This window comes from Streptomyces sp. NPDC088387, assembly GCF_044753385.1.
Classification (GTDB): Bacteria; Actinomycetota; Actinomycetes; order Streptomycetales; family Streptomycetaceae; genus Streptomyces.
In genome coordinates this window covers 225,589-283,017 of the sequence record NZ_JBIVNC010000008.1, presented here as the reverse complement: position 1 = coordinate 283,017, position 57,429 = coordinate 225,589, and the positions used below count along the sequence as shown (strand labels likewise).

Below are 57,429 nucleotides of genomic sequence, written 5' to 3'. Positions count from 1 at the left end.
CGCTCATTCCCCACTAGACGCGGGCAGTGCGACGCCGGGGCTCGGGAGGAGCCGCCGGGCTGACAACAACGGAAGCAGGACGGATTCAATGACCAGCGTATTGCAGCGGCCACTCGGGGCTGTCGAGCGTATGTATCACCGGAACATGGGCGACCTGTCCATGCTGTTCACCATGGCCGTGGAGTTCGCGGTGGAACTCACCGCGGAACAGGTCTCCGGAGCCCTCGCCGCCGTTCAGCGGCGCCATCCACTCCTGCAAGCGCAGATCGAGGACCACCCGGTGAGCCGGCTCGGTTTCTACCGGCCCGAGCCCGTGCCGCCGATCGGTCTGGTGGTGCTGCGCCGGCCCGCCGAGACATGGCAGCGCGTGGCCGGCGAAGAGGTCGTCAAGGGATTCGACACGTCCGTGGCTCCTCTGATGCGCGCGGTACTGATCGGCGACGGAGGTCCGTCGGTACTGCTGCTGACCCTCTATCACTCGGTGGCCGACGGAGTCGGCACGATGGCTCTCGTCAGGGACATGGTGCGCGCGCTCAACGGCGAGGAACTGGCGCCTCTCCCGTTTCCGCCGGCACAGGAGGACCTGATAGGCAGTCTGCTGCCGGCTCCGACGGAGCTGGAGGCGGGGCCGCCTCCGGCCGACGACCCGCGGATGGACATACCCGTCGCCGGGCGGCCGTACGACGGCGCCGTCCCTGCGATTGCCACGCTCACGCTGGACGAGGTGTTCACCCGGCGGCTCGCGGGTCGCAGTCGGCAGGAGAAGACCACGGTGCACTCGGTCGTGTCCGTGGCCGCTGCCCGTGCCAGGAGTGTGGTGGGAGGCGAGGAGTACGTGCGGGTGCTGACGCCGTTCGATCTCCGGCCGTGGATCGGTGGGGACGGAGTCTGCGTCGACTACCACGCCGCGACCCGCACGGGATCGGAGCCGTTCTGCGGGGACACGCTGTGGGATCAAGCACGCGCGGTGCGGGACGCGTTGGCCGGCCCGAGGTCGCCCGCCGCGATCTCCGCCGCGAGTGCGGCCATCCAGAAGTACGTTCCCGTCCACGCCGACGCGGCGACGGCGACGGCGGTCATGGGATCGTTCGCCTACGACATCCTCGTCAGCAACAAGGGCGTCGTGTCCCTGAAGGGCGCCCTCAGGCCCGTCGCCCTGTGGGGCGGCATCGCGCCGTCCCAGCTTGAGGGTGAGGACCGGATCAGTGTGATCACCTACGACGGGCAGTTGCGGCTGACCGCCAACGGCTACGGATCGTCCGGCCGGTTGCTCGCCGAGATCCGCGATGTCCTTCACGAGGCGGTTGCCGAGACGCCGTGAGCCGGGCGTGGTCCGAGGCGTTTCGTTCATTAAGTTCGCGACCTCAACCGGATGTGCCTGCCATGGTTTTCCACGTGGCAGGCATCATCGCTGATCTGCTCTTTTCCTCCGCGAGAACGGTATGCGGAAGTGGTCGCGAGAACTGCCGGCTTCAAGAGGCGAAGGCATGCGGCCGGAAAGGTGTGTCCGGAGCATATTGCGTGGCCATGAAGTGGCGCTAAGGTCCCGGCCGACGGTCCTCGCGAGAGCCACCGTCAACGCAGTCGACGCTGTGCTTCATCTGCTCCGCCCCCACCCGCATCGCGCCGCCGGGCCCAGGCATGGGTCCGGCGCTCCCGGTCCCGATCGGAGAGCACATGTCCCGCCATGTCCGGATGATCGCCACCACCGTGGCCGCCGTCCTCCTGAGCGCCGCCGCCTTCACGCCCGCCGCCGCGGCAGCCCCGGCCCAGCCGGCCGCGGCAGCGGGCTGCGCCGGCCCCAACTCCCAGATCCCGCCCGGCAGAACCACCAGCCGCACCCTCACCGTCGGCGGCCTCCAACGGACCTACCGGGTCCACATCCCCGCCACCTACACCGGCACCAACCCGCGCTCCCTCATCCTCTCCTTCCACGGCCACGGCCGTACCGCCGCCTACCAGGAGAGCCTCACCCAGTTCTCCGCGGTCAACGCCCTGCTCGTCTACCCGCAGGGCGTCACCGGCACCGACGGCGACACCGCCTGGCAGGGCGCGCCCTACTCCGCCCCGGGAGTGGACGACATCGCCTTCACCAGAGCGATGATCGCCCAACTACAGACCGACCTGTGTGTCGATCCCCGCAAGATCTACGCCTCGGGAAAGTCCAACGGCGGTGGCTTCGCCGCCCTCGTCGGCTGCCGCCTCGCGGACCGGGTCGCCGCCGTGGCCACCGTCGCGGGCGCCTTCTACCCACAGGGCGGTACCTGCCAGCCCCAACGCCCCATCCCCGTCCTTGACTTCCACGGACAGGCCGACTCCACCATCCCCTACAACGGAGACGCCTCGAAGGGCCTGCCCTCACTCCCGACCTGGCTCGCCGCCTGGGCCCGCCGGGACGGCTGCGCCGCCACTCCGCAGAACACCCGGGTCAAGACCAACGTCGTCCGTCAGGTGTGGCCGTCCTGCGCCGGCGCGAGCGCGGTGGAGCACTACCGCATCGAGGACGGCGGTCACGTGTGGCCCGCTACCGTGCCCAACGGTGACACGGCCACCCCGACCACCATCGATGCGACGCCCCTCATCTGGAACTTCTTCCTCGCGCACCCGATGCCGGCCGCATAAGCACTCCACGGCACACCCCTGGGGCGCTCCCGCGCGACGCCGGAGCGTCCCAGGGCCGCGGTCCCGCTGACACCGACCCGCTTGCGGCGCAGCCCCACGGTCTCGACCAGCCACCCCGCCGGCACCTGCCGCGTCGGCATCAACGACGAGTCGGTCGTCGATCCGGCCCCGCACGTCCAGGGCATCACCGGCCCGCGGATCGCGGACACCTCCATCATGCCTACGCTGCCGCGCGCGAACACCCGACGAGGCGATGAACGAGGCGATGAACGAGGCGGGGAGCACCATCTCCTCATCCCACATCTCCTAACCCCACGGCAGCCTGCGCACACTTTATTAGGTAAGGATCACCTAACTTTAACCACTGGCTGCCCCCCTCGTCCCGAGAATGAAGAGAGAAGACGAGAACACCCATGAGCAACACCCCTCCGATGAGACGCGGCGCAACCCTCGCCGCCGCACTGATGAGCGCGTCGCTCGTCCTCACCGCCTGCGGCAGTGACAGCGACGACACCGGCGGCAAGGCCACCGAGACCCGCAGCATCAAGGCCGAGAACGGCACCATCAAGGTGCCCGTCGACCCGCAGCGGATCGTCACGATCGGCAACACGAACCTCCCCTTCATCGACCTGGGCGGCAAGCCGGTGGGTGTCACCGAGGCGTCCGACTCCGACCTCGACGTGCTGCCCAAGGAACAGAGGGCCGCGTACGAGGCGGCCGAGGTCGTCGGCGGCACCGGCGGTGAGGTGGACCTCGAGAAGCTCGCCGCCCTCAAGCCGGATCTCATCCTGGTCCAGTTCTCCGCCACCGACTGGGACAAGGTCGGCAAGCGACTCGAGACAATCGCCCCGACCGTGAGCTGGGGGCTCGACACCGAGTGGAAGACCTTCGCCGACGCGATCGCGGAGGCCGGCAACGTCGCGGACGAGCTCAGCCGGCACAAGGCGGAGTTCAAGGAGAAGGTCGCCAAGATCCAGAAGAACTACGGCAGCGTCATCAACGGCACCTCGTTCGTCGACGTCTCCCGCGGAACCTGGAACGATCCGGGAACCTTCTACATCGCCGACATCGGTTGCTCCGAGATCGCCCGGGACGACATCGGCCTGGACCTCCCCAAGGCGGCCGAGGGCAAGGACCCCCTGGCCTACGAAGCCCTGCCGTTCGAGCAGATCAGTGAGCTGTCCAAGTACGACGTGATCACCTACTCCGTCGACGCCGACGGCCGGCCGACAGAGCCCTTCGAGTCGGTGGTCACGACCAACACCTGGAAGGCGCTGCCCGCCGTGCGCTCCGACCGGGCGCTGGGGGTCTTCTGCCCCGGCAACAACTCCTACGGGCCCGTCAACCGGTACCTGGACTCGCTCGACAGCGCACTGGCGACCCTCCCCGGCAAGCAGTGACATCAAATGGCTGACCCGTTGGTCGAGAAGCCGGCGACCGGTGAGTGGAGCCCGGGTAGCTTCCGGCAGCACCTTGAGGAGACGGGTGCACCGCTTGTCGAGCGGGTCTCCGCCGACGAGGTGGAGGTGACGTTCGTCGACGAACCCGGAGACGACACGACGGTCACCCTCTCGGTGGTGATCGGCCCCCGAATCGGCTTCAACCCGATCGACACGGAGTTCGCCCCGGTGGCGGGGACGCCGTTCCGCGCACTCACCCTGCGGATGCGTTCCGACCTGCGCTTCTCGTACGTGTTCACTCGACGCGGGCCGACGGGGGAGGGCGTACGGGTTCCGGACCCGTTCAACCCGCCACCGAGGTTCTCGGAGTGCTCGGTGGAGCGGTTCTCCGGGGCCTCGGTGGCAGTGCTGCCCGACGCGGTGCCGTTGCCCTGGCTCGATCAGGCCGAAGACGGGCCGGCCCCCGCGGTGGAAGAAGCCGTGCTGGCGAGCGAGGTCCTGGGAGACGAACGCCGCATCTGGGTCTCGATGCCGCCGGGGGAGTTCTCGGAGGAGAGCGCACTGCCCTTCGTGATCCACCTGGACGGGACGCCGGACCACAGCGCGCCGGGCGTCCGTGACGCACTGGTCCGGGCGGGGCTGGTCCGACCCTGCGTGGTGGTCCTGGTCGGTCAGCCCGCACCGCAGCGCGACAAAGAGCTGCTCTGCAACCCGGCGTTCTCCCGGATGCTGGTCGAGGAACTGCTGCCGTGGCTCCACCACCGCTATCCGCTCTCGCGGGACCCCGGTGACGTCGCGCTGGCCGGCGAGAGCTTCGGCGGTCTGTGCGCCGGCTGGACAGCACTCCACCACCCGACGACGTTCGGCAACGCCATCCTCCAGTCCCCGTCGTGCGGGTACCACCCTGACCTCAGGTGGGGCACCGGGGCAGGTGAACTGCTGCGCCGCACCCCCGTACCCACACTGATCGCCGACTACCTGGCCGCGGCAAAGGCACCGATCCGCGTCTTCCACGACGTCGGTGAACTGGAGAGCTCGAACACCCACAGTCGCTGGCTGGACCAGGTGCTCACCGCGAAGGGCTACGACACCCTCTACCGGGAGTTCGCCGGCGGACACGACTACGCGTGGTGGCGAGGACTCTTCGCCGATGCCCTGCTCTGGTGCTTCCCGCTCAACAGCGTTGATCGGAGCGGGACATGAGGAACTGCTGTCGTCGTCACGGCGTTCTTTTCGCTCGTGCCGTCCAGCTCAGTGCGGCGGCTCTGGCCAGGTGCAGGTGTGTGCGTTCCTCGGGAAGTCCCGGCCCGTGCATGCGGACGTGGTGAAGACGCAGTAGATCCGGGAGCACGTCCTGCGGGGTGAGTGTCCCCGCAGCATCGAGCGCGCCGCGGTAGGCGGCCAGTGCGGCGCGGCGGGCGGACCAGGTCGCGGTGACGTGTGTGTCCAGCACCGGGATGCCGGGGGCCCCGGGCGTGAGGGCGGCGGTCGTCAGGGCGATGGTCCGGTCGTAGACCGCCCGCGGTGGCGCGCTCCTGTCCGTGCGGGTGTGCGCGACCAGCCAGGTCATCGCCTTCGCGGTGTCCCCGAGCAGGCTGACGGCGATGTCCACCATGCTCGCGGCGGTCACCGCACTCGCGGCAGCGCCCGGGCCGGCCTGCGCGGTCAACTGGGCGAGGACGGCGGCGGAGTCGGCGGCGAAGCACTCCTCGGCCGCTTCCATCGCCGCGGGGCCGCCGAAGCGCGCGGTCTGCGGGTAGTACGTCTCCAGACTCGCGTCGGTGACCAGGCCCGCGTGCCGAAGCCGCTCGGTCCACTCGCCGACCTGCCCGACAGCGGTGCCGAGCGAACCGGGCGTGCAGGCCAGACGAAGACGTAGGTGGTCCTCGGGATCACGATGGTGATCCTCGGGATCACGATGGCGGACGAACCACCAGCGGGGCTCTCCCAACTCCCCGAGCAGGGACGGCAGATGCCGGGTCAGGAGTGGATCCTGGCGGTCGCGGGGCCCATGCAGGCTGATGGCGAGCAGGTCGCCGCAGCCCGGCAGACGGCCTTGTTCCTGAGTGACGGCGGAGCCCGATCCGCGGACCGGTGCACGAGGCCGATCCACGGCGACCAGGGGAATGACGATCTCGTGGGCGCGGCCGCCGGTCCAGCCCAGGTCCCCGGCTTCCGGTGCGGCACGCAGCAGCGCCCTGCCGTCGCGCTCCACATGGGTGCGGAGCAGGACCCGGTGCGAGGGCTCCGCCAGGTCCAGGCTCATACGCCGGTCGCCGTCGCCCAGGTACACCTGCCCGGGCAGGAGAACCTCACGGCGCCACTCGGCCAGGGCCTTGTCCCACTGCGGCCACGGTGTCCGCGCGTCGGGCAGGTCGTTGATGCCGAGGGTCCAGCGGGCCGGGGCCAGTTCGGTGCGCCCGTAGCGCAGTGCGGGCAGGAACGGCAGGCTGGAGACGGCCGCTCCCCACGAGAACCCGCTGCACGGGACGGTCAGTGCCACCGGTGCCTCGACCAGGAACCGCGCCAGCGGATGGGTGTGGTGGCTCAGACTCACCGCGTTCGGCAGCATCGTGTGCACCGGGCGGCGGCGGGAGACCGAGACCAGGTGCAGTTGCCCGGCGTCGGCGGTCACCGCCAGGTCCGACACGGGCAGCCGGTCCGCGTCGGGGCCGTGGTAGTCGCCGAGGGGGATCACCAGCTCCGCCAGTTGCGGGGCGTGCGAGACGTTCGCCGAGCGGATGTACAGCGGGGTGGTACTGATCTGCGCTGTCAGCGCGTCCTGCTGCACTCCGGGCACGCCCGCGTACACCTCGGTCATCCGGCGGCGGTCCTCTGCGTCGAAGAGATGCAGAAAACGTCCGGTCGCTCTTCCCGCCGCACGGGCCACCCCGACGACGTGCAGCGTGAACTCCCCTTGTTCCAGGGCGGACACGCTCGCGGCGTGGACCCGCACGGTCAACTCGGTGTTCGGCTGCACGGGCCTGCCGTGATCCGCCACCGCCAGTTCGTCGATCGCGGCGTCATCGAGTCGGACGTGCCGGCGGCGCCCCGTCGCGGCGGCGTACGCGAGCCGCAGCAGCCGGCTGTCCCTGGCGGTCAGCGTCGGGCCGGTTGTCGGGCCCGTCGTCGCGCCGGTGGTCCCGAGGTAGCCGGACGGGTAGCCGAGGTGGCCAACGGCGTCCAGGACGGGGACCACCGCTCCCGGGCCGTAGTGATCGAGGAAGCGGCCGTGCCAGGCGACCCACTCGGTGCTCAGTGCCGCCCTCGGCGCCAGGCGCGTGAGTGCCGCGGCGGCCTTCGCCGCCTCCTCGGCCACCGCCTCCGGGATCACCAGGTCCCAGTCCAGCCGCAGGTCGAGGGCGAGCGCGGGTTTCGCGGTGGGACAGAGCCGTGTCATCGCGGCCGTCAGCCGTGTCCGTTCGGCGCGGGCACCCGCGGGGGTGGTGATCGCGGCGTCGTGCCGTGCCAATTCGGCCGCGACCGCACTCAGTTCAGCAGCCACGGGCAGCTGCCGCGGTATCGGTCCGAGCAGCACGGCGGTGGGGTCGGACGCCGTGACCGCGGGACGCAGAGCGGTGATCAGGAACCGCTGTCGTACCAGGTTCGCGAGCAGGTTCTCGATCGCGGTGGGCGAAGCCGCCGGGAAGCCGGCGGACAGTGTTGCCGCGAGATCCGCCCACAGGACCGGTGTCCGTGCGCCGTCCATGGCCGTGCGGACCGGCCCGGTCGTACGTATCCCCACGTGCACGGGGTCGCCGCCGTTCGCACTGCTCGATCGGTGCTCGATCATCAGGCGTCCGTCGCGCTCGAACGCGAGGCTGGAGGCGAGGAGCGTCAACCGGGGCCGCAGCTCCCGGAGTTCCTCCAGCCCGTCGACCAGAGCCGCGGTCCACGCCGCGTCCGGCCGGGTGACCGCCCGATGGTCGGAGCCCGTACGCAGCAGGGGAGTTGCCCCGGTGCGGACGACCTGGACACCGGCGAACAGGCCGAACGGAGTGGCACGTGCGCGGGCGCGCAGCAGGTAACGCACCACCGACAGGGTCGCGCGCCGCACGGCGGGCTCCGGCACCGGTTCGCCGGCGGTTATCTGATGCACCCGACTCGCCAGGTCCGGGCTGGAGAACGCGACCGCGGTGGCGAAATCGGCTGACCGCCAGGTCTGTTGAAGCCACGCGCGCCACGACTCCGGGTGCGCGGACGGTCCTGTCAGGTCCGGCCAGACCGTCGGGTGGTCGGGATGCCGGACCGCCGCCCGAACCACGGCCGCATCGACATGGCGGTACACACATCCCTCCAGCAGCACAACGGCGTTGTTCTCTGTACGGCGTTGTCCCCTATTTTCCCGAACTGCCCGGCACCTGGGGCGAATATGGGTCATGGTGATTGTGGCTGTTGCTGCGCCGCCCTGGTGCCGCAGTGTCTCCATGAGCCACTGATCTGGCTGGATTCCAACGCCCGAACGACGACGTGTGGGCTGTTGACGTGCGTGTGGTCTGGCTAGCGTGGGCGCCACGCACGGCAGCGACACGTTCCCATCATGTTTGCGAAGGGGAGAAAATCATGACTGCTGTATCTCCTGAGACACTCGCCGATGAGGAATTCGGTGAGCTCGAAGAACTCCAGGTGATCGATTCCAGCGAGCTGAAGCTCGGCGCGGCGTACCACACGTACACCTACATCGCTGCGGAGAACACGGAGGACATCCCCGAATAGGACCCCGGGAGCCTGGGCAACTCTGCGACGGACGAGACCGGTGAGCCGAGGAGGTGGGTCGTGCCGTCCAGCGAGTCGACGGACCGTACCCGCACCGACGTCCTGCTGATCTTCCCGCCGCAGACCGAGGCCAGGTTCTTCCCGTATCTGAGCCTGCCCTACCTGACCGGCCACCTGCGGCGCCGGGGCCGGCGGGTTCACCAGGCCGACCTGAACATCGCCGTGCTCCACGAACTGCTGCACCGTCCCGCGCTGCTGGACGACGCGGTCCGCGCCCAGGACACGGGCGACGACGACTCGGCCGTGCGCGACTGGTACCGCCGAGCGGTGGCCGACGTCTTCGCCGCGCACATCGGCGAGCTGCGTGCCCATGTCCTGCACAAGGAGCCGGCCGGCGAGCTGGGCCCCGACCGCGCGGTCCGGCTCGCCTCTCTGGGCCTCGAACTGCTGGTCCGCGACACCTTCCTGGTGCGGACCTGGGAGAACCTCGACCGGCTCGACGATGCCGCACGCCGGGCCGCGGACCGGCCACCCGCCACCTCGGGGGTACCGGTCGCCTCGCTGCACCGCCTGGTGACCGGGCTGCTCGGCCGGCATCGCCCCCGGGTGGTCGGCCTGTCCGTGGCGTTCTTCAGCCAGCTCGCGCCCGCGCTGCTGATCGCCGCCTGGGTCCGGCGGCTGGCGCCGGACACGCAAGTCTGCCTGGGCGGACAGCAGGTGATGCTCCGTCATCACGCCCTCGCCCGGCTCCCCGGAGTACGGGAAACGGTCGACGCCCTGTGCACGACCGCCGGTGAGGAGCCGCTCGAACGCTGGCTGGACGCGCTGGACGGGACGGTCCCGCTCGCCGCCGTGCCCGGCATGACCTGGCTGCCCCGTTCCGGGGCCGGGCCGCGCACGGGGCCCGCGGTGACCCTGCGCTTCCGCGACCTCGGACCACCCGACTTCACCGGACTGCCGTTCCGCTCCTACCTCAACGACGCCCTGGAGCTCGCGATCGTCTCGTGCGTCGGCTGCTACTGGGGGCGGTGCGCATTCTGCTCGTACGGCAACCGGTCGCTCCCGCAAGGCGGTTACCAGCAGGGCACCGCGACCCAGATCGCCGACGCGGTGGAGTCCGTGGTCCGCGCCACGGGCACCCGGTACGTGTCGGTCGCGGACGAGAACACCAACCTGCGGCTGATCCGGAAGGCGATGCACGCGGTACGCGAACGCGGCATACGGGTCCGGTTCGGCGTCCGCAGCAGACTGGAGTCGGTGCTGACCGACCCGCGGTTCTGCCACGACCTCGCCGCGGTCGGCTGCGCGATGATCTCGGTCGGCTACGAGGGCACCTCGCAGCGCCTGCTGGACCGGATGGAGCGGGGCGTGCGAGCCGCCGACTACCAGCTGATCCTCGACAACCTCGACGCTGCGGGCATCGCCGTGCGGTTCAGCGTGATGGGTCAGGTCCTGGACGAGACGCCGGACGAGTTCGAGGCATCCCTGCGCTTCCTCGTCGACAACGAACGGCGGATCGGCATCGACGCGCTGGAGCTGATGGTCGCGGAGCCCGGCAGCAGACTCGTGGACAGCCCGGAGGAGTACGGGCTCGCCCTCGACGACTCCGAACGCCTCGCGGGCAACCCGGAGTTGAGCTACCTGGCCGGCCGGGTCGGCCACCCCCTGTCCGTCCCCGGCGGCCCGACGCGCACCGAGGCACTGGACCGGCTGGTGCGGATCTACGACACCGTCAGACCGGGCCGCACGAACGGCTCGGCACCCTCGCGCCCCGCCCCGAACGGCCCTCGCGCACCCGCCGTCACAGCCCTGCGCCCGCACCCGTGGGTCCGCACCGTGCCCGCGTACGCCGCCGACCACGCGGCCGACCGCGTCACCCTCGCCGACCTCGTCCGGGAGCGGTTCTACGCACTTCCCCGCGACGACGTGGAACAGCGCGCCGACGGCCTGCTCACGGCCCGCACCGACCGTGGCCGCCGCCTGCTGGCCCGGCTGGCCGCCGCGGCAGCCGGCACCCCCGACCCGGCACATTCGGCCGACCCGGCCCTCTCAGCCAGGAGCTCCTCATGACGCAACCGTCGCGCACCGCACCAGGCGGCGCCCCAACCGTCACCGTCACCGAGGCCCCGCCCCGGATGGGCCTGGGGGTCCTGATGGACATGCCGTGGGGCGGCGGACGCCTCGGCAGGCGCGGCATCGGATTCGTGGAGAGCGACGACGGCGGCGGAGACATCACCGACCGGGTCCGTGCCTTCCTGCACCGCCACGGCGGCGACTTCGCCTACTCGGCCCTCGCGTTCCAGCCGCGCTCACGCGCCCGCGTAGGGCCGGCCGACTACGTGAGCGCGTACGACCGCTTCTTCGAGGCGGTGCCGGCCGGAACGGCCCGCGCCTTCCACCAGACCGAGCTGAACATGGGCACGCCCGAGCCCTACGACCGCCGCCCGGCCGCCGACTTCACCAACGAACTGGCCGCCCGCTACGGTTTCTCCTGGGTCGTCGAGGACCTGGGCATCTGGAGCCTGCGCGGCATACCGATGCCCTACCCGCTCCCGCCGCCGCTGACCGAGCCGGGCCTGGAGATCGCCACCCGGAACGTGGCGGAGGCGGCCCGGCTGCTCGAACCGCCGCTGCACGTCGAGTTCCCCGGCTTCACGGAGGGCGGCTCGTTCGTCCTGGGGCACATGGACGCCTTCGAGTACTTCGCCCGGCTGGCCGAGGACGCCGACGTGCGGGTGACGCTCGACGTCGGCCATCTGCTCAGCTACCAGTGGCTGAGGGGACGTACCGGAGCGAGCATGTACGACGGTATCGAGGCACTGCCCCTGTCCCGGTGCCGCGAACTGCACCTGTCGGGCTGCCAGATCGTCGGCGGCAAGTTCCGCGACCTGCACCACGGCGTCCTGCTGGACGAGCAGTTGGAGCTCACCGAGTACCTGCTGCCGCGCTGCCCCAACCTCCTCGGAGTGTCCTACGAGGACCCCATGTACCGCGAGGACGGACAGCTGGTAGAGAAGTCCCGGCGCAACTACGCCCGGCTGCGCGACCTGGTCGCCGACTGGCAGCGCGGGGAGGCGGCGTGACGACCGTGGAACCGGGCGCGTCACTGGACGGCGAGCAACTCACCGACCTGCTCATGCGGTTGCTGCTGGACGCGGACCTGCGGGCCCGGCTCGCCGACGAGGGCGCCGAGGCGGTGGCCGCGGATCCCGGCGAGCTGGAGTGCCTGGCCTCCGTCGACCTGGCCGAACTGGACACCACCGCACGGCGGTTGCGCTCCCAGGTCTGGCGGCCCGGCAGCGGCAGCAGCCTCGGGACCACGTTCCCGCGCGGCCTGGGGCTGCTCCAGGACGCCGGTGCCACGGAGGCCGACCTGCTCACCGGCTTCCTCGGCTCGGCGCACTTCGCCCGGTACCGGCTGATCCCGTACACCACTCCCGGGCTGTCCGCGGAGGAGGCGTTCGCGTCCTACCTGCTGGACGACGCCGGGCCGGGGGCACTGCGCGACACCGTGACCCACGAACTGATGATCGCCCTGTTCACCGCGCTGGCGTGCGAGCAGCCGCTGTCGTTCGTGATCGAGGCGGACGGAATCGTCCCCACCGACCGGGGCCACGCCGCCGTACGTACGTACGCGGCGGCGTCCGTGGCCAGTTGGGGGACCACCACCGGTGAGCGTCCTGCCGGGCAGACCCAGGGCACGGACGAAGTGCACTACGCGTACTTCACCACGTCCGCCGGGCTGGCGCACGGCGTGGTGTCCGGGCGGGTGGCGGAGGCCTTCGAGGCCGAACCGTCGGACCGGCGCGAGACCGCGCGGCAGGCACTGGCCCGCCGCCGACTGTGGTGACGGGGAGAGGAACCGCCTTGCACATCGTGTTGGTGGACATGCCGTGGTCGTCGCTCGACGCGCCGTCCCTGGCCCTCGGCATCCTCAAACGCCGCATCCTCGACGTCTTCCCCGACGGCACCGCCGACGTCGAGGTGGTGCACGCCAACCTCGACTTCGCCGACTGGGTGTCGGCACGTACGGAATACGGCTTCGAGGAGTACGAGTTCTGCTCGACCTCGTACTTCTCCGGGCACAGCGAGTGGATCTTCTCGGCCGCGCTCAACGGTCAACCCCGCTGGCGGGTCGCCGAGTTCACGGAGCACTTCGGCGAGAAGATGCCGGAGCACATGCTGGCGAAGGCGCGCGAACTCCACGAACTCGCGCCGCTGTTCGTCCGGGAGACAGCCGCCAAGATCGCCGCCACCGCACCGGACGTGGTCGGGTTCACCACCACGTTCGCGCAGAACGCGGCGGCCCTCGCGGCGGCCCGCGTGGTCAAGGAACTCGCACCCGGCACCACCACCGTCTTCGGCGGCGCCAACTGCGACGGCCCGCAGGGCGCCGCGCTGCACCGCAACTTCCCCCAGGTCGACTTCGTGGTACGCGGCGAAGGCGAGATCGCGTTCCCCCGGCTGCTCGCCGCACTCCGCGACGGCGACGCCGGCGACCTGGCCACCATCCCCGGCCTGTGCCGCCGCGACCTGGACGGCAGGTCCGTGGCACATCCCATGAACGCCGCCCCGCTGCCCCCTGGCGCACTGGTCAGCCCCGACTACGGCGACTACTTCGAGCGGCACGCGCGGTCCACCGCGGGCGGCTGGGTGGAGCCGCGGCTGGTGGTGGAGAGCTCACGCGGCTGCTGGTGGGGCGAGAAGCACCACTGCACCTTCTGCGGCCTCAACGGCTCGTTCATGGAGTTCCGCAGCAAGGACCCACGGCGGTTCGTGGACGAGATCCTGGGCCTGGTCGAGCGCCACCGCGTGCTCGACGTCTGGGTCACCGACAACATCCTCGACATGGCGTACCTCAACTCCATGGCCCCGCTCCTCCAGGAGAGCGGATACGACCTCCGGCTGTGCTACGAGATCAAGTCGAACCTGCGGCGCGAGCAGCTGGCGACCCTGTACGCGGCCGGAATCAGCTATGTGCAGCCCGGCGTGGAGAGCCTCAGCAGCCGAGTGCTGAAGCTGATGGACAAGGGAGTGACCGGCTGCCAGAACGTACGACTGCTGCGGGACGCGGAGACCGTCGGCGTCAACCTCAGCTGGAACTACCTCTACGGCTTCCCCGGCGAGACCGAGCAGGACTACGACGAGATCATCGACCAGCTGCCCGCGCTGCACCATCTGGGACCGCCGGCCGGCTCCACCCGCCTGAAGGTCGAGCGGTTCAGCCCCTACTTCGACCGGCCGGAGCTGGGCTTCGGCGAACTGCGCCCCGCCTCGCACTACCACCACATCTACGACCTGCCGGAGGACGAACTCGCGGACCTGGTGTACATCTTCGACTCACCGAACCGGGGCATCGCCGACGGCTGCCGGGACCGGCTGCGCACGGCCGTCGCCGACTGGACGCGGGCATATCCGCGCACCCGCCTGACCCACTGCGACCTGGGCGGGCACATCGTCCTGGTCGACACCAGGCCGGGCTTCTCCTGGCGGCTTCTCGACCTGACCGACCCGTTCGAAGTGACGGTGTTCCGACTGCTCGACACACCGCACAGCGTGGCGGCGCTGGCGCGCAAGGCGGCTGCCGGGGAGTCGGCCGGCGAGGTGACGGAGGAGCGCGTCACCGACCTGCTGGCGCGCTGGACCACCCTCGGCCTGGTCTTCGCCGAGGGCGGCCAGTACGTACAGGTCGCACCCGCGGTGGCCAACCAGGACCTGCTGCGGCTCGACGGCGCCGGACTGGGCGGGGACGACTCCTCGCTCGTACCCGCCCTGGCGGTCCCGGCCGCGGTGGGAGACAGCCGGTGACGCCGGAACTGACGCTGTGGAAGGACCGCGACCCGGCGGCCATGCGCCTGCCGGGTATCCACCACGGCACCCTCGACCGGCCGCCGGACGATCCGGTGGACGCCGTCGCGCAACTCGCCTCCGCCGGCGTCCAGTTCGTCCAGGTGCACGAGCCCGTGGACCTCGCCGACCCGGACGGTGCGTCCGCGGTCGCCGTCCTCCTCCTCGTCCGCGAACTCACCGGTCACGGCATCGCGGTGGACTGGACACTGCGTATGGCCGACCCGGCCCAGTGGCTCGCGCTGAGTCATCTGCATCCCCCGGCTGCCATCCACCGGGACTCCACCGGAGCGGCGAACGAAGACCATGTGGTCACCGCGTGGCGCGACTCGTTCCACATCGCGAAGTGCGGCTACCGCCGCGGCCCCGGTTTCCTGGAGATCCGCGACCACCGCTGGGGCTCCTTCCGGCGTCTGGTCGTCAACGCCCCCCGGAGCACGGGTTTCCAGGGGCTGCTGGACGGCGTCCCGGCGGTCGCGTCGGCGTCGACGGAGCGGGTCCTGGAGCGTCACCTGCGCGAGAACCTGGTCCATCGCGCAGGGCGCTACCTCTGGTGGACGCCGTACCGCCTACGCCGCTGGCCGCTCAGCACGACGATCCCGTAGGAACCTCTCGACCCACTGTTCCGTCAACCCGTCGGCCTGACGCCTGATCCCCGGAGCCGGCACCGATGCGGGCGCGCCGACACCGAGGAAGTCGAGGCAGCCCAGCAGGCCTGCCCGGTAGTCCGCGACCAGGTCCTCGTAGACGACGACATGCGGGGCGATGCCGTGCCGGCCGAAGTAGTCCTCCCAGGCCGACGTCTCCCGGTCGAGCAGCCGCAGATGCCGGCGGACGTCCTCATAGCTGTACCGCGGAGCGGCACGCGTCCTCCCCTCCGGCAGAAAGGTCCCGTCCAGGATCCAGACGCCGGTCTGCTCGGCCATGGTGTACGACACGGCCTGCCGCAGCCGGTCCCTGCGTTGGATCCAGATGTACCGGGGCCCCTGGAGGAGGTCGTACGGATCGACCTCCAGGCTCCTGAGGTGCCCCGCGGAGATCCGCAGCCCGAACACACCGTTGGGGCTGGTCCGCCACGTCATCAGCTGCCGTACGTAGCCCGCCGCCAGCTCCTGCGGATCACCGGAGTCGAAGTCCCACCGCTCCAGGTAGTCCAGCACGAACGCGTCGGCGAGGTAGTGCTCGGCGAAGCCGGCCGACCCGGTGTGCCACAGGGCGCGGGCGAGCATGTTGCTGCCGCACCGGGGGGTCGACGCGACCACGTAACGGACCGGCGGCAGACCGGTGAAGGGCGGGAAGTCGAACTCCGGTCCATTGGTCCGATAGCACAGCACCATGGAGACACCTTCGCACCCGGCACCAATGGCTGTCATGGCTCAGTCGCGTTGGGCGCGCAACGAGGCCGTCATGGGCCGGCATGGGCCGGTACCACGGCGAGTACTCCATCGACACGTTCAGCCACTCCGAGGGAGTCCTCGACAAGCCGGTCGGCTGAACAGCCCCCGGCTCATCGCCCACTGTTCCCCGCACGCCCCGGGCCCGGCCCGATCCGGCGTGGTCAGTCGCCGCTCCGCTGCACGCCGTTCGGTCGGCCGGCGGCGTGCAGGGATCCCAGGAGCGCGAGGGCGTCCGCGTTGGTGCTTCCGGTCTCGGCGGTGCCGACCAGCAGGTACTGGCCGGAGGCGGCCTGCACGTCGAACGCCTGGTAGGTGAGGGTGATCCGGCCGACGTCCGGATGGTCGAAGACCTTGGTCTTGCGGCCCAGGCCGCTGACACTGAGGTCCTGCCACATGGCGGCGAACTCGGGGCTGTCGGCCTGGAGTTCTCGTACCAGCGCGGCGATCTCGGGATCGTGGCGTTCCCGTCCCGCGGCCAGGCGCAGTGCCTCGACGGAGTCGCGGGCGACGGTCTGCCAGTCGGCGAACAGCTCGCGGGCCGCCGGATCCCGGAAGAGGGAACGGACCATACGGCGCGGGTCGGCCAGCGGCGAGAGCAGGGCGTCGGCCAGGGAGTTGGAGGCGAGGATCTCCAGCCGGTGGTTGACGACGTAGGCCACGGCGGTGGGAAAGGCGTCCATCAACTGGAGCAGGGCCGGGTGCACGGGCTCCTGCAAGGCGGCGGGTGACGATCCCGGCAGCAGGCCGGCGAGCCGGTAGGCGTGCCAGCGTGCGTCGTTTCCCAGCCGAAGGGCTTTTGCGATGGCGTCGATGACCTGGGGGGAGGGGTTGGTCTCCCGCCCCTGTTCGAGCCGCGCGTAGTAGTCGGCGCTGACCCCGGCCAGGACGGCGACCTCCTCGCGCCGCAGGCCGGCGACACGGCGCATGCCGGACGTGGCCATTCCCACGTCTGCGGGACTCACCCGAGCACGGTGTGCGCGGAGGAACTCGCCCAGCTCGTGGTCGCTCATTCCCGCATCGTACGCCGCCTCCCCGGCCGCCTGGTCGTGCCCGAGAAGCGAGGAAGGTCCGGATGGCCGCGGTGGCTCCGGGACCGTCCCGGCCGCCTCCGGAAGGGCTCGGACGCTCGTTCCTGGGTGCGGCACTCCTAGGCGGACACGGCCTTCCTGGTCGGTGCCGAGCGACCCACAGTCGGTGGTGTGCCTTCTCTCTGCGACCGCGGACGTCAGAGGGCCTGACATCAGGGTGGATCCGACGGCCTGATCCGCATCGGGCGGCGCCGTCGTCCGCAAGCCACCGGGACCTGTGGCCGTACCGATCACCACACCAGGAGACTTCGATGACCACCGGCTTCACCATGACGATCGCGGGCAAGGCGATGGCGGGAGCGACCGAGTACGACGTGCTCGACCCGGCGGACGAGACCGTCGCGGGACGGGCGCCGGTCTGCTCGCCCGAGCAGCTCGACCAGGCCGTGGCAGCGGCACGGGCGGCTTTTCCCGGCTGGTCGGGGACTCCGTTCGAGGAGCGCCGCAAGCTCGTCCTGGCGGTCGCCGATGCCGTGGAGGCACAGCTCGAACCGCTGAAGCGGCTCCTCACCCGGGAGCAGGGCAAGAGCTTGGACGACGCCGCCGGGGAGATCCTCGGATTCGGGTACTGGCTGCGCGGGACGGCCGCGCTGTCGCTCCCGGAGACGGTCAACGAGGACAGCGGGGAGCGGCTGTCCGTCACCCGGCGGATCCCGCTGGGCGTCGTCGGCGCGATCGTGCCGTGGAACTACCCACTGGGCAACGCCGGGTTCAAGATCGCTCCGGCCCTGCTCGCGGGAAACACCATGGTGTGGAAGCCGTCGCCGTTCACCCCACTGGTCACGTTGCGGGTCGGCGAGATCCTGCGTGACGTACTGCCGCCCGGAGTGCTCAACGTCGTGTCGGGCGACGCCGCGCTCGGGCCGCGGATGACCGGCCACCCCGGCATCGACATGATCAGCTACACCGGCTCCACCCGGACCGGCCGCCAGGTCATGGCCGGCGCCGCGCCCACGCTGACCCGCGTGACCCTGGAGCTGGGGGGCAACGACCCCGCCATCGTTCTTCCGGACGTCGACGTCCCGGCCGTGGCCGAGAAGCTGTTCTGGGGGGCCTTCGCCAACAGCGGCCAGGTCTGTCTCGCGATCAAGCGTCTCTACATCCACCGTGACGTCTACGAGCCCCTGAAGCGGGCCCTGGCCGCCTGTGCCGCCACGGTGCGCAGCGGTCCCGGTACGGAGCCGGGCGTACGCCTGGGCCCGGTCCAGAACCGCCCGCAGTACGACCGGGTCCTCGATCTTCTGCACGACTCCCGGGCGAGCGGTCACACCTTCGCCGCCGGCGGCCTGCCGCAGCCCCGCGACCAGGAGCGGCCCGGCTACTTCGTACCCGTGACACTCGTGGACAACCCGCCGGAGGACTCACGCATCGTCCAGGAGGAGCAGTTCGGCCCGGTCCTGCCGCTGCTCAGGTTCGACGACGTCGAGGACGCCGTCACCCGGGCCAACGCGGGCGAGTACGGACTCGGCGCGTCCGTCTGGTCGGCCGACCCGGAAGCGGCCCTCGCCGTCGGACGCCGCCTGGAGGCCGGCACCGTGTGGATCAACGAGGTCCAGCACCTCACCCCGGACGTCACCTTCGCGGGTCACAAACAGTCCGGCCTCGGCTCGGAGGGCGGGCCCGAGGGACTGCTGGAGTTCACGACGCCACGGACCATCACGCTACGCCGGTCCGATGCCGCCTCGACGACCACGGCCTGAACCCCGGTCACAGCACCAACCCCGAACCGACGACACCGAAGAGGGAGCCGACCGTGCCCACGAAACGGCAAGTGGAGGACTGGGTGGCCGCCTACCTGCGGGCCTGGCACAGCAACGCGCCGACGGACATCGCGGCCCTGTTCGCGTCCGACGCCGAGTACCACGAGTGGCCCTACGAGACCCACTGGATCGGCCGCGAGGCGATCGTGGCGGGCTGGCGGAGCCGGGAGGAGTGGCAGCAGGGCGGCTGGGACTTCGACTGGACCCTCCTCATGCTCAACGGAGACACGGCGGCCATCGGCGGCACCGGCGTCTACAAGAAGCTCGGCACTTTCGCCAACCTGTGGACCGTGACCTTTGACGAGCGGGCGAAGTGCACGGTGTTCCGCATGTGGAACAACCAGGTCTGACCCGGGCGAGGCCCATCACGGCGGGTCGCCGTCGGCTGCCCCTCGCTCCGCCGGCACGAGGCGCGCGCATCCCGCGATCGGGCCGTCTGCGGAAATATGGTGAATGGTGTTAACCTCGATGGAGAGTCAAGGATGCACCGGCCGTGCCGCGTGCACTTTCAATGCAACATCGAGGAGTGGAAATGGAATCGTCGACTGGAACACAAAGGGCGGTACGCACCGAGCGAGTGACGTTCACCTCGTCCGGCACAAACCTGGTGGGGAAACTCTTCCTGCCGCCGACGGCGAAGACCTCGGGACGACTTCCGGCACTCGTCGTGACCGGTGCGTGGGGCACGGTCAAGGAACAGATGTCCGCCGGTTACGCCCGCGAAATGGCCGCCCGCGGTTACATCGCGCTCACGTTCGACTTCCGCAGCTGGGGGGAGAGCGACGGGCGTCCCAGGTCCATGGAGGATCCCTTCGCCAAGGCGGAGGACATCGTGGCCGCGGCGCAGTATCTGGGGACCCGCCCGGACGTCGACGCGCGTGCGATCGGCGGCCTCGGTATCTGTGCCAGCAGCGCCTACATGGCCACGGCCGCGACCAGGACCGACCTCATCAGCTCGCTCGCCCTCGTCGCGCCGGCGCTGCCGAGCCGCTCGACCGTCGCCGAGCACACGGGTGGCGGCGAGGGCGTCGCAGCTCTCCGGAAAGCTGCGGGCGAGGCCGAGGACGAGTATCGGCGGAGCGGAAAGGAAGCGCTCGGTCCCGTGGTGGAGCAGACCCCGGAGAATTCCGTTCCCGGCGCCGACTACTACACCAATCCCGACCGCGGGATGATCCCCGAGTGGGACAACACGTTCAATGCCATGTCATGGGGAAAGTGGCTGGAGTACGACGCCCAGGCTTCGGCGGATCACCTCACGCAGCCGCTCCTGCTGGTGCACAGCGACGCGGCGGCGAGCCCGGAGAGTGTCCGTGAATTCGCCACGAAGGTTCCGCGGGAAGTCGAACAGCTCTGGCTCGACGGCGTAACTCAGTTCGACTTCTACGACCGGCCCGGCCCGATGAAGACCGCGTCCGACGCCGCGGCCCGGCATTTCGCCGGCACCATGAAGGGCGCGTGAGCCCCCTCCGTGCACCATGTGAGAGGCCGCTGGAAAGCGGAGAGTGGCTCCGTTACGTTCCGGGAAATCACACCCGCGCCGACGTACTCCGGAGAACCCATGCCCTCGCCCCGCTGGACCACCGCCGACATACCCGATCAGGACGGCCGGGTCGTCGTCGTGACGGGAGCCAACTCCGGAATCGGCTACGAGACGGCCAGGGCCCTGGCCGTGCGCGGCGCCACGGTGGTACTCGCGGTCCGTGACGTCGCCCGGGGCGCGGCCGTACGCGACCGGATCACCGCGGAGCACCCCGGTGCACGGGCGCTGGTGCAGTCGCTCGACCTAGGTTCCCTGGACTCGGTCCGGGCCGCGGCGCACGTGCTGCGCGACGAGTACTCCCGAATCGATCTGCTCATCAACAACGCCGGGGTCATGCACGCACCCCGGGGGACGACGCAGGACGGTTTCGAGCAGCACTTCGGCGTGAATCACCTCGGGCACTTCGCGCTGACCGGCCTGCTGCTCGACCGCATGGTCGACGTGCCGGGTGCGCGCGTGGTGACCGTCAGCAGCGCGGACCACCGCAGGCGTGGGCCCATGCCGCTGGACGACGTCGCGCAGCGGACCCGAGGCTACGACGGGGGCACGGCCTACTCCCACTCGAAGCTGGCCAACCTCCTGTTCACCTACGAACTCCAGCGTCGGCTCGCCGGTCGGAAGTGCCAGGCCCTCGCCGCGCACCCCGGGGGTGCCGACACCGAGGGTTCGCGGGTCGCGGTCGGCGCGTTCGGCCCTGTCGGCCGGGTCGCCTTCAGGCTCATCGCCCGTCCGCTCCTCATACAGACCGCCGAGCGCGGTGCCTGGCCGACGGTCCGTGCGGCCACCGATCCGGCGGCCGAAGGAGGGCAGTACTACGGACCCGACGGCTTCCTGGAGAGCTCCGGCCGTCCCAAGGTCGTCCGGTCGAGCGATGCGTCGTACGACACACAGCTCCAGCGCCGCCTGTGGGATCTCTCGGAGAAGCTCACCGGGGTCGCTTTCCCGCTGTAGGCCGCGCGTTCCCGTACGTGTGGCCCCCTCAGGAGGCGGTCACTGCCACGGCGACCAGCGGGCGCCTGCGGCGGGTCACGCGGTCGGCGAGCCGGACCAGGCGGTACATGAGGAAACGCCGGACCATCAGGGCCTCGACCCGCCGGGTTCCCGCCTCGTCGAGCAGCCGGGCCGTCCCCTCCACGGCAGTCGCGTCGGCGGGGACGGCTCCCTGCATGGAGCACGGCTCGACGAGAACCCGTCCGCCGTTGCGGATGCGCTTGACCTTTCCGCTGTCGGGCGGGGTGAGCACATACAGCGTGCCGTCGTGGACGAGGCAGCCCACGGGCGTGGGCACGGGCGCCCCCGTTTTCCGGAACGTGGTCAGGTTGACGTACTTGCCCCGGCCAATGCGCTCCAGAGCCTGGTCGAAATCTACGGGTGTGGTAGTCATTGCGGCTCCCGGTCCATCTCTATGGTGAATTACCTTCACCTCATGGTTAAGAGTATTCACCATGAGACCGGGCCGTGCAAAGTCGACGGTGACGGGGTGCCGGGCCGGCAGGGTTGATGCCGTCACCTCGGCGAGGTCGCGCCGGCGTCACGCCGCGCGCAGGCCCGGCCGCGCAGTGGCACCGATCATTTCCCCGGGCGCCAGTCACTCGCGTCACCCCTGGGCTCGGGCCGGGCAACCCGCTCCAGGCCCCCGGGCGGGGAGTGCGCGGTCCCGCGCGTGGTCGCCGTCCGGCGAAGGGTCGCCCTGCGGAGACGTATGGCTCGACGCGAGGTCGCCACCCCGAGGGGGTCTGCTGGACCAGCGCGAGGGGGTGCCGTCCGGTAGCGGGTCGCCGGACGGCCACTCGATTCAGTTCGCCGAAGTTCGGACCTGTCCGATGACTGCTCGCGCGGTCTCCCTCGCGCGCTCCTCGGCGGATGCCAGCGGCTCGGGCTCGGCGCCGAGTATCCCCTGTTGGAGGAAGACCGCCTCGCCGTGCGCGGCGGCGGCCACGCGGACGATCAGATCGAACGCGGCCGACTCGTCGCCCGCGATCGCGCGGGCGGCCGGCATGAGCAGGTCGCGCAGGGCTGTCCCCGCCTCGACGAGTTCGGGGTGGCGCTTGGCGTCGACACCGATCCCGAAGGCGATGTCGAAGAGCGCCTTCTCCTGCGCCGCGAAGCGCACGTACGCCGCGGCGAAGGCGCTCAGCCCCGCCTCCGGGTCCGGCGCGGAGTCGAGGGCCGCCCCGAAGAGGGCGTGCTGGACCCGGAAGGCGCGCGCCGCGAGCGAGGCGAGCAGGGCGTCCCGGTCGGCGAAGTGCTTGTAGGGAGCCGAGGGGCTCACCCCGGCTCGCCGGCATGCCTCGGCAAGCGTGAACCCGTGCGGCCCCCGCTCGCTGACCAGCTCCAGGGCCGCCTGTTCCAGGGCGTTTCGGAGATCGCCGTGATGCTGGCCGGAACGGCGTCGCTTGACAGTCATGGCGCCAAGGTTAACACTCTTCACTAGTGGAGGTGAATGGTATTCACCTCGCTTGGTCCCGGGGACCGACCGCCTCCCACCAGGCCCGATCCGTACCACGGGGGCCTTCCTCAACCGCAATCTGGAGCACGCCGCCATGACCACAGCCACGTACACCCCCGATCCCGGCGTGGAGCACCCGCCCGGAGCCCCGGGCGGATCCGCACGCCGCTGGTGGGTCCTGATCGTCATCGCCCTCGCGCAGTTGATGGTCGTCCTGGACGCCACCATCGTGAACATCGCGCTGCCCTCGGCCCAGCGGGACCTCGGGTTCTCCGACGGCAGCCGCCAGTGGGTGGTCACCGCCTACGCCCTCGCGTTCGGCAGCCTGCTGCTGCTCGGTGGCCGGCTCGCCGACCTCTTCGGTCGCAAGGCCGTCTTCCTCGCCGGCGTCGTCGGCTTCGCGGGGGCCTCCGCGCTCGCCGGCGCCGCCCAGAACTTCGAACTCCTCGTTGTGGGCCGTGTGTTGCAGGGCCTCTTCGGCGCCCTGCTCGCCCCGGCCGCCCTCGCCCTGCTCAACGACACGTTCACCGAGGCCAAGGAGAGGGCGCGCGCGTTCGGCGTCTTCGGCGCCATCGGGGGAGCGGGCGGTGGTGTGGGACTGCTGCTCGGCGGTCTGCTCACCGAGCACCTGAGCTGGCGCTGGACCCTGTACGTCAACCTCGGTTTCGCCGTGCTCGCGCTGATCGGTGGCGTGGTCCTGCTCACCGGCGGAGCCCCCGCCCGGCGCCCCAGGCTCGACCTGCCCGGTGCCCTGCTCGCCTCGGCCGGACTCTTCGGACTGGTCTACGGCTTCTCCAACGCCGAGCGGCACGACTGGTCCTCGCCGCAGACCTGGGGCTTCCTGACCGCCGCGGTCGCCGTGCTCGGCGTCTTCACCTGGTGGCAGACGCGTACGCCCCATCCTCTGCTGCCGCTGCGGGTCCTCGCGGACCGGAACCGTGGTGCGTCCTTCCTGATGGTCGCGATCTCCAGCGCCGGCATGTTCGGGGTGTTCCTCTTCCTGACCTACTACCTCCAGTCCTCCCTCGGCTTCACACCGGTGAGGACGGGCGTGGCGTTCCTGCCGATGATCGGCATCCTGATGGTCGTCGCCCAGCTCTCGATCACCGTCCTCGTGCCCAGGATCGGCCCCAAGGCCGTCATCCCCGTCGGCATGGGGATGGCCGCCCTGGGCCTGGCCTGGCTGACCGCCCTCGACCTGGACAGCACGTACGCCGCGAACGTGCTGCCGCCGCTGCTCGTCCTGGGCGCCGGCCTCGGTCTGGTGATGCCGCCGGCGATGAGCCTGGCCATCTCCGGCATCGGCAGCGAGGACGCGGGCGCGGGCAGCGCCGCGATCAACACCATGCAGCAGGTCGGCGGCGCGATAGGCACGGCCCTGCTCAACACCCTTGCCGCCGGCGCGGCCGGCGCCTATCTCGCCGACCACCGGCCCACCGCCGCGAACGTGGCCCAGGCCCAGTTGGAGAGCTACTCGACCGCCTACTGGTGGTCCGCCGGGCTGTTCGCCGCCGGTGCCGTGATCGCGGCGCTCATGTTCCGCCGCGGGCGGCCCGACGCCACGCCGGAGGGAACCACGGTCGTCCACATGTGACGGCCCCTCGACTCCGGGCGGCAGGGCGTGACCGCCCGGAAGACCGGTCGTGGACCGTGCGGTGGTGACGGCCGGCGGTCCACGACCGGCACACCGGCCGCAAGACGACAGCGACGAAGGGAGGTGGCCGTGGCGCAGTCCACGCGGGCCGACGGACACGCGTCCACGCAACTCCGCCCGGTACGGGGCGTGCCCGTGCCCGGACATGCCGTCGCGGCCCGTCGCCCGCCGCCGTCCGCCCACCCTCGCTCAGCCGACCCGGTCCGCGCCACGATCCACCATGGCCCCCGGAACGCGGGAGGCCGTCCGGCCGAGAAGCAGTGGTCCCAGCGCGGCAGCCGCCAGCAGACAGGCGAGGGCGGCGCCGAGGAAGACGCCGTTGAGTACCCCGTAGGACGGAGCGGGCGCACCGCCGGCGGCAGCCGCCACCACCGCGCTCGCGGTCGACGTCCCCAGCGAGCGCATCAGGGCGTTGAGACCGCTCGCCGACGCCGCCTCCGACGCGGGACTGAGAGCCAGCACCAGCGACGGCAGCGCCCCGAACGCGAGCGACGCGCCTGCCGACACGGCCAGCGAGGCCGTGAGGATCCACCCGAGGCCCGGTCCGGGCAGGGTGCGTGCCGCGTAGCTGACGCCCATGCAGAGCGCACCCGAGCAGAAGGCCACCTCGGGGCCGTACCGGCGGACGAGGTGCGCGGCGAGGGGCGCGGCCAGCCCGAAGGCGAGCGAACCCGGTGCGAGCAGCAGCCCCGTGGCGGTGGCATCGAGGCCGTGTCCGTACCCCGTCGAAGGCGCGGCCTGGAGCAGTTGGGTGGTGACGAGCGGGTCGGTGAACATGCCGAACCCCGCCAGGGCCGCGGCGCCGTTGACGAGGAGCAGCGCAGGCCGCCCGGCCAGGCGTACATCCACGAGGGGCCGGGGCGCGCGCAGTTCGACCGGCAGCCACACCGCGAGCAGCACCGCCCCGGCCGCCGCGCATCCGGCCGTGGCGGCCGAAGTCCAGCCCCAGGTGCCGCCCTTGGTGAGGGCGAGCAGCAGGGCGACGAGCGCGGCCGACAGCAGGATCGCGCCCCGGTGATCGAAGGTTCCGCCGCTGCGCAGGTCCGAGCGGGGTACGGCCGCGAGGACCAGGCAGAAGACCACGGCCGCCGCGCCACCGGTGATCCAGAACAGCGCGCGCCAACCCGGGCCCTGTGCCACGAGCCCGGCCAACGGGAGTCCCAGTCCGCCGCCCATGGCCAGCGTCGCGCCGAGCAGGGCGATGCCCGACGGGACGCGGGCGGGCGGGAGTTCGTCGCGCATCACCGCGATGCCGACCGGGATCAGGACCACGCCGACACCCTGCATGGCCCGGGCGGCGACGGCTTCCGCGACCCCGTGGCTCAGTGCGCCGAGCAGGGAGCCGGCGATCGAGATCGCCAGGCAGGACAGCAGGATCTGCCGCTTGCCGTACATGTCCGCGAGCCGCGAGGCGACCGGAGTCGCCACCGCCCCGGCGAGCAGGGTGGCCGTCACCAGCCACGACACCGTCGCCGGGGAGGTCCCCAACTCCCGTGGCAGATTGGGCAGGACCGGTACCAGCAGCGTGCCCTGAAGGGCGGTGACTGTGCCGCCGAGGCACAGGGCGACCACCAGCACACGCGCACGAAGCCCCGTCACAGGCTCCTTCCCCACTGTCTCCACCATGCCTCCCGGGCATCACGTCGTGCCGGCGCCGACCAGGGGCGATCACCATGTGAAAGATTTCTCCGTCGAATTCGAGTGAGCCCGCGGATCACGTTCTGCATATCGATCAGAACAGCAGACACGGGAGATGGTCAATGGGTTTCACCTCGCGTGGTGAAGACCGTTGACATCGCTGTTCAGTTCATTAAGGTGAAGAGGCATTACCACGTTTGGAAAGCTGCGGAAAGGAGTCACGCGTGGCTTCGCCGATCAATGTCCCGAAACTCGGCTGGACGATGGAGGAGGGCATCCTCTCCGCCTGGCTGGCCGAGGACGGCGCGACCGTGGCCGAGGGCGATCCGCTCTACGTCCTGGAGAACGACAAGGTCGAGAACGAGATCCCGGCCCCCGCCGGCGGAGTGCTGCGCCAGAGCGGTGTGGTGGGCGAGACCTACGCCGTCGGCACCGAGATCGGCCGGATCGAGTGACCCGCGGCGCCCCGGGCACTGCCGCCCCACGACCCACCCCGACCCGTGGAGGTCAGCGATGAGCGACCCCGTCCGCCAGGACATCAACTTCGTCAAGGCCGTCAACCTCGCCATGCACGACGCGCTGGAGGCCGATCCCGCGGTGTTCCTCATGGGCGAGGACATCGCCGACCCCGAGGACGGCGGTATCTGGAAGGCCACCGCCGGACTGTCGACGAAGTTCGGCACCCACCGGGTGCGTTCGACGCCGATCGCCGAAGAGGGCTTCGTCGCGGCGGGGATCGGGGCGGCGCAGGCCGGACTGCGGCCCGTCGTCGAGGTGATGCTCATGGGGTTCATCACCCTGGCCATGGACCCGATCCACAACACGGCTGCCAAGTGGCGCTACATGACCGCCGGCCGGAGTTCCGTCCCGATCACCATCAGGACCCTCGCCGGCGCCGGCAGCGGTGTCGGCGCCCAGCACTGCGACCAGCTCGAAGGATGGTTCGCCGCCAGTCCCGGCCTCAAGGTCGTCCAGCCGTCCAACCCCGTCGAGGCCTACGGCCTCCTCACGGCCTCCATCTTCGACGACGACCCCGTCGTCTTCGTCGAGCAGTCCAGCCTCACCGCCCGCCCCGTGCGGATGCCGGCCCCCGCGCCGGGCACACGCATCCCCCTCGGCCGCGCCCACGTGGCCCGCACCGGCACGGACGTCAGTGTCATCGGCTACGGCGCCCAGATCGCCGACGCCCTCGGCGTGGCGGAGAGACTCGCCGCCGAGGGCCTGTCCGTCGAGGTCGTGGACCTGCGCACCGTGGCCCCGTTCGACGCCGAGACCGTCCTGGCCTCCGTGGCGAAGACACGCAGGGCGGTCGTCGTCCACGAGGCCCGCACCACCTTCGGCCCCTCGGCCGAGATTGCCGCGCAGATCTACCACGAGCTGTACGGCGAACTCGCCGCCCCGGTCGAACGGGTCGGCGCCCCGTTCACCCCCGTCCCGGCGAGCCGGCCCCTGGAGGCCGCCTTCATGGTCGACGCCGACGACATCGAGGCCGCCGTCCGCCGCGTCGCGGCCCTGTGACCGCCCACCATCCGCACCGCAGGAGGAGAACGACGATGACGACGTATTCCCCGCGCACCGAACAGGCACCCCCGTACACCGAGTCCGCGACGATCCCCAAGGACCGCTACATATCCGCGGAGTGGCTCGCCGCGGAGTACGAGCGGCTGTGGCCCAGGGTCTGGCAGATGGCGTGCCGCCTGGAGCAGATCCCCGAGCCGGGCGACTTCCACGAGTACACCGTCGGCCGCCGCTCCATCCTCGTCGTACGCGAGAGCGAGAGCGCGATCCGGGCGTTCCACAACGCCTGCCCGCATCGCGGCACCCGTATCTGCGCGGGCACCGGAAGCACCGGCGACGAACTGCGCTGCCCCTTCCACGGCTGGGGCTGGAACCTCGACGGATCCGTCCTGGAGGTGCCCGACGCCGACGACTTCGCCCCCGGCACCCTGAGCCGGGCGGACATCTCCCTCACCCCGGTGCACACGGGCCTGTGGGGTGGCTTCGTCTTCGTGAACCCGTCCCCGGACCCCGAACCGCTGCTGGACTTCCTCGGACCCGTCGCAGCGGGCCTCGCCCCCTTCGAGCCGGACCGCATGCGGCTGGTCCGCCACCGCACCACCGTCATGGACTGCAACTGGAAGGTCGGGCTTGCGGCCTTCAACGAGGCGTACCACATCGAGGCGACCCACGTGTGGGACCTCAGCGGCTACGCGAGCGGCACCCGCCCGGCCTCCGGCGGCCCGGCCGGCACCCCCGCGCCCCCGGCGGAGCGCCCCCGGGTCCGCGACGGACAGGGGCGCACCCCGGGCTCGTACCAGTTCCACTACGAGACGTACGACACCCACAACCTCATGCGCAACGTGCCCGAACTGCTCGACGGCAGCCCCCGTCTCGGCGAGCTGGGCGATCCCCGCAAGGCCGCCCTCGGCATGCTCCGCAGCAGCCAGTCGATCGGCCTCTCCCACCAGGACGACGTCGACTACGTGGAGGCCCTCGACGACGTGCCCGCCGACGTGCCCTCCGTACGGTTCCTGACCGACGTCCGCCGCGCGTCGGCGGCCCTGCGGGGCGTGGACTTCGGACACATCCCGGACGAGGACATGATCGCGGCCATCGACTACTGCCTCTACCCCAACATGGTCGGGCCGATCAGCGCGGGCAACTGGATCCTGTTCCGGTTCAGGCCCAACGGCGACGACCCCGACACCTGCCTCTTCGACGTGATGTTCCTGCACCGCTTCGGCGATGACGAGCAGGTCCCCGCGGTCCGGCACGAGTTCTACCCGACCTGGGAGGACCACGACGGCTGGGGCGAGGTGATCGGGCAGGACCTGTCGAACATGGGCCATGTACAGGCGGGCCTGCACCAGAGCTCGTTCACCGCGCTGCGGCTGAACCGCCAGGAGGCCGGGGTGCGCAACTTCGAGCGCTTCGTCGACCGGCACATGTCCGGCGAACCGGCCGCGGGCTGAGACCGGGGCCCACGATGACCGCCCCCGAGGACAACGAGGTCGGGGCACACGTCGTCCGTGTGCTCCCGCTGGATCTCCCTCTCGCCGTACGGCCCGACGAGACCCTGATGGCGGCGGCGCAGCGGCACGGCTACGCCTGGCCCACCCGGTGCCGCGGCCAGGCCCTGTGTACGGCATGCCTGTTCGAGGCGTACGGCCCGGAGGACGACTTCACTCCGCCGGGGCCCGCCGAGACGCAGGCTCTGGAGACGCTGAAGGCGTTTCGCGACCGACGCGAGGGCCGCGTCCGACTCGGCTGCCAGGCCCGGCCGCTCTGTGACACCACCGTCTTCAAACGCGGGGTGCGAACCGAGACCGAGCCGCGTCGCCCGCACCCGCCCTTCATCTGACCCGCCGGACACCACATGGTCGCGCGGCCCGCCGGTCCAGCGGCCCTCCGAGCACCGACCCACCACCCCAGGAGGCCCACGATGTCCTCGCCCGACGAGGTCATCCTCGTCCCGCACCCCACCGTCCGCCGGCGGGCGGCCCGCCACCTGCTCGCCGCCAGCAACGGCGTCGCCCACGCGCACGCCCTGGTGGACGTCGACTACGGAGCCGTCGACGCCGTCCGGGGCCGGCGCGGTCCCGCGTGGCGCGAGGAGCACGGACACGGCCTCGGCTGTCTGCCCTTCGTGGCCAGAGCGGTTCTGCTCGCCGTCGAGGCGTACCCGAGACTCACCGCGCGGTTCACCGACGAGGGACTGGAACTGCGGCGCACGGTGGGCCTGGGCATCGCCGTCGACCTGGATTTCGAGGGGCTGGTCGTCCCCGTGATCCAGGACGCGGGGCGAGCCGGCGTGCCCGAACTCGCCCGGAGCATCCACACGTTGGCCGCCCGGGCCCGCTCGGGGCAACTGACCGGTGCCGACGTGTCCGGCGGCACCTTCACCCTCTCCAACCCCGGCCCGTTCGGGGCGCGTCAGACGCTGCCCATCGTCAACGCGCCCCAGGTCGCCATCATCACGGTCGACGCCGTCGCACCGCGCCCGGTCGCCGTACCCGACGGCCGCGGCGGACACACCGTGGTCGTACGGCCCGTCGGCAACCTCACCCTCGCCTGGGACCACCGGGCGTTCGACGGCGCCTACGCGGCCCGTGCCCTCGGAGCGGTCCGCGAGGCCCTCGAAACCCACGCCTGGGACGCCGAGTTCCCGGTCGCCCCCGGTCCGCACACCACCGCCCGACCAAACGGGCACCGACGATCCGAGCACCGATGAACGGAGCACCGATGAACCCCACCCCCGAGCATCTGGTCGACGTCTACCGCGTCTCCGTCTTCGCCAAGGAACTCGACGAGAAGGTCCAGCGGCTCCTCATGAGCGGCACGATCAACACCACCTGGTTCTCATGGCGGGGATCCGAACTGCTCGGCGCCGTCATCGGCCGGTCGATGCGGCCGGAGGACCGGATGGTCGCCTACTACCGCGACGGCATGTCGATGATGGCCAAGGGATTCCCGCCCGAACTGCTCTTCGCCGAAGCGCTCGGCAAGGCGACCGGTCCCGCGCGCGGCAGGTCGGGATGGGTCCACGCAGTCCACGCCGAGTCCGGCGTCATCATGAACTCGGGTGTCGTGGGCGGCCAGTTGCCGGTCGCCGCCGGCTGGGCGCTCGCCTCCCAGCTGAGCGGAGACGGCCGGGTGACGGTGTGCAACTTCGGGGACGGCGCCGCCAACGAGGGCGCCTTCCACGAGGCCCTCACCCTCGCCTCGCTGTGGCAGCTGCCCGTCGTCTACGTGTGCCACAACAACCTCTACGCCGAGCACACCCGGTTCAGCACCACCTCGCCCGTGGAGCACGTCGTCGACCGGGCCGTCGCCTACGGCGTCCCCGCCAAGCTCGTCGACGGCGACGACGTGGTCACCGTCTGGAACACGATGACCGAGGCGCTCGACCGGGCCCGCTCGGGTGGCGGACCGACCCTGGTGGAGGCCATGACGTACCGGTTCCGGGGCCACACCCGGTACGACACGATGGCCTACATCGACCCGGCCGAGGTCGCGGACCGGCGCGGCGCCGACCCCGTGACGCGCTTCCGGGACCGGCTCCTGGCGGAGGGGCACGCCACCGAGGACACCCTCGCCGAGATCGACGTACAGGCGCTCAAGGACGTCGAGGCCGCCTGGGAGTTCGCCGACCAGAGCCCCTACCCCGACGTGGCGGAACTCCACGCCGACGTCCTCGCGGCGGGCTGAGGCAGACGCGGGCCGGGGCCACCACGCCCCGGCCCGCACCCGGCCCGCACCCGGACACGCGGGTGCGGTCGCCGTCCGACAGTGCGATCCGCAGGCGCCTCGCGAGAGGCGGAAGGACCGACCCATGCACGTGTATCCAGTGAACCGGCTCCCAGCGGGGCGGCCGACCAATGAACCCGCCGTCACCGGGACGCAGAGTGTCTACCGCGCTCTGTCGATCCTCCAGGCCTTCTCCGGCCGGCGGCCGACCCTGACGGGTGCGGAGGTCGCCGCCCGGTTCGGCTACTCGGTGCCCACCGCCCACCGGCTGCTCCGCGCGCTGGAGGCCGAGGGGTTCCTCGTCTTCGACCGGCGACGCCGGGCCTACCGCCCGGGACCGGAGATCCTGCGGCTGTCCGGGGTGATGCTCCAGCAGGACGCAGTCGTGGCCCGGACCCGGGCGAGTCAGCAGCGGCTGCGGGCGCTCACCGGGGAGACCGTGGCGCTGTTCTGGCGGCTGGGCAACCAGGCCACCTGCGTCCAGGAGACACCCGGTCCGTCCGCGACCCGGGTCCAGGTCGGGGTGGGCGCGGAGTTCCCGCTCAGCCGGGGCGCCGCCGGCAAGGCGCTGCTGCTGTCCCTGGACGAGAGGCGCGTCAGGGAACTCCTCACCGAACCGGACGTGCCCGCCCCGCGGCACGGTGTCGAGGCCCTGCTCGCCGACCTCGCCATCGGGCGCGAGCGGGGGTACGTCGTGAGCGAGGGCGAGACCATCGAGGGCGTGGTGTCGGTCGCCGCGCCGCTGGCCTGGATCCACGGGGGCCTCGCCGCGTACAGCGTCATCGCGCCCGCCGCCCGCTTCGGCGCCCGGGAACGGGACGCGACCGCCGCGGCCCTGCTGGCCGAGATGGCCCGGCTGCGCGCGGTGCTGGGTATGTGAGCGAGCTCGGTACGGCCTAGGCGGGTGTTCCGGCGGCGATCCATGCGGCGTAGAGCTCCATCCAGCTCGTGGTGTCCGTGAGGACGTGGTGGCCCGCGGTCTCCCTGATCGCCTCCCAGTGTTCGGCCAGCACCTCGGGGGTGACGGCGGTGTCGGGGTGGACGTATCCGGTGGTCTCCGCGGTGAACAGGCGTGCCTGCCGGCGCCCGCCGCTCACCACTGTCTCGCCGGTGACGGCGCACGACTCGTGGGACAGGAGGGCGACCACCGGTGAGACCAGGGCCGGGTCGGCACCGTCCAGCACCCCCTCCCCGGAGGTTCCGTCGTCGTTGCCCCCGGCGATCCGGGTGGCGGCCACGGGGGCCACGCCGTTGACCGTGATACCCAGCTTGCGGCCGGCCTGGGCGAGCGCGCCGACCAGGGCGTGCACCCCGCCCTTGGCCGTGCCGTACGCGATGAGCGAGTCCGCGCCCAGCACGGCGTGCGAGCCGGTCAGCACAACCCGGCCGTAGCCCGCGGCCACCAGGTGCGGCCAACTGGCGCGAGTCACGTTGAAACTGCCGCCCACGTGGACGGTGAAGTGCCGGCGCAGCTCCGCCAGGGTCACGTCGGGGAACGCGTCGGGCACCACGATTCCGGCGTTGTTCACCACGACGTCAAGGCGCCCGTACGTCCCGATGGCGGTCGCCACCACGTGTTCGGCGCCCTCGGTGGTGGCGATGTCCGAACCGTCGGCGACCGCTTCGCCGCCTGCCGCCCGGATCTCCGCCGCCACCCGCTCGGCGGGACCGGGGTCCTGCCCCTCGCCGGTAGGGCTGCCTCCGAGGTCGTTGACGACAACGCGCGCTCCGCGGGCGCCGAGCAGGAGGGCGTGGGCCCGGCCGAGCCCGCGACCGGCACCGGTCACGATCGCGACCCGGCCGTCGAAACGCAGGGATTCCATGGGAACTCCAATCCGGGTGGTGAACACAAACCACGTAAGCGAATGCAAGAGGAATTGAATGCGACGCACAAGCCCTTTGGCGGAACTGTCTCTTCCTGTGATCGGAGCACCTTTCGAATCACATGGTGACTCGTTTTTACCTGATCCCGAAGCACTGGCGAAAGCGGCGTTCGAGGCGGTGTTAGCGTCTGAAAGGAGAAGTTGCTCGGAGTCTTTTTCGGAGGGTCACCATGTCTTATCAGGAGAGTTCTTCCCTCGCCCTTTCCATGGAGCGTGATCCGGTGTGCCCGCTCGACCCCCCGCCGCCCTACGCGCGTCTGCGGAAGGAGGCGCCGGTGTCCCGGGTCACGCTCTGGGGCGGTAAGCAGTCCGCGTGGCTGGTGACGCGCTGGGAGGACGCCCGCACCCTGCTGACCTCGCCGGGGGTGAGTGTCGACCGCGGCCACGCCAACTTCCCCGGCAACAGTGCCCAGGAGATGCCGCCAGGATTCTTCGTCGGCCAGGACGACCCCCTCCACACGGTGTTCCGCACCGCTCTGACACGGGAGTTCATGGTCAAGCGGGTCGAGGCGCTGCGAGGTCCGACGCGGCAGATCCTCGCCGGGCTGCTCGACGGACTGGAGGCGCGCGGCGGGCCGGTCGACTTCGTGGAGGAGGTCGCGCTCCCGCTGCCGTCACTGGTGATCTGCGCACTGCTCGGTGTCCCGTACGGCGACCACTCCTTCTTCCAGGAGCACTCGCGCACCCTCATCGACATCACGGTCTCCGACGAGGAGAAGGTCGCGGCGCACATCGCGCTGGGCGACTACCTGGAGGAGATGGTCCGGGACCGGCTGCGGAACCCGAAGGACGACCTCGTGGGCCGGCTCGCCGTGCACACGGAGAGCGGCACCTTCTCGGTGCGCGACGCCGCCGACGTGGGGGCGTTCCTGCTGTTCGCCGGCCACGAGACCACGGCCAACATGATCGGCCTCGGGGTCCTGGCGCTGCTCGACCACCCGGAGCAGCGCGAGCGGCTCTACCAGGGGCAGACGGAACTCGCCAACGCCGTCGAGGAGTTGCTGCGCTTCCTGAGCATCGCCCACGTCGGACTGAGCCGGGTCGTCACCCAGGACGTACGCCTCGGTGACGTGACCATACCCGCGGGTGACGGCGTGGTGATCATGCTCAACTCGGCCAACCGCGACGAGGACGTCTTCCCCGGCGGCGACGCGCTCGACCTGATGCGCGTCAACGCGCGCCAGCACGTGGCCTTCGGCTACGGCGTCCACCAGTGCCTGGGCCAGCCGCTGGCGCGGATGGAGCTCCAGATGACGCTGCCGGAGGTGTTCCGGCGCCTGCCCGGGCTGCGCGTCGCCCCGGGCGAGAAGGTCGAGTTCAAGGACGACTCGGCCGCCTACGGCGCCCGCCACATGCCCGTCACCTGGTGACCACCCCGGATATCGCGACACGGAAGAGAACCCTCATGCACGTGGAAGTGGACGTCCCCCGATGCGTCGCGTCGGGCCAGTGTGTCCTCATCGCCCCCGACGTCTTCGACCAGCGCGACGAGGACGGGAAAGTGGTGCTCCTGACGGCCGAGCCCGGCCCCGACGCCCACGCGGGGGTGCACGAGTCCGCCCTGGTCTGCCCCGCCGCTGCGATCAGGGTGGACGAGACGTGAACGGCCCCATCGACCGGATCGTGGTCGTGGGCGCCTCGGCCGCCGGGCTCGCCACCGCCGGGGCACTGAGGCGGTTCGGGTACGGCGGCGAACTCACACTCGTCGGTGACGAACCGCATCTGCCGTACGACCGCCCACCGCTGTCCAAGGCGTTCCTGAGCGCCCGACTCCCGGCGGAACGACTTCTGTTGAAGTCCCCGGCCGACCTCGACGCACTCGGACTGACCCTGCGGGTGGGCCGGCCGGCCGTCGCCCTGGACCAGGACCACCGGGAGGTCGTCCTGGCCGACGACCGCATCCCGTACGACGTGCTCGTGATCGCGACCGGAGTGCGCCCCCGCCGGCCGTTCTTCGCCGACGGCCCGAGCGGCCCCCTGGGGGGCGTCCATGTCCTGCGTACGCTCGACGACGCCCGCACTCTGCGGGACGAACTGGCGCCGGGCCGCCGACTGGTCGTGGTCGGCGCCGGGTTCCTCGGGTCGGAGATCGCGGCGACGGCAAGGGGCCTGGGCACGGACGTCACCCTGGTCGAGGCCGAGGCGACGCCGCTCGCCAGGACCGTGGGTCCGGAAGTGGGCGGCGCGCTCACCGCCGCGCACCTCGCCCACGGCGTCGACGTACGCACCGGGGTCACCGTGGAGCGGTTGCGGGGAGCCGCCGGACGGGTCGTCGGAGTGGACCTGTCCGACGGCACGGCGCTCGACGCGGACGACGTGGTCGTGGCGGTCGGATCACGTCCGAACACGGAGTGGCTCCAGGGCAGCGGGCTGACCCTGGACGACGGTGTGGTGTGCGACGCGTCCGGCCGGGCCGGACGGAACATCCACGCTGCGGGGGACGTAGCCCGTTTCGACCACCCGCTGTTCGGCACCCGGCTGCGGATCGAGCACCGGACCAACGCCACCTCGCAGGGGCTGGCAGTGGCCCGGGACATCCTGCGGTCCGACGATCCCGGGGCGTTCGCCTCGGTGCCGTATTTCTGGTCCGACCAGTACGACTTCTCGGTCCAGGCCTACGGTCATCTGCCCGGCCACGACAGCGTCACCGTGGTGGAGGGCGACCTGGAGAGCGGGCGTTTCCTCGCCACGTACTGGAAGGACGGGCGGATCGTGGGCGCGCTGGCCATGGGGATGCCGCCCAGGCAATTGCGCCCGTGGCGCGAAGCCGTCGCGGGCGGCACGGCCTCCGGCGACCGGGACCTCCCGGGAGCGTCGTCGCCCGGGGGCAGGCAGTCGGCCGTGGCTCGGGAGTAGAGAGTCGGACGTGGCCCGGGACCGGTGGGTCGGCCGTAGCCTGGGACCGTAGGACACGTGCCCGAGCGGCCGCGGCGGCCAGTATGCTCCAGGCGCGCCGAAGGGAGGTGTGATGGACGAGACCGCCCGGGTCACCCTGCGGTTGCCGGCCCAGGAACGGCTGCGCGTCTGGCACAACATCGCCTCCCAGAACGCGACCGAGCTGCACATCGCCGCCGGCCCCGACTTCCGGGCAGCCGCTCACCGGATGAACATCGGCGACCTCCGCGTCGTCCGGTTCCGCCTCTCCGCCCACGAGGCGGTCCGCACCCCCGCACTGGCGGCGGGAGAAGGCCCCCGCCCCTTCAGCGTTCGGGTGCAGCTCGCCGGCACAAGCCGCTTCGAACAGGGCGGTCGCGAGGCGACGGTCGGACCGGGCGACGTGGTCCTGTCGGACGCGGCGAGCCCGTTCGCCACCTCCAACACCGACGACGTGCACTTCGTGACCCTGCTGATTCCCGACGGAGTGCGCGTCCCCGGCGACCGTGACGGGCTCGCCGAACTGACCGCGACCCGACTGCCCGCGGGACAGCCCGGAGTGGACCTGATCGGCTCACTGCTGCGCAGCGTGGCGCGCTCGCACGGGAGGATGCCTCCCGGGAGCCGGGGCCATGTGGAGCGCACCCTGCTGAACGCGGTCGAGGCACTGCTGAGCGAGCAGCGCGGCCACTCCTCCGTCAGCGGCTCCGACGTCACGCGTGTGCGGGCGCATCACCACATCGAGCGCAACCTGCGTGATCCGGAACTGACTCCGGCCATGGTGGCCGCGGCGCTCGGTGTCTCGGTGCGCTCCCTCCACCAGTGCTTCGAGAACTCGGGGACAACCGTCGCCGCCCATATCCGGGACAGCAGGCTCGACCGCGCCCGCACCGACCTGATGAACCCCGCGCTCGCGACCCTCACGGTCTCGGCGGTCGCCCACCGCTGGGGATTCGTCGACCGCTCCCACTTCAGCCGCGCATTCAGCAGCAGGTTCGGGGTGAGCCCCGCGTCCGTGCGCGCAGAGTCACCCGGGGGTGCAGGGAAAGTCACCACCCCTGTCCAGAGGTAGTGGAAGTTTGCACTACCCACTGAGACAAGGTGACAGCCATGACTGAGACTTCAGCCGCGGACGAGCAGCACATTCCCAGCGGCGTGCGGCGGCGCAGCGTCCTCAAGGGCGCCGTCGTCGGAACGGCCGCCACATCGGCCGCGGTAGCCCTCCCCACGCTCGCGCACGCCGCCACCCCGGTCGCCGCAGCCGCGGGCGACCACGCCGACCTGATCCTGTACCGGGGGAAGCTGCTTACACTCGACCCCGGCGCCCCCTTGGCGACTGCGATCGCCGTCACGGGCAACCGCATCGTGGCCGTGGGGACGGAGCGGGACGTCATGCGGCTGCGCGGTCCCGCGACCGAGGTGGTCGACCTGGACGGTCGTACGGCCATACCAGGCCTCAACGACTCCCACACCCATCTGCTCCGGGGCGGGCTGAACTTCATGATGGAGCTGCGCTGGGACGGTCTGACCAGCCTGGCGGAGGCCCTGCGACGGCTGAAGTCGCAGGCCGCGCGCACACCCCCGCCCCAGTGGGTGCGCGTGGTGGGCGGCTGGTCCCGGGACCAGTTCACCGAGCGCAGACTGCCCACCCTGGAGGAGATCAACAAGGCGACCGGTGACACGCCCGCACTCGTCCTCTTCCAGTACTCCATGGCCTTCATCAACCGCGCCGGCCTGCGGGTCCTCGGCTTCGACCGCACCACACCCGACCCGCCCGGCGGCGCGATCGAGCACGACGCCCAGGGCAATCCCACCGGTGTGCTCTTCGCCAAGCCCGATCCGCGGATCCTCTACGGAACCATCGGACGGCTGCCGCGCCTGTCCTTCACGGACCAGCTCAACAGCACGCAGCAGTTCATGCGCGAGGTCAACCGGTTCGGCATCACCAGTGTCATGGACGCGGGCGGCGGCGGGCAGGCCTACCCGTCCGACTACGGCGTCGTCCAGGACCTGCACGGCCGCGGCCTCCTGACGACGCGGCTGGCGGCGAGCATCTTCCCGCAGACCCCGGGCGCGGAGTACCCGGAGCTGGAGCGCTGGACGCGTGAACTCGCCGTCGACAACGGCGACGACGTCTTCCGCATCCACGGCCCCGGCGAGACCCTCGTGTGGAACGGCGTCGACTTCGACAACTTCCTCGAACCGATCCCCGTCTTTCCGCCGGAGATGGAGGCCGACCTCGACCGGGTCGTCCGGAACACGGTTCAGCGGGGTTGGCCCTTCCGCTACCACGCCAGCTACGACCAGTCGATCGACCGGTTCCTCGGCGTCATGCAGACGATCAACCGGGACGTGCCGGTCGGCGGGGTGCGCTGGATCCTCGACCACGCGGAGACCATCAGCGCCCGCAACATCGACCGGGTCGCCGCACTGGGCGGCGGGATCGCCGTACAGCACCAGATGGCGTTCCAGGGCGACATCTTCCGCGAGCACTACGGCGACCGGGTCGCCCGGCGCAGCCCTCCGGTCGGCGAGATGCTGCGCGCCGGCGTACACGTGGGCATGGGCACCGACGCGACCCGGGTCGCCAGTTACAACCCCTGGGTCGGGCTCTGGTGGCTCGTCACCGGCCGCACGCTGGCCGGGACGCGGATGCGTGCCGCGGAGAACAACGTCGACCGGCTCACCGCGCTGAAGCTGTACACCCAGGGCAGCGCATGGCTGGAGAGCCGCGAGGAGGACAAAGGCACGCTGGCCGCGGGGCGGCTGGCGGACATCGCCGTACTGTCCGACGACTACCTGAAGGTTCCGGTGGACCGCATCAAGGAGATCGAGTCGGTCCTGACCGTCATGAACGGAAAGATCGTCTACGCCGCCGGGGCGTACGGGAAGCTGGCCCCCGCGCCACTGCCGATCAGCCCCGACTGGTCACCGGTGGGGCGGTTCGGGGGCTATCCGCGTTCCGGCGGCACCGGACATCTCTGCTGACACGCCCGCGGCACTTCAACCGTCAGGCGCCGCTTGACCCTGCCGCCAACGGCAGGGTTGCACGATCACCGGCATGAACAGCACCGCCCTCAATGAACGGATCGCCGCCCAGACCGAGGCCCGCGACCGGCTGGAAGCCGCGTTGCGACAGGCAACCGGTGGCCGTGTCCGCCCAGTTGCCTGAACGCCCGCGAAGAGCGGCGCCGGCTCCCGCCGTGCGGTCCACGCGGCGGCCTACGAGGAGGCCGCGGCGAGCGCCGCTTCGACGCTGGGGTGTATGGGCGTTGTCAGCGACAGACCCGTGATCTCCAGAAGTCGGTGTACCTGCTCGGTGGGTGCCGCGAGGTGCAGGTCGCCGGAGGCGTTGCGGGCTTCGCGGCCGGCCTTGATCAGCACGTTCAGGCCGGAGGAGTCCATGAACCGCAGCTCGGACAGATCGACGACGAGGTGGTTGCGACCGTGCAGGAACTGGTTCGCGACGTGGTGGTGGAGCGAGGTGGAGGTCTCGATGTCCAGCTCACCACCGATCTTCACCACGGCGGTTCGGTCGTCGTGGACGACGACGTCGATGTCAAGATTCGACTCCGTGTGGGACATTGTGCGACCTCTTTCCGCGAGCGCTGCCGTACCCGTTTGTTGCTGTCCGGCAAATGTTAGCTTGCCTCCTGATCCCGGGGTCGACGTGGTCCCGCCGCTGCGGCGGACTACGGGCGTACGCTCAAGGCGGAGTGCCTGTAATCTTGCCGTTGGGCAAATGTTGTCGAGGGGCAAGCTCCGTGTCCGGCCGAGGCAGCGGTGTGGTGTCTTGCGGTCGCTCGCGGCGGTGCCTGGGAACGGGTTGATGTGGACAGATTCGTCGCTGTCGAGCGGGCGCTACGTACCGCGGCCCCCCACACTCTGCTGTCCGTCGTCGCTAGTGCTCTCAAAGAGCATCACGGTGCGCAGCGGATCGAACTGAGGCTGGCGGACTACGGCTTGCGCAGCCTCCAGGCCGTGGACACCGTCCCCTTCATCAGCGAGCCCGTCCCCATCGGCAGCAGTCCGCAGGGGAGAGCCTTCGGCGCGCAGGAGCCGGTGGTCACGCACGGGTCCGGCGAGACCGACGTCCAGGTCCATCTCCCCGTCACCGTGCGTGGCGAGCGCATGGGCGTCCTGTCGGTGACGATGCCGGCCGCCGGTTTCACCGACGCGATGCTCCCGGAGATGCAGCACATCTGTGAGGCGCTGGGCCACGAGATCCTGGTCGCGGAGCGCGACACCGATCTTTTTGTCCAGGCCCGACGTGCCACACGGCTCACACTGGCCGCCGAGATGCAGTGGCAGTTGCTGCCCGGCCACTCATGTGCGAGGTCCGAGTTCGCCCTGGGGGCGCACCTGGAACCCGCCTACGCCATCTTCGGTGACAACTACGACTGGTCCGCCTCCGCCGACCATCTGACACTCACGGTGAGCAATGGCATGGGGGAGGGGATCGAAGCCGCGCTGCTGACCAACCTCGCCGTCAACGCCCTGCGCAACGCGCGACGGGCCGGTCTCGATCTGGTCGGCCAGGCCACCCTCGCCGACCAGGCGATCTACGCCCAGTACCAGGGCCGTGCCCATGTGTCGGTGCTGTTGCTGCGCTTCGACCTCGACACGGGCGAGGTGGAGGCCGTGGACGCGGGCTCTCCACGCCTGTGGCGCCTGCGCGAACGTACGGTCGAGGCCATCCCCTTCGAACAGCAGCTGCCGCTCGGCATGTTCGAGGACACCGTGTACACCGCCCAGCACTTCACCGTGCAACCCGGGGACCGTCTGCTCTTCGGCAGTGACGGGGTCTACGACGCCGCCTCGCCGGCAGGTGAACGGTACGGCCAACGGGCGTTGGCGCGTTCCATGGTCGCCACGCGGCTGCTGCCGCCGACCCAGGTGCCGGGGGCCGTACTGCGGGAACTGGCCGAACACCACGGGGCGAGCGCCTTCGACGACGACGCGTTGGTCCTCTGCCTCGACTGGACGGGCCGGCCCGGGGCGCACGTCTCAGGCTGAGGGCGGCGACCTGTGCGTCCCGTCGTGCCCCTGTGTCGTGCGTACGGTGCCCAGGGCGTCCCGGAGGGATGCCAGTCCTTCCAGCAGTGCCGCCCGCTGAGGTGCCGACATGTGCTCGATGGGGGCGAGGAACTCCTGTATCCGCTGGTTCCGCAGGGCGTCGAGGTGTGCCTTGCCCTGACGGGTCAGGTGCAGGGTCCGCTCGCGGCGGCTGACCTGACTGGCCGCGCGCTCCATGTACCCCATCGCCTCAAGGCGGTCGCACAGGCGGCTGACGGACGAGGGTGCCGCACCCAGTGTGTCGCCGAGCTGGCGCAGGTTGATCCCCTCGTCCCGTTCGAGGCTGTACATCACGCGTAGTTGGGAAGGGGACACGGCCGGGTAAGCCGCGTTCTCCCGGCCTCGCTCCCACAGGACCTCGAGCAACTCCAGGACCTCGTTGGCGGTCTGCGCCGCTTCGTGGGACTGCTGCGGCCGGCGGGCGGGCTTGGCGCTCATACCGTGACACTCCGCTTCACTCCGGGTGCAAACCTTATCTCTCGGGCTTCTACCCACTGAAGAAGCGGTCAGGGTCGGTCGGTGGCGGTGAAAGACTGCCGTACGTAAACAGTTGCCCTGCGGCAACTGTAAGGTGGGTCCGGCACCCCTCACCTGCTCCGTGTGAGGGCCGGTGCCCTGTGGTGTCCGAACGAGGAGGGGAACGTGCGGAAGCCGGCTGGTCGCGTTTCCGCGCGCGAGTCGAGTCAGGCCGAGCGGGCCTCGCTCTGCACGGGTCTGGGCCAGGGGGAGGGGCCCACTTCCTCCATGGCGTCCCGGAAGGAACTCAGGCCGGTGAACAGAGCCTTGCGCGCGGACGGGGTCATCGCGGAGATCGCGGACACCAGCTCCTCGCGCCGGCTCTCGCGCAGCTGCCGCAGATGCGCCTGGCCCTGTCTGGTCAGGTGCAGCTCCACCTCACGCCGGCGGGCGGGACTCTGTACCCGCTGCAAGAACCCGAGGGCCTCCAGCCGGTCGCACATGCGGCTCACGGACGGGGCCGCCGCACCGAGCGCCTCTCCCAGCGTGCGCAGGTTGGCACCCTGTATCCGGTCGAGGACGTACAGGACGCGCAGCTGAGACGCCGACACCGGAGCCGTCGACACCATGTCCTTGCCGTGCTCCCACAGCACTTCGAGCAGTTCGACGAGCTCCCGGGTGGCATCCGGCGGCCGCTGCTGAGGCGGAGCGGGGTTCGCGTCCATATCCAGTGACACTCCGAATCACACATCGTCGGCTGGCGTTGTCGGCCTCGTGCCGCGCGCTTCCTCTCCCCATTCTCCAGAAAGCGGTGCCGGCCCGGTGGAACGACGGCTGACGGCGGAAGGCGCTCTGCGCGCGGCCCCGCCCCACGGCTTGCTGGACTCCCTCCGTACCATCCTCGCTCAGCGTTTCGCCACGGCGGACGTCGACCTGTTGCTCGTCGACCTGGACCTGGAGAAACTTCGCTCCGTGAGCCGCCCGGCCCGGACCGGCGGGGACAGGATCGTGCTGTCAAGCCTGCCCGGAACGGTCTTCACCACGCAGCAACCTTATCTTTCCGGCGGTGAAGGGCCCACCGTCACGGCCTATGTGCCCGTAACCGCCCGGGACGACCGGTGGGGTGTCCTCGTCGTCGAGCTGCCCCCGCGCCACAGCGGGCCCGAGGTGCTCGAAGAGCTCACCCACCTGGCGCGGGCGCTCGGACACGCCCTGGCCGTGGCGCAGCGGCAGACCGACGTGTACCGGGCGGTGCGCAGGGACCGGCCGCTGACCCTGGCCGCCGAGATGGAGTCCCACCTGATGTCGGCGCGCGCGTGCACGCGCGACGAGTTCGATCTGCACGCGTACTGGCCGGCTTCGTACAGCTCCGCCGGACACCTCTTCGACTGGTCGGTCTCCGCGACCGAACTGACGATGACCGTGGCCAACGGCACCGGTTCCGGTGTCGAGCACGCACTGGTGAACACACTGGCCCTCGGCTCGCTGCGCAACGCCAGGCGTGCGGGAGCCGACCTCGCCGGACAGGCCAGTCTGGTCGATCAGGCCCTGTACGCGCAGTACCGGGGCGCGTACGCCGTCCCGGCCCTGCTGACGTCCTTCGATCTCGCCACGGGGGGTGTGCGGGCGGTCGACGCCGGGTCGCCGACCGTATGGCGGCTCCGCGGAGGCGAGGCGCGGCGCCTGTCGCTGGACGAACAGCTGCCTCTGGGCATGTTCGAGGGCACGGTCTACCAGCCCGAGCGGTTTGCACTTCGCGCGGGAGACCGGCTGATCGTCATCGCCCACGGCGGCGGACACACCGTCGCCGTGCCGGACGGGCGGGCGATCGGCAGGGCGATCGTCGACACCCGTCGGCTGCCCTGTTCACAGGCCCCCGAGGCCGTGCTGGGCACGCTCGCCGGGGACGACGTCACGTTCTGGGCAAGCGGGCTGGTCGCCTGCGTCGACTGGCGGGGCTGAGATCACCGACGTCACTACCTCGGCCCGTCCGCGGCGCGGTAGTCTCCATGTTATTTGTCTTGCAGCAACGGTTTCCCGGCTCGGACATCTGCCCGGACCGGGCGGTCCGAGGTCGCAACAGCCGTGCGGGGACGGGTCTTCCGACGGGGACGAAGGAATGGGACATGGCTGAGACCAGGGTCGAGAAGACGTTGCCGGAGGCACGAACCCGCTCGCGAGGGGCCGGAAAGGTGGGCGAGCCCGAACTGCGTCAGCTGCTGGCCGGACTGACGGCGGTACGTGACGGTGACTTCGGAACCCGCCTGCCGGACGAGGCGGACGGCCTGCTCGGCGAGATCGCCACCGTGTTCAACGGGATGGTCGACCAGTTGTCGCTGTTCACCTCCGAAGTCACCCGGGTCGCGCGTGAGGTGGGTACCGAGGGAACGCTCGGCGGCCAGGCCGAGGTGCCGGGTGTGTCCGGCACATGGGCCGACCTGACCGACTCCGTCAACGCGATGGCGGGCAACCTCACCACCCAGGTGCGTGACATCGCCCAGGTCGCGACCGCGGTGGCGCAGGGCGACCTGTCGCAGAAGATCGACGTCGACGCGCGGGGCGAGATCCTCGAACTCAAGAAGACCATCAACACGATGGTGGATCAGCTCTCGTCGTTCGCGGACGAGGTCACGCGGGTGGCGCGTGAGGTGGGGACCGAGGGGAATCTGGGTGGTCAGGCCGATGTGAAGGGTGTGTCGGGTACGTGGCGTGACCTGACGGACTCGGTGAACTTCATGGCCGGGAACCTCACCGCCCAGGTGCGTGACATCGCCCAGGTGGCGACCGCGGTGGCGCAGGGTGACCTGTCGCAGAAGATCACGGTGACCGCGCGTGGGGAGATCCTGGAGCTGAAGGAGACCATCAACACGATGGTGGATCAGCTCTCGTCGTTCGCGGACGAGGTCACGCGGGTGGCGCGTGAGGTGGGGACCGAGGGGAATCTGGGTGGTCAGGCCGATGTGAAGGGTGTGTCGGGTACGTGGCGTGACCTGACGGACTCGGTGAACTTCATGGCCGGGAACCTCACCGCCCAGGTACGGGCCCTCGCCCAGGTGGCGACCGCCGTGGCGCAGGGCGATCTGTCGCAGAAGATCACGGTGACCGCGCGGGGCGAGATCCTGGAGCTGAAGGAGACCATCAACACGATGGTGGACCAGCTCTCCGCCTTCGCCGACGAAGTCACCCGCGTGGCCCGTGAGGTCGGGACCGAGGGCAACCTGGGCGGTCAGGCCACGGTGCGAGGAGCATCGGGCACCTGGAAGGACCTCACCGACAACGTCAACGTGATGGCGTCCAACCTGACGGGCCAGGTCCGCTCCATCGCCCAGGTGGCGACCGCGGTGGCACGGGGCGACCTCTCCCGCAAGATCACGGTCGAGGCCAAGGGCGAGGTCGCCGCGCTCGCCGAGGTCATCAACACGATGGTCGACACCCTCTCCGCCTTCGCCGACGAGGTGACCCGCGTGGCACGCGACGTGGGCACCGAGGGCCGCCTCGGCGGACAGGCCCGGGTCCCCAACGTCGCCGGCACCTGGAAGGACCTCACCGACAACGTCAACTCCATGGCGACGAACCTCACCAACCAGGTGCGCAACATCGCCCTGGTCACCACCGCGGTCGCCAACGGCGACCTCTCCAAGAAGATCGACGTCGACGCGCGGGGCGAGATCCTGGAGCTGAAGACGACCATCAACACCATGGTCGACCAGCTCTCCTCGTTCGCCGCCGAAGTCACCCGCGTCGCCCGCGAGGTCGGCAGCGAGGGCCGACTGGGGGGCCAGGCCGAAGTCGAGGGCGTGTCGGGCACCTGGAAGCGGCTGACGGAGAACGTCAACGAACTCGCCGGCAACCTCACCCGCCAGGTCCGGGCGATCGCCGAGGTCACCAGCGCCGTCGCGGAAGGCGACCTGACACGGTCGATCACCGTCGACGCGTCCGGGGAAGTCGCCGACCTCAAGGACAACATCAACGCGATGGTCGGTTCGCTGCGCGAGACGACCCGGGCCAACCAGGAGCAGGACTGGCTCAAGTCCAGCCTCGCCCTCATCTCCGGCCTCATGCAGGGCCACCGCGACCTCGCGGTCGTCGGTGAACTGGTCATGGACGAACTCACACCGGTGGTCGGCGCACAGTACGGCGCCTTCTATCTGGTCGAAGACGCCCCCGACGGTACGGAGCTGCGTCTCGTCGGCTCCTACGGGCGCCCCGCAGACCGCCTGTACCGGGACCGGTTCAAGCTCGGCGAGTCACTGGTCGGCCAGGCCGCGCGGAGCCGACGCGTCATCACCGTCGACAGTGTGCCCGCCGACTACATCAGCATCTCCTCGGGACTCGGCAACACCGCGCCCAGAAGCCTGATCGTGCTGCCGATCGTCGTGGACGAACAGGTACTCGGCGTCATCGAACTGGCGTCGTTCACCACGTTCACCGCCGTGCACCGGGACTTCCTCCGCCAGCTCATGGAAACGGTCGGCGTGAACGTCAACACGATCGTCGCCAACGCCCGCACCGACGAACTGCTCGGCGAGTCGCAGCGCCTCGCCGCCGAACTCCAGTCACGCTCCGAGGAACTACAGATCCAGCAGGACGAACTACAGCGCTCCAACGCCGAACTGGAGGAGAAGGCAGCCCTCCTGGCCGCGCAGAACAGCGACATCGAGGCCAAGAACCTCCAGATCGAGCAGGCCCGGCAGGAACTCGAGGCGCGCGCCCAGCAGTTGTCGCTCGCATCCAGGTACAAGTCGGAGTTCCTGGCCAACATGAGCCACGAACTGCGCACACCGCTCAACAGCCTGCTCATCCTGGCCCAGCTCCTCGCCCAGAACCCCACCCGGAACCTCACGGCCAAGCAGGTCGAGTACGCCGGGATCATCCACTCGGCCGGCTCCGACCTCCTCCAGCTGATCAACGACATCCTCGATCTGTCCAAGGTCGAGGCCGGCAAGATGGACCTCAACCCCGAACGCGTCGCCCTGCGGCAGCTGCTGGGCTACGTCGAGGCCACCTTCCGTCCCATGACGACCCAGAAGAACCTCGACTTCACGATCACCACCGCCCCCGGCGCCCCCGCGGAGCTGCTCACCGACGATTCCCGGCTGCGGCAGGTGCTCCGGAACCTGGTGTCCAACGCGGTCAAGTTCACCGAACGAGGCAGTGTCGAGCTGCGTATCGAGCCGGCCGCCGAGAGCGAGCTGCCCCGGTCCGTGCACGGCAGTGGCGCGGTGATCGCCTTCCGCGTCAAGGACACCGGCATCGGCATCGCCGAGCAGCACCTCGAAGCCATCTTCGGCGCCTTCCAGCAGGCCGACGGCACCACAAGCCGAAAGTACGGCGGCACCGGCCTGGGGCTGTCGATCAGCCGCGAGATCGCCCACCTCCTCGGCGGCTCCCTCACCGCGCAGAGCCGCCCCGGCGAGGGCAGCACCTTCACCCTCTACCTGCCCGTCGAGCTCGCGTCCTTCCAGGACGCCGGCGACGACAAGGCCGGTAACGCCGATACGCCCGGCACCGGCCGGGCGGAACCGTTCGGTACCCGGCAGCCCGTCGCCCTCGTCAGTGAGCAGCGCAAGCCCCGCCGGCTGCTGGTCATCGAAGAACGACGCCGCGGCCTGATCTCCCTCGTCGCGGAGAGCGCGGTGGCCGAACTCGACAGCAACCACGACGCGGACGGCATCGAGCTGATCACCGCCGTCGGACCCGACGAGGCCGCCGGCGCACTGGCCACCGAAGCCGTCCACTGTGTGGTCCTCGAACTGGACATGGCCGACGGACAGGCCCTTCGGTTCCTGGACACCATGGACGGCGACGCGGCCCTGCGGACGGTGCCCGTTCTCGCACACAACAACCGGCGCCTGGACTCCGAACACGAACGCGCACTCGAATCGCGCGCACAGCAGCGACCGCTGGAACTCCTCTCCAGCCTCGACGAGCTGCGCGAGCGGATCGCCCTGCATCTCTCCGCCGACCAGCCCGGCGACGTCGTCCCGCTGGTCCGCGGCGACGAGAGCAACCCGCAGGCACAGCAGGACATCGACGGCAGCCTCCGTGGACGTACGGTGCTCGTCGTCGACGACGACGCCCGCAACCTGTACGCCCTCAGCGGCATCCTGGAACTCCACGGAGTCCAGGTGCTCCACGCGGAGGACGGCCGCAAGGGCATCGAGGCGCTCGCGAAGCACGCGGAGATCGACCTCGTCCTGATGGACGTCATGATGCCCGAGATGGACGGTTACACCGCGACCTCGGAAATCCGGAAGATGCCCCGATACGCCGACCTGCCGATCATCACTGTCACCGCCAAGGCCATGCCCGGTGACCGCGAGAAGAGCCTCGCGTCGGGCGCCAGCGACTACGTCACCAAACCGGTCGACGCCCACGATCTCATCGCCTGCGTCCGCCGCTGGCTGACCCCGGCGGCCGACCAGCAGGTGACCTCGTGACCGACCTTCCCACCACCGACGGGGACACGTCGGACCGGCACAGCGGTGCTCCGTCCACGGCACGCACCGTTGTTCCCCTCACACCGGACACGGTCGTCGGGCAGCACGCGCCCGATGTCCCGGACCCGAACACGGTCTCCGCGGTGGGGCGCCTCGCCGCGACCGTCGAGCGGCTGCGGGCAGAAGTCCAAGCCGCACATGCCGCCGCCGACGGACGGGCGCTGGTCGAGCTCGCCAAGGGCGTGATGGTCGAACGGCTCAGGTGCGGTCCCGTACAGGCGGCCCGCCAACTCGCCGAACTCGCCGACCAGGCCGGCGTCCCGCAGCTCGAACTCGCCGCGGACATCGTCAACCAGGCCGCCCGCGACCATCTCTCCGACCTCGCGGACGGCTTCGTCCGCAGAACCCGTGGCGAGCCGGCACGACCCCAGAAGCCGCCGTCCGCCGCCGTACGCCTCCGCACCGCCGAGAGCGCGGCCCTCGCCGCAGGTGACACACAGGCGGTGGCCGAGTCGCTGCTCGACCACGCCCTCACCCCGCTCGGCGCCACGGCTGTCGCGATCTGGGCGGCCGGACGGGACGCCTCCCTCACGCTCCACGGCCACGCCGGTTTCCCCGCCGACGAGGCCGACCGCTGGCGGTACGTCCCGCCTGCCGTGACGACCGTCGCCCGGCGAGCACTGAGCGGGCTCGGCGACGTACGGATCACGTCCATCGCCACCGCCGGTGTTCCCTCGATCGGTGCGGGCCAGTTCCCCGACGGAGGCCGGATCGCACTCCCGGCCGGGACGGGCGGGCGCGTCCACGGCGTGCTGGAGATCTGCTGGCCGGGCCCCCTGCCCGAGCAGTCACCCGCCGTCGTGCGGCAGATCGAGGCGCTGGCCGAGCTGTGCGCGCACACCATGGAGAATCCGCCCACGACACCCGAACTCCTGGGCGCCCGCCCGGACGTGACAAGCGTGGGCGAACTCGTCGACCTCGCCGAGGGGCTGCACGATCCGGTCCTGCTGCTCACTCCTCACCTCGACTCCGGCGACCGCCTCGCCGACTTCCGCATCCGGCACGTCAACAGCCGGTTCCTCGATCCGGCCGGGCGTCCCCACAGCGCCCTCAACGGAGCGCTGCTGCTCGAGGCGTATCCCATGGCCGCCGAAGAGAACGAACTCTTCGAGAAGATCGAGCGCGTCTACGCCACCGGCGAACCATTCCGTGCCCGGCACATGCCGCTCACCTCGCTCGTGGACCAGGTCCAGCTCGCCGGCGTCGCCGACGTCAGCATCAGCCGGCACGGCGACACCGTGCTGCTGGTGTGGCGCATCGAGGACGAGACCGCCCGACTCGCGAGCCTGCTTCAGCATGCCCAACGCCTCGGCCGTATCGGCGGGTTCGAGGAGAACCTCGTCACCGGCGAGATCACCTGGAACGGCCAGCTGTACTCGCTCTACGGCAGAAGAGCCGCCGACCGTCCCGTCTCGCTCCAGGACCTGGCGGACCACGCGCATCCGGACGACGCCGTTGCCATCGGCCGCTTCCTCCAGTCCGTGCTCCACCACCGGCGGGCGACCTCGACCGCGTTCCGCCTCCAGCGTCCGGACGGGGTCACCCGCCACATCAGGGTGATCGCCGAACCGGTCCTCGGCGCCGACAGCCGGCTGCTCGCCGTACGCGGCGCCTACCAGGACATCTCCTCGCAGCACTGGACCGAGGTGGCGCTCGCCGCGACCCGTGACCAACTCGCCCACACCGAACAGGAGTCGGCGGAACGCAATCGCCTCGCGCTCCAGCTCCAGCACGCCATCATGCCGCCCACCCGGGCACCGATAGACGCACCCGGCCTCCAGGTCGCCGTGCGTTACCGGCCGGCCGAGTCGGAGTCCCTCGTGGGCGGCGACTGGTACGACGCCTTCGTACTGCCCTCCAAGCAGGTCCTGCTGTGTGTGGGGGACATCGCGGGACACGGCATAGAGGCCGCGACCGGCATGGTGGTCCTCCGCAACGCGCTGCGCGGCCTCGCCGTCACGGGCGCCGGTCCGGGCCAGCTGCTCTCCTGGCTCAACATGGTCGCGCATCATCTGACCGAACAGGTCACCGCCACCGCCGTGTGCGGCCTGTACGACCCGGCGACGCGTGTGATGCGCTGGGCGCGGGCCGGCCATCTGCCGCCCGTCGTCGTCCGGGGGGAGCAGGCCACCAGCCTGCCGCTGCTCACCGGACTCCTCCTGGGCGCGGTCGCGGAGGTCGAGTACGAAGAGGCGGAGATCGTGCTGGAGCCCGGTGACACCCTGCTGCTCTACACGGACGGGCTCGTCGAACGGCGTGACACCGCCCTGCACGACTCGCTGCACCAGATGCTCGGCGCCGCCGAGGTCCGGGTGGCATCACTCGACCGCCGACTCGACGGGCTGTTGCAGCAGAGCAAGTCGGACACCGACGACGACACCTGCCTCATCGGCATCGAGGTCTCATAAAGACACCGGCAGGACGGGCCCGCGTCGGACCATGGCTGGTTGCGGCTGGAAGTCAGTGGGTGATCGGGCCGCGCTCGTGCGGGATCTGTTCGCCCGCCTCGATCGCGACCGGGAGGCGGTTCTCCGCGGGCGGCAGGGGGCAGGTCGCGAAGTCGGTGTAGGCGCAGGGGAGGTTGGTGGCCCGGTTGAAGTCCAGCACCACGGTTCCGTCGGGGCCCGGGGCTTCGATCTGCAACGCGCGGTTGGCGGCGTAGGTCGTGACCCCTGACGTGGCGTCGGTGAACAGCACCAGGAGGCTGCCCGGTGCCCGGCCGCCGAACGCGGTCAGGTCGAGTTCCCGGCCCTCGATCACGAAGCGGACCGTGCCCGGTGCGTCGTAGACGTGCTGGAGTCCCTCGACGGACGCGCCGACCGTGGTCGGCCGCGGCTCGGGGAACGGCGTGTACGTGCCGGTGACCACCCAGCGCGGGTCGGGCGCGTACGCGGGTGTCCCCGCGAACTTGGTGCGCAGCGGGTGGTCCGGGTGCCGCGGCCGGATCACGTCGTGGCCGCCGCGCCTGGCGACCTCGATCACCGCGTCGCCCCACACGGCGTTGACACCACCGCGCTCAGGGATCGCGCCGAACGTGTGCCGGCCGCGCACCACGGCCCCGTCGACGACGAGTTCCTCTCCCTCGTCGAGCTCGACGGTGACGCCGTTGTCGCCCGTCGACCAGACGCCCGGCGCACCGGGGAAGCGCTGCGGGTCGGCGTCCGGCCAGTGCAGGCCGGTGACGGCGAGGAAGCCGTGCTCATGCGCCAGGTCGGCGTCCTTCTGCCGGTGCCAGGCCTCCCAGTCCTCGGTGAAGGCGGCGAGGTCGGCGGTCGAGCTCTGGACGGTCATCTGTCCTCCTGCGGAATACGGAATACGGAATGCGGGATGCGGAACACGGGCTGCGGAATCGGGTGGAAGGAGTTCGCGGACCAGGGCGGCCACCTGCTCCGCCTCGATCAGGAAACCGTCGTGGCCGTAGGGCGACTCGATGACCCGCGGGTCGTCCGCGGTGGTGATGCCGGCCGCCAGCCGCGCCTGCTGGGCCGGCGGGTAGAGACGGTCCGAATCGACACCGGCCACGAGCGTTCTGGCGGTGACCCGGCTCAGGGCGGCGCGTGTGCCACCGCGCCCCCGGCCGATGTCATGGCCGTTCATCGCCTCGGACAGCACGACATAGCTGCCCGCGTCGAAGCGCCGTACCAACTTGGCGGCGTGATGGTCGAGGTAGGACTCGACCTGGTACCGGCCGCCGCTGCGCGGCTCCTCCGTGCCCTGGGCGAACCGGCCGAAGCGGGCCTGGAGTTCCGGCTCGCTGCGATACGTGACATGGGCGATCCGCCGGGCCAGACCGAGCCCGGCGTGAGGGCCCCGGCCGGTGTCGTGGTAGTCGCCGCCCCGCCAGTGCGGGTCGGAGCGGATGGCGTGCACCTGGATGCCGGACCAGGCGATCTGCTCGGCGCTCGCCGCGGCCGTCGTGGCGAGCAGCAGAAGCGCGTCGGTCCGCTCGGGACGCGACACCGCCCACTCCAGCGCCCGCATCCCGCCCATCGACCCGCCGACCACCAGCGCCCAGCGGTCGACACCCAGCGCATCGGCCAAGTCGGCCTCGACCGCGACCTGGTCACGCTGTGTCAGATACGGGAAGTCGCCACCCCACCGCCGTCCGGACGGACCCGGCGAGGACGGTCCGGTGCTGCCCTGGCAGCCGCCGAGCACATTGGGCGCCACCACGAACCAGCGGTCCGTGTCGAGCGCCCGCCCGGCGCCGACCAGCCCGTCCCACCAGCCGGCGGTGGGGTGCCCGGGCCCGGCCGGTCCGGCCACATGACTGTCGCCGGTCAGGGCGTGCAGCACCAGCACCGCGTTGGACCGGTCCGGCGCGAGCCGCCCCCACGTCTCGAACGCCAGCCGGACACCGGCCAGTTCACCGCCCGACTCCAGATCGAGGGGACGCTCGCGGACGTACCACTGGCGACGCCCGGGTGGATCCCCCTCCCGCCACGCCCCGGAGGCCGGCGGAAGGGGAACCTGGGACGGCGCTCGTACGGTGTTCAGGACGCGCCCTTGGCCGCGCGGAACCCGGCCTCCAGATCGGCCTTGAGGTCGGCGAGGTTCTCGATGCCGACCGAGAGCCGCACCAGGCCGGGTGCCGCGCCGGTGGCCTCCAACTGCGCCTCGTCGAGCTGACTGTGGGTGGTGGACGCCGGGTGGATGATGAGACTGCGTACGTCGCCGATGTTGGCGAGATGACTGAACAGCTCGACGGCGTCCACGAACCGCTTGCCCGCCTCGACGCCGTCCCGCAGCTCGAACGCCAGCACCGCGCCCGCGCCCCGCGGCAGATAGCGCTGCCCCGCCTCGTACCAGCGGTTGGACGGCAGTCCGGGGTAGAGCACGGCGGCGACCTCGTCGCGCTGCTCCAGCCACTCGGCCAGCGCCTGGGCGTTCGCGGAGTGCCGTTCGATGCGCAGGCTGAGCGTCTCCACACCCTGGAGCAGCAGGAACGCGGAGTGTGGTGACAGGGCCGGCCCGAGGTCGCGCAGCAACTGCACCCGCAGCTTCACCGCGAAGGCGCCCGGACCGAGCGCGGGCCAGTACTGGAGCCCGTGGTAACTGGGGTCGGGCTCACTGAAGTCGGGGAACCGTTCGGCGTGCGCGCCGAAGTCGAAAGTGCCGCCGTCGACGACCACACCCGCGATCGTCGTGCCGTGGCCGCCGAGGAACTTGGTCGCCGAGTGCACCACGATGTCGGCGCCGTGCTCAAGTGGCCGCAGCAGATAGGGAGTCGGGACGGTGTTGTCCACGATCAGCGGTACGCCCGCCTCGTGCGCCACGTCCGCGACCGCCCGGACGTCGAGCACGTTGCCGCGCGGATTGCCCAGCGTCTCGGCGAACAGCGCCTTCGTGTTCGGCCGGATCGCCGCCCGCCAGGCCTCGAAGTCGTCCGGGTCGTCGACGAACGACACCTCGATGCCGAGCCTCGGCAGGGTGTGCCGGAACAGGTTGTAGGTGCCGCCGTACAGCGACGTACTGGAGACGATGTGGTCGCCCGAGCGGGCCAGCGTGAGGATCGCCAGGGTCTCCGCCGCCTGCCCGGAGGCCAGCGCGACGGCGGCGACCCCGCCCTCCAGCGCGGCGACGCGCTGCTCGAAGACGTCCTGGGTGGGGTTGTGGATACGGGTGTAGATGTTGCCCGGCTCGGCGAGCGCGAACAGGTCGGAGGCGTGCTGGGTGTCGCGGAACACGAAGGACGTCGTCTGGTAGATCGGCGTCGCGCGGGCACCGGTCGCCGGATCCGGCGTGGCACCGGCGTGGACCTGCTTGGTCTCGAACGACCAGGCCGAGGTGTCGGGCCCGGTGGGCTCGTCATGGGGGGTGTGACCTGCGGTGACGGAGTCGATGGGCTGGCTCATGGCGCTCCCTTGTACGAGGACGGCGATGCGCGGGGTGAGGAGGCGGGGGAAGGCGAACGCACCGCGGGCCGAGAGCGCTCACCCGCACGGGGGCAGCGGTCGGCAGGGCGGTGGAGGAGGGGTGCGGTGACCCCGGAGGAGGTTCTGTGACGCCGGAGGAAGGAGTCAGCTCACGGCGGAACAGGCCGTGGTGGTGACACGCACGTAGTCGACGTGGCGGCGGGTCACGAGCACGGTCATGCAGCCAGGAAACCACACCGGGTATCCGGACACCAGGTCATGCGCCCCCGGGCTTCCCCCACGGCACCCGGCACACCCGCCCCTCATCCTGTCGAGGCGAACGTGTTGGTACGGCCGCCCAGCGCGGCGGAGAAGTAGTCGGTGACCTCCTCCACCGCCTTGGCGGCGGCGGGTGTGAGCGGCCCCGCGCCGCCTTCGCCGGTGATGTCCTTGTCGAGCGTGAACCAGCCGGGCACGATGTGCGCCGCCCCCATGGAACTGAGCACCGGGCGCAGGGCGTAGTCGATCGCCAGCACATGGGCCGTACTGCCACCGGTGGCCAGCGGCAGTACGGTCTTGCCGGTCAGCGCGTACTGCGGGAGCAGGTCGAGCAGCGACTTCAGCAGGCCCGAGTAGGCGGCCTTGTACACCGGAGTGCCGATCACGATCCCGTCGGCCCGCGCGAAGAGCTCCGTGGCGGCGACGATCGCCGGATCCCGGAAGTCCGCCCCGAGCAGGGCCTGCGCCGGCAGGGTGCGCACCTCCAGGTTGGTCACGTCGTGGCCCTGCCACCCCAGACGCTCGTCGAGGTGGCGCAACAGCCGGGTGGTGCGGGAGGTCGGGGAGGGACTTCCGGAGACGGACAGGATGCGGGCCATGAAAGTGACCTTCCGGGAGGAGGAGTGGACATGCGCCGATGCGGTACGTGGGCGGTGGTTGCTCACCAGTCGCTCATCAGTCGCTCACCACGCGCTGGAGTGCACCGTCACCGCCGGGCGCAGCCCGTCGCGGAGCGCTTCGAGGAACGTGACGACCTCGGCGGCCGTCGAGCGGTGCTGGAGGTCGTTGAGGACGTCGTGGTGGGCGCCGCGCACCACCGAAAGCCGGGCACTGGGCAGCGACTTCGCCGTGCGCGCCAGGGCCTCGTGGTCGGCGAGGGGGTCCGTGTCACCGACGAGGAGCAGGACGGGGACGTCGATGTCGCCGTCGTGGACGGCGGTGAGCAGGGCGTCCGGGAACGCGTCGTCGAGCGCGCCGCGCCGCACCTGAGTGTCCTCGGTGAGCACCCCACGGTGGGTGGGGCAGGAGGTGCGGACGGCGAGTTCGTCGTCCCAGCTCCCGAGCGTGCCGGCGGCCCGGCCGGGGAGTCCCGCGAGCACCAGCGCGTCGGGTCGCCGAAGCGGGGGTGTCCCGGTGTCGGCCCCGACCCCGGCCTGGGCCTCGGCCCTGGCTCCGGAGAGGAGCGCGGCCAGCGCGGCCGCACCCGAGTCGGCGCCGACGAACACAACCGGCTCCACCACGCCCTCGTCGGACGCGGTGCCCTCGACGGCGTCGGTGATCCGGGCGGCGAACGCGGCCAACGAGGCGCTGAGTTCCTCCGGGTGGAGATCCGGGCCGGGGCCGGCGCCAAGATCCGCGCCGAGACCCGCGCCGAGGTCCGGGCCGTCGACGACACGCACGCGGTACGCGTCCGCGGCCAGCCGGCGGGCGAAGCGGGTGTAGGTCGCCCGGGTCTCGCCCCGGCCGGGAACCACCACCACGGTGCCGCGGGTGCGCAGGCCTTCGGGAGCGAGATGGTCGCTGTACTGGGTCATGTCACACTCCTGCGGACGCGTGTCGGCACGCGGTTGTGCCTGCGGGGGTCTGGTGCACGGCGTGGCCCTCAGTCCTGGACGAGCTGGGGCACCCGGGTGTTCCGGTTGGCCGGGACGGGCAGTCCGAGATTGCCGCGCAGGGTGTCGGCCGCGTACTCGGTGCGGAACAGCCCGCGCTTCTGGAGGATCGGCACCACCCCGTCCACGAAGAGATCCAGCTCCTCCTCGGTGCGGAAGGCGAGGTTGATGCCGTCGAAGGTGCCGGCGTCGAACCACCGCTCGATGGTGTCGGCGACGGTCCGCGGATCCCCGACGAACGGCGACTGCCGGAACTGGTTGACGGACTCCGCCACTTGACGCAGCGTCAGGTTCTCGGTGCGGGCCCGCTCGATGAGCTTCGCCGCGCCGGTGCGGCCGCCCTTCTCGGCGAGGTGCGCGACATCGGGGAAGGGCGCGTCGAGGTCGTGCACGCTGAAGTCGTAGGCGCCGAAGGAGCGGCCCAGCAGCGCGAGGTTGCCGTCGAAGTCGTTGTCCTCGTCGAAGATCTCCCGCTCGCGGCGGCGGGCCGCCTCGTCGGTGGCGGCGACGACCGGGCCGCCATGGATGAAGATCTTGATGTGGTCGGGGTCGCGGCCGTATGCGGCGGTGCGCTTCTTGATGTCGGCGTAGTACTCCTGGGCCTGCTCCAGGGAGCCGCCGGGCGCGTAGATGCCCTCGGCGACCTGCGCGGCGAGATCACGGCCCTCCTCGGAGACCCCGGCCTGGAAGATCACCGGCTGGCCCTGCGGGGAACGGGACAGGTTGAGCGGTCCGGCCACCCTGAAGTGCTCGCCCACGTGGTCGAGTCCGTGCAGCTTGGCCGGGTCGAGGAAGACGCCCCGCTCGACGTCGGCGGGGAAGGCGTCGTCCTCGTACGAGTCCCACAGGCCCTGGGCGACCCGGACGAACTCCAGGGCGCGGCTGTAGCGGGTGGTGTAGTCGAGGTGTTCCTCCAGGCCGAAGTTGCGGGAGGCGCCGGTGTCGAAGCTGGTGACGACGTTCCAGCCGGCGCGGCCACCGCTGATGTGGTCGAGGGAGGCGAACCGGCGGGCGAGGTTGAACGGCGAGTTGTACGTCGAACTCGCCGTGCCCACCAGGCCGATGTGCCGGGTGTGGGTGGCGACCGCGGACAGCAGGGTCAGGGGTTCCAGGCGGTTGAGGTAGTGCGCCGGGTAGGTCGCGTTGATGAACTGGCTGTCCACGATGAACAGCGCGTCGAACAGGGCGTGTTCGGCGGCCTGGGCCAGCCGGATGTAGTAGCCGATGTCGATGCTGGCGTTCTTCGCGACGCGTGGGTCCTTCCACAGGCCGTGCTGGCCGGGACCGCCGACGCCGTAGGGGTGGAGGGCGAGATGGATCGTGCGGGACATGACTGTTCCTGTCTGTTGTGGGAGTGTCCGGCTCGGGCGGGCGTCTCACGCGTGCAACAGGGCGCGCAGCGCGTCTCGTTCACTTCGGTCGGCGCGGGCGCCGTGCAGGGTGGGCGCGGACCTGACGAGCAGGCGGGTGTAGGGGTGCCGAGGGTTGCGGATCACGTCACCGGCGGCACCGGCCTCGACGAGTTCGCCCTGGTA

General features: G+C 70.8%; 49 protein-coding genes and 1 pseudogene (2 of these 50 cut by a window edge). 33 read left to right on the top strand and 17 right to left on the bottom strand.

The window, feature by feature from the left end:
- The 6 genes from ACIQAC_RS23075 to ACIQAC_RS23050 all read left to right on the top strand — a co-directional run.
- Positions 1–17, top strand: partial view of a VOC family protein gene (locus ACIQAC_RS23075; protein WP_402193778.1) — the final stretch only. It extends 355 nt beyond the left edge of the window; 17 of the gene's 372 nt are visible here — the last part of the coding sequence; the start codon falls outside the window, past its left edge; it ends in the stop codon at positions 15–17.
- A gap of 128 nt (positions 18–145) precedes the next feature.
- On the top strand, positions 146–1,321 hold the full coding sequence (locus tag ACIQAC_RS23070) for a hypothetical protein (protein WP_402193776.1): 1,176 nt from the start codon (positions 146–148) through the stop codon (positions 1,319–1,321).
- Between the two features lie 356 nt (positions 1,322–1,677).
- On the top strand, positions 1,678–2,622 hold the full coding sequence (locus ACIQAC_RS23065) for an alpha/beta hydrolase family esterase (protein ID WP_402193774.1): 945 nt from the start codon (positions 1,678–1,680) through the stop codon (positions 2,620–2,622).
- An 81-nt stretch (positions 2,623–2,703) separates the two neighbouring features.
- On the top strand, positions 2,704–3,039 hold the full coding sequence (locus ACIQAC_RS23060) for a GMC oxidoreductase (RefSeq protein ID WP_402193772.1): 336 nt from the start codon (positions 2,704–2,706) through the stop codon (positions 3,037–3,039).
- Positions 3,040–3,053: 14 nt separating this feature from the next.
- Positions 3,054–4,022, top strand: a complete 969-nt coding sequence (locus tag ACIQAC_RS23055) for an ABC transporter substrate-binding protein (protein ID WP_402193770.1) — start codon at positions 3,054–3,056, stop codon at positions 4,020–4,022.
- Between the two features lie 6 nt (positions 4,023–4,028).
- Positions 4,029–5,225, top strand: coding sequence for an alpha/beta hydrolase (locus tag ACIQAC_RS23050; protein ID WP_402193769.1), 1,197 nt, complete (start codon positions 4,029–4,031; stop codon positions 5,223–5,225).
- A gap of 16 nt (positions 5,226–5,241) precedes the next feature.
- Here ACIQAC_RS23050 and ACIQAC_RS23045 read toward each other — a convergent pair whose 3' ends face one another.
- Positions 5,242–8,286, bottom strand: a complete 3,045-nt coding sequence (locus tag ACIQAC_RS23045; protein WP_402193950.1) for a lantibiotic dehydratase — start codon at positions 8,284–8,286, stop codon at positions 5,242–5,244.
- 299 nt (positions 8,287–8,585) lie between these two features.
- Here ACIQAC_RS23045 and ACIQAC_RS23040 point away from each other — a divergent pair, with 299 nt between their 5' ends.
- From ACIQAC_RS23040 to ACIQAC_RS23015, 6 genes are read left to right on the top strand one after another with little or no spacing between them, the layout of a single operon-like run.
- Positions 8,586–8,738 carry a hypothetical protein gene (locus tag ACIQAC_RS23040; RefSeq protein ID WP_402193767.1) on the top strand — a complete coding sequence of 51 codons (153 nt, stop codon included), beginning with the start codon at positions 8,586–8,588 and terminating at the stop codon, positions 8,736–8,738.
- Positions 8,739–8,798: 60 nt separating this feature from the next.
- Positions 8,799–10,808, top strand: a complete 2,010-nt coding sequence (locus tag ACIQAC_RS23035) for a B12-binding domain-containing radical SAM protein (RefSeq protein ID WP_402193766.1) — start codon at positions 8,799–8,801, stop codon at positions 10,806–10,808.
- Positions 10,805–11,821 carry a DUF692 family multinuclear iron-containing protein gene (locus tag ACIQAC_RS23030; protein ID WP_402193765.1) on the top strand — a complete coding sequence of 339 codons (1,017 nt, stop codon included), beginning with the start codon at positions 10,805–10,807 and terminating at the stop codon, positions 11,819–11,821. Before ACIQAC_RS23035 ends, ACIQAC_RS23030 begins: the two co-directional genes overlap by 4 nt.
- Positions 11,818–12,588 (top strand): hypothetical protein, encoded by a 771-nt coding sequence (locus ACIQAC_RS23025; RefSeq protein WP_402193764.1) that lies wholly within the window; start codon positions 11,818–11,820, stop codon positions 12,586–12,588. The genes ACIQAC_RS23030 and ACIQAC_RS23025 overlap by 4 nt, the downstream gene beginning before the upstream one ends.
- A 17-nt stretch (positions 12,589–12,605) precedes the next feature.
- The gene (locus tag ACIQAC_RS23020; RefSeq protein WP_402193762.1) at positions 12,606–14,546 is read left to right on the top strand and encodes a RiPP maturation radical SAM C-methyltransferase; all 1,941 of its coding nucleotides are present in this window, start codon (positions 12,606–12,608) and stop codon (positions 14,544–14,546) included.
- The gene (locus tag ACIQAC_RS23015; protein WP_402193761.1) at positions 14,543–15,190 is read left to right on the top strand and encodes a DUF5825 family protein; all 648 of its coding nucleotides are present in this window, start codon (positions 14,543–14,545) and stop codon (positions 15,188–15,190) included. The genes ACIQAC_RS23020 and ACIQAC_RS23015 overlap by 4 nt, the downstream gene beginning before the upstream one ends.
- Here ACIQAC_RS23015 and ACIQAC_RS23010 read toward each other — a convergent pair.
- Both ACIQAC_RS23010 and ACIQAC_RS23005 read right to left on the bottom strand, forming a co-directional pair.
- Positions 15,155–15,922 carry a Stf0 family sulfotransferase gene (locus ACIQAC_RS23010; protein WP_402193760.1) on the bottom strand — a complete coding sequence of 256 codons (768 nt, stop codon included), beginning with the start codon at positions 15,920–15,922 and terminating at the stop codon, positions 15,155–15,157. The genes ACIQAC_RS23015 and ACIQAC_RS23010 overlap by 36 nt on opposite strands.
- Positions 15,923–16,143: 221 nt before the next feature.
- Positions 16,144–16,992, bottom strand: coding sequence for a helix-turn-helix transcriptional regulator (locus tag ACIQAC_RS23005; protein ID WP_402193759.1), 849 nt, complete (start codon positions 16,990–16,992; stop codon positions 16,144–16,146).
- A 329-nt stretch (positions 16,993–17,321) separates the two neighbouring features.
- Between ACIQAC_RS23005 and ACIQAC_RS23000 the strand changes: the two genes are divergently transcribed.
- The 4 genes from ACIQAC_RS23000 to ACIQAC_RS22985 all read left to right on the top strand — a co-directional run bounded on the left by ACIQAC_RS23000 (position 17,322) and on the right by ACIQAC_RS22985 (position 21,321).
- The gene (locus ACIQAC_RS23000; protein WP_402193758.1) at positions 17,322–18,770 is read left to right on the top strand and encodes an aldehyde dehydrogenase family protein; all 1,449 of its coding nucleotides are present in this window, start codon (positions 17,322–17,324) and stop codon (positions 18,768–18,770) included.
- A 53-nt stretch (positions 18,771–18,823) separates the two neighbouring features.
- On the top strand, positions 18,824–19,180 hold the full coding sequence (locus ACIQAC_RS22995) for a nuclear transport factor 2 family protein (protein ID WP_402193756.1): 357 nt from the start codon (positions 18,824–18,826) through the stop codon (positions 19,178–19,180).
- Positions 19,181–19,323: 143 nt separating this feature from the next.
- The gene (locus ACIQAC_RS22990; protein ID WP_402193754.1) at positions 19,324–20,289 is read left to right on the top strand and encodes an alpha/beta hydrolase; all 966 of its coding nucleotides are present in this window, start codon (positions 19,324–19,326) and stop codon (positions 20,287–20,289) included.
- A 99-nt stretch (positions 20,290–20,388) separates the two neighbouring features.
- On the top strand, positions 20,389–21,321 hold the full coding sequence (locus ACIQAC_RS22985; RefSeq protein ID WP_402193752.1) for an oxidoreductase: 933 nt from the start codon (positions 20,389–20,391) through the stop codon (positions 21,319–21,321).
- Between the two features lie 28 nt (positions 21,322–21,349).
- Here ACIQAC_RS22985 and ACIQAC_RS22980 read toward each other — a convergent pair whose 3' ends face one another.
- Positions 21,350–21,754, bottom strand: a complete 405-nt coding sequence (locus ACIQAC_RS22980; RefSeq protein ID WP_402193750.1) for a PPOX class F420-dependent oxidoreductase — start codon at positions 21,752–21,754, stop codon at positions 21,350–21,352.
- A 411-nt stretch (positions 21,755–22,165) separates the two neighbouring features.
- Entirely contained in the window at positions 22,166–22,777 is a 612-nt protein-coding gene (locus tag ACIQAC_RS22975) for a TetR/AcrR family transcriptional regulator (RefSeq protein ID WP_402193749.1), read from the bottom strand.
- Between the two features lie 136 nt (positions 22,778–22,913).
- Here ACIQAC_RS22975 and ACIQAC_RS22970 point away from each other — a divergent pair, with 136 nt between their 5' ends.
- Entirely contained in the window at positions 22,914–24,413 is a 1,500-nt protein-coding gene (locus tag ACIQAC_RS22970) for a DHA2 family efflux MFS transporter permease subunit (RefSeq protein WP_402193747.1), read from the top strand.
- A gap of 249 nt (positions 24,414–24,662) precedes the next feature.
- On the opposite strand, the gene ACIQAC_RS22965 is transcribed toward ACIQAC_RS22970, so the two are convergent.
- Positions 24,663–26,072, bottom strand: a complete 1,410-nt coding sequence (locus ACIQAC_RS22965; protein WP_402193746.1) for an MFS transporter — start codon at positions 26,070–26,072, stop codon at positions 24,663–24,665.
- A gap of 263 nt (positions 26,073–26,335) precedes the next feature.
- Here ACIQAC_RS22965 and ACIQAC_RS22960 point away from each other — a divergent pair, with 263 nt between their 5' ends.
- The 7 genes from ACIQAC_RS22960 to ACIQAC_RS22930 all read left to right on the top strand — a co-directional run bounded on the left by ACIQAC_RS22960 (position 26,336) and on the right by ACIQAC_RS22930 (position 32,238).
- The gene (locus ACIQAC_RS22960) at positions 26,336–26,566 is read left to right on the top strand and encodes a biotin/lipoyl-containing protein (RefSeq protein ID WP_402193745.1); all 231 of its coding nucleotides are present in this window, start codon (positions 26,336–26,338) and stop codon (positions 26,564–26,566) included.
- Between the two features lie 58 nt (positions 26,567–26,624).
- The gene (locus ACIQAC_RS22955; RefSeq protein WP_402193743.1) at positions 26,625–27,629 is read left to right on the top strand and encodes an alpha-ketoacid dehydrogenase subunit beta; all 1,005 of its coding nucleotides are present in this window, start codon (positions 26,625–26,627) and stop codon (positions 27,627–27,629) included.
- Between the two features lie 35 nt (positions 27,630–27,664).
- On the top strand, positions 27,665–29,083 hold the full coding sequence (locus ACIQAC_RS22950) for an SRPBCC family protein (RefSeq protein ID WP_402193741.1): 1,419 nt from the start codon (positions 27,665–27,667) through the stop codon (positions 29,081–29,083).
- A 14-nt stretch (positions 29,084–29,097) separates the two neighbouring features.
- Positions 29,098–29,472, top strand: a complete 375-nt coding sequence (locus ACIQAC_RS22945) for a 2Fe-2S iron-sulfur cluster-binding protein (protein WP_402193740.1) — start codon at positions 29,098–29,100, stop codon at positions 29,470–29,472.
- An 81-nt stretch (positions 29,473–29,553) separates the two neighbouring features.
- Positions 29,554–30,342, top strand: a complete 789-nt coding sequence (locus ACIQAC_RS22940) for a 2-oxo acid dehydrogenase subunit E2 (protein ID WP_402193739.1) — start codon at positions 29,554–29,556, stop codon at positions 30,340–30,342.
- Positions 30,343–30,353: 11 nt separating this feature from the next.
- Entirely contained in the window at positions 30,354–31,319 is a 966-nt protein-coding gene (locus ACIQAC_RS22935) for a thiamine pyrophosphate-dependent dehydrogenase E1 component subunit alpha (RefSeq protein ID WP_402193737.1), read from the top strand.
- 124 nt (positions 31,320–31,443) lie between these two features.
- Positions 31,444–32,238, top strand: a complete 795-nt coding sequence (locus ACIQAC_RS22930; RefSeq protein ID WP_402193735.1) for an IclR family transcriptional regulator — start codon at positions 31,444–31,446, stop codon at positions 32,236–32,238.
- 16 nt (positions 32,239–32,254) lie between these two features.
- Here ACIQAC_RS22930 and ACIQAC_RS22925 read toward each other — a convergent pair whose 3' ends face one another.
- Complete coding sequence (locus ACIQAC_RS22925) at positions 32,255–33,181, bottom strand: SDR family NAD(P)-dependent oxidoreductase (RefSeq protein WP_402193734.1); 927 nt, start codon at positions 33,179–33,181, stop codon at positions 32,255–32,257.
- Positions 33,182–33,411: 230 nt separating this feature from the next.
- Here ACIQAC_RS22925 and ACIQAC_RS22920 point away from each other — a divergent pair, with 230 nt between their 5' ends.
- The 5 genes from ACIQAC_RS22920 to ACIQAC_RS22900 all read left to right on the top strand — a co-directional run bounded on the left by ACIQAC_RS22920 (position 33,412) and on the right by ACIQAC_RS22900 (position 39,103).
- The gene (locus ACIQAC_RS22920) at positions 33,412–34,611 is read left to right on the top strand and encodes a cytochrome P450 (RefSeq protein ID WP_402193733.1); all 1,200 of its coding nucleotides are present in this window, start codon (positions 33,412–33,414) and stop codon (positions 34,609–34,611) included.
- Positions 34,612–34,646: 35 nt separating this feature from the next.
- Entirely contained in the window at positions 34,647–34,844 is a 198-nt protein-coding gene (locus ACIQAC_RS22915; protein ID WP_402193731.1) for a ferredoxin, read from the top strand.
- Positions 34,845–34,852: 8 nt separating this feature from the next.
- Positions 34,853–36,097, top strand: a complete 1,245-nt coding sequence (locus ACIQAC_RS22910; protein WP_402193948.1) for an NAD(P)/FAD-dependent oxidoreductase — start codon at positions 34,853–34,855, stop codon at positions 36,095–36,097.
- 112 nt (positions 36,098–36,209) lie between these two features.
- Positions 36,210–37,187 carry a helix-turn-helix domain-containing protein gene (locus ACIQAC_RS22905; protein WP_402193729.1) on the top strand — a complete coding sequence of 326 codons (978 nt, stop codon included), beginning with the start codon at positions 36,210–36,212 and terminating at the stop codon, positions 37,185–37,187.
- A gap of 38 nt (positions 37,188–37,225) precedes the next feature.
- Complete coding sequence (locus tag ACIQAC_RS22900) at positions 37,226–39,103, top strand: amidohydrolase (RefSeq protein ID WP_402193727.1); 1,878 nt, start codon at positions 37,226–37,228, stop codon at positions 39,101–39,103.
- A 234-nt stretch (positions 39,104–39,337) separates the two neighbouring features.
- Here the strand turns inward: ACIQAC_RS22900 and ACIQAC_RS22895 are convergent, their stop codons facing one another.
- On the bottom strand, positions 39,338–39,700 hold the full coding sequence (locus tag ACIQAC_RS22895; protein WP_402193726.1) for an STAS domain-containing protein: 363 nt from the start codon (positions 39,698–39,700) through the stop codon (positions 39,338–39,340).
- A 246-nt stretch (positions 39,701–39,946) separates the two neighbouring features.
- Between ACIQAC_RS22895 and ACIQAC_RS22890 the strand changes: the two genes are divergently transcribed.
- A complete protein-coding gene (locus ACIQAC_RS22890; protein WP_402193724.1) occupies positions 39,947–41,131 on the top strand; it encodes a PP2C family protein-serine/threonine phosphatase in 1,185 nt (394 codons plus the stop codon).
- On the opposite strand, the gene ACIQAC_RS22885 is transcribed toward ACIQAC_RS22890, so the two are convergent.
- The gene (locus ACIQAC_RS22885) at positions 41,123–41,629 is read right to left on the bottom strand and encodes a MarR family winged helix-turn-helix transcriptional regulator (RefSeq protein WP_402193723.1); all 507 of its coding nucleotides are present in this window, start codon (positions 41,627–41,629) and stop codon (positions 41,123–41,125) included. The two genes, ACIQAC_RS22890 and ACIQAC_RS22885, sit on opposite strands and share 9 nt — an antisense overlap.
- 245 nt (positions 41,630–41,874) lie before the next feature.
- Positions 41,875–42,372 carry a MarR family winged helix-turn-helix transcriptional regulator gene (locus tag ACIQAC_RS22880; protein ID WP_402193721.1) on the bottom strand — a complete coding sequence of 166 codons (498 nt, stop codon included), beginning with the start codon at positions 42,370–42,372 and terminating at the stop codon, positions 41,875–41,877.
- A gap of 97 nt (positions 42,373–42,469) precedes the next feature.
- Between ACIQAC_RS22880 and ACIQAC_RS22875 the strand changes: the two genes are divergently transcribed.
- From ACIQAC_RS22875 to ACIQAC_RS22865, 3 genes are all read left to right on the top strand, one after another.
- Positions 42,470–43,609, top strand: coding sequence for a PP2C family protein-serine/threonine phosphatase (locus ACIQAC_RS22875; protein ID WP_402193719.1), 1,140 nt, complete (start codon positions 42,470–42,472; stop codon positions 43,607–43,609).
- A gap of 164 nt (positions 43,610–43,773) precedes the next feature.
- Positions 43,774–48,087 carry a HAMP domain-containing protein gene (locus tag ACIQAC_RS22870; protein ID WP_402193718.1) on the top strand — a complete coding sequence of 1,438 codons (4,314 nt, stop codon included), beginning with the start codon at positions 43,774–43,776 and terminating at the stop codon, positions 48,085–48,087.
- Positions 48,084–50,555, top strand: coding sequence for a SpoIIE family protein phosphatase (locus ACIQAC_RS22865; RefSeq protein ID WP_402193716.1), 2,472 nt, complete (start codon positions 48,084–48,086; stop codon positions 50,553–50,555). The genes ACIQAC_RS22870 and ACIQAC_RS22865 overlap by 4 nt, the downstream gene beginning before the upstream one ends.
- 52 nt (positions 50,556–50,607) lie before the next feature.
- Here ACIQAC_RS22865 and ACIQAC_RS22860 read toward each other — a convergent pair whose 3' ends face one another.
- The 7 genes and pseudogenes from ACIQAC_RS22860 to ACIQAC_RS22830 form a co-directional block, all read right to left on the bottom strand.
- Positions 50,608–51,438 (bottom strand): DUF1684 domain-containing protein, encoded by an 831-nt coding sequence (locus ACIQAC_RS22860; protein ID WP_402193947.1) that lies wholly within the window; start codon positions 51,436–51,438, stop codon positions 50,608–50,610.
- Positions 51,439–51,504: 66 nt separating this feature from the next.
- Positions 51,505–52,644: pseudogene (locus ACIQAC_RS22855) on the bottom strand (homoserine O-acetyltransferase); the annotation flags it as partial.
- On the bottom strand, positions 52,641–54,002 hold the full coding sequence (locus ACIQAC_RS22850) for a bifunctional o-acetylhomoserine/o-acetylserine sulfhydrylase (protein ID WP_402193715.1): 1,362 nt from the start codon (positions 54,000–54,002) through the stop codon (positions 52,641–52,643). The pseudogene ACIQAC_RS22855 and the gene ACIQAC_RS22850, both read right to left, overlap by 4 nt.
- Before the next feature lie 323 nt (positions 54,003–54,325).
- The gene (gene ssuE / locus ACIQAC_RS22845) at positions 54,326–54,880 is read right to left on the bottom strand and encodes an NADPH-dependent FMN reductase (RefSeq protein ID WP_402193714.1); all 555 of its coding nucleotides are present in this window, start codon (positions 54,878–54,880) and stop codon (positions 54,326–54,328) included.
- An 84-nt stretch (positions 54,881–54,964) separates the two neighbouring features.
- A complete protein-coding gene (locus ACIQAC_RS22840; RefSeq protein ID WP_402193712.1) occupies positions 54,965–55,816 on the bottom strand; it encodes a serine aminopeptidase domain-containing protein in 852 nt (283 codons plus the stop codon).
- Between the two features lie 68 nt (positions 55,817–55,884).
- Positions 55,885–57,225 carry an LLM class flavin-dependent oxidoreductase gene (locus ACIQAC_RS22835; RefSeq protein ID WP_402193711.1) on the bottom strand — a complete coding sequence of 447 codons (1,341 nt, stop codon included), beginning with the start codon at positions 57,223–57,225 and terminating at the stop codon, positions 55,885–55,887.
- 45 nt (positions 57,226–57,270) lie between these two features.
- On the bottom strand, positions 57,271–57,429 hold the final stretch of the coding sequence (locus ACIQAC_RS22830) for an ABC transporter ATP-binding protein (RefSeq protein WP_402193710.1). It continues 678 nt past the right edge of the window; the window shows 159 of its 837 coding nt (coding positions 679–837); the start codon falls outside the window, past its right edge; the stop codon is at positions 57,271–57,273.

Coding starts and splice junctions, on each gene's coding strand:
- ACIQAC_RS23070 (WP_402193776.1), top strand. CDS start 146: ATGGGCGACCTGTCCATGCTGTTCACCATGGCCGTGGAGTTCGCGGTG.
- ACIQAC_RS23065 (WP_402193774.1), top strand. CDS start 1,678: ATGTCCCGCCATGTCCGGATGATCGCCACCACCGTGGCCGCCGTCCTC.
- ACIQAC_RS23055 (WP_402193770.1), top strand. CDS start 3,054: ATGAGACGCGGCGCAACCCTCGCCGCCGCACTGATGAGCGCGTCGCTC.
- ACIQAC_RS23050 (WP_402193769.1), top strand. CDS start 4,029: ATGGCTGACCCGTTGGTCGAGAAGCCGGCGACCGGTGAGTGGAGCCCG.
- ACIQAC_RS23040 (WP_402193767.1), top strand. CDS start 8,586: ATGACTGCTGTATCTCCTGAGACACTCGCCGATGAGGAATTCGGTGAG.
- ACIQAC_RS23030 (WP_402193765.1), top strand. CDS start 10,805: ATGACGCAACCGTCGCGCACCGCACCAGGCGGCGCCCCAACCGTCACC.
- ACIQAC_RS23010 (WP_402193760.1), bottom strand. CDS start 15,922: ATGGTGCTGTGCTATCGGACCAATGGACCGGAGTTCGACTTCCCGCCC.
- ACIQAC_RS23005 (WP_402193759.1), bottom strand. CDS start 16,992: ATGAGCGACCACGAGCTGGGCGAGTTCCTCCGCGCACACCGTGCTCGG.
- ACIQAC_RS23000 (WP_402193758.1), top strand. CDS start 17,322: ATGACCACCGGCTTCACCATGACGATCGCGGGCAAGGCGATGGCGGGA.
- ACIQAC_RS22985 (WP_402193752.1), top strand. CDS start 20,389: ATGCCCTCGCCCCGCTGGACCACCGCCGACATACCCGATCAGGACGGC.
- ACIQAC_RS22980 (WP_402193750.1), bottom strand. CDS start 21,754: ATGACTACCACACCCGTAGATTTCGACCAGGCTCTGGAGCGCATTGGC.
- ACIQAC_RS22975 (WP_402193749.1), bottom strand. CDS start 22,777: ATGACTGTCAAGCGACGCCGTTCCGGCCAGCATCACGGCGATCTCCGA.
- ACIQAC_RS22970 (WP_402193747.1), top strand. CDS start 22,914: ATGACCACAGCCACGTACACCCCCGATCCCGGCGTGGAGCACCCGCCC.
- ACIQAC_RS22955 (WP_402193743.1), top strand. CDS start 26,625: ATGAGCGACCCCGTCCGCCAGGACATCAACTTCGTCAAGGCCGTCAAC.
- ACIQAC_RS22950 (WP_402193741.1), top strand. CDS start 27,665: ATGACGACGTATTCCCCGCGCACCGAACAGGCACCCCCGTACACCGAG.
- ACIQAC_RS22945 (WP_402193740.1), top strand. CDS start 29,098: ATGACCGCCCCCGAGGACAACGAGGTCGGGGCACACGTCGTCCGTGTG.
- ACIQAC_RS22940 (WP_402193739.1), top strand. CDS start 29,554: ATGTCCTCGCCCGACGAGGTCATCCTCGTCCCGCACCCCACCGTCCGC.
- ACIQAC_RS22935 (WP_402193737.1), top strand. CDS start 30,354: ATGAACCCCACCCCCGAGCATCTGGTCGACGTCTACCGCGTCTCCGTC.
- ACIQAC_RS22930 (WP_402193735.1), top strand. CDS start 31,444: ATGCACGTGTATCCAGTGAACCGGCTCCCAGCGGGGCGGCCGACCAAT.
- ACIQAC_RS22925 (WP_402193734.1), bottom strand. CDS start 33,181: ATGGAATCCCTGCGTTTCGACGGCCGGGTCGCGATCGTGACCGGTGCC.
- ACIQAC_RS22920 (WP_402193733.1), top strand. CDS start 33,412: ATGTCTTATCAGGAGAGTTCTTCCCTCGCCCTTTCCATGGAGCGTGAT.
- ACIQAC_RS22915 (WP_402193731.1), top strand. CDS start 34,647: ATGCACGTGGAAGTGGACGTCCCCCGATGCGTCGCGTCGGGCCAGTGT.
- ACIQAC_RS22905 (WP_402193729.1), top strand. CDS start 36,210: ATGGACGAGACCGCCCGGGTCACCCTGCGGTTGCCGGCCCAGGAACGG.
- ACIQAC_RS22900 (WP_402193727.1), top strand. CDS start 37,226: ATGACTGAGACTTCAGCCGCGGACGAGCAGCACATTCCCAGCGGCGTG.
- ACIQAC_RS22895 (WP_402193726.1), bottom strand. CDS start 39,700: ATGTCCCACACGGAGTCGAATCTTGACATCGACGTCGTCGTCCACGAC.
- ACIQAC_RS22885 (WP_402193723.1), bottom strand. CDS start 41,629: ATGAGCGCCAAGCCCGCCCGCCGGCCGCAGCAGTCCCACGAAGCGGCG.
- ACIQAC_RS22880 (WP_402193721.1), bottom strand. CDS start 42,372: ATGGACGCGAACCCCGCTCCGCCTCAGCAGCGGCCGCCGGATGCCACC.
- ACIQAC_RS22870 (WP_402193718.1), top strand. CDS start 43,774: ATGGCTGAGACCAGGGTCGAGAAGACGTTGCCGGAGGCACGAACCCGC.
- ACIQAC_RS22860 (WP_402193947.1), bottom strand. CDS start 51,438: ATGACCGTCCAGAGCTCGACCGCCGACCTCGCCGCCTTCACCGAGGAC.
- ACIQAC_RS22850 (WP_402193715.1), bottom strand. CDS start 54,002: ATGAGCCAGCCCATCGACTCCGTCACCGCAGGTCACACCCCCCATGAC.
- ssuE (WP_402193714.1), bottom strand. CDS start 54,880: ATGGCCCGCATCCTGTCCGTCTCCGGAAGTCCCTCCCCGACCTCCCGC.
- ACIQAC_RS22840 (WP_402193712.1), bottom strand. CDS start 55,816: ATGACCCAGTACAGCGACCATCTCGCTCCCGAAGGCCTGCGCACCCGC.
- ACIQAC_RS22835 (WP_402193711.1), bottom strand. CDS start 57,225: ATGTCCCGCACGATCCATCTCGCCCTCCACCCCTACGGCGTCGGCGGT.